Genomic DNA, 57671 nt, shown 5'->3' on the forward strand with positions numbered 1-57671 from the left:
GTGCACTGCGCCGGCCGAACCCGCGACCTGCTCGGCGGCGGTGTCCTTCCCGGCTGATGTCCCGCAGCGGAGAACGCCGGACGTCACAGCCCCGGGCGGCGGGCGCCGCGGCGGCGGGGACGCAACTGGTACAGGCGGTACCAGGCCAGCGCGAGGAAGATGCCGCCGAGCCCGGCGACGACCCCCATGTCGAGCAGCCACGTACCGAGGGTGTGTTTCCAGAGGGGGTCCGGTGCGCCCTCGTGCGGGGAGAGAGTGTCGAGGTCGACGGTGGCGGCTCCCGCACCGAAACCCCACCGGGACGGCGACAGGTAGGACAGTTGCTCGAGAACGGGTGTGCCGGGAAGCCGCACCAGCCCGCCGGTGAGCACCAGCTGCGCCATCGACAGCACGATCAGCAGCGGCAGCGTCTTCTCCGACGTGTTCACCATCACCGACACCAGCAAGCCAAGAGCCAGCGACGCGATGCCGAGCATCGCCATCGCCAAAATCAGCTCCAGCTCGGCCGACGTGAACAAACCTTTCGCGGGCATGCTCACACCGATGGTGCCGATCACGAACAACACCGCCGCCTGCAGCGTGGTGATCACGCCCAGAACCAGGAATTTCGACATCAGATAGACCCCGCTGGACAAGCCGGCCGCGCGTTCTCTGCGGTAGATCGTCTGTTCCTTGACGATCTCGCGAATCGCGTTGCCGGTGCCGACGAAGCAGGCGCCGAAGGCCAGGATCATGAGCTTGGTCGGGGCATCGACGTTGCTGCCCGGCGCCCCGGCGAAACCCTCGCCCGACGGCACCGCGGCGATCAATCCACCGAGAATCAGCGGCATCACGCCGAGCAGAGCCAGATAACTCCGGTCTGAGGCGATCACCGCCAGATAGCGCCTGCACAGCGTGCTGAGCTGGCTGAACTTGGACTGCGGCGGGGGCGGCGGCGCCGGTGGGCGCACCTCCGCCGGGCCGACCTCGTCGGTCAGCCCGACCGCCACGTAATCCTGGAAGCGCGACGAATCCCGGAACTCTCCGGCCCAGTCACGGTCCTCGTCGCGGTCGAACGCCTGGAACACCTCGGCCCAGGTGCGCTGACCGAACTGCTGCAATCCCTCCGCCGGGGGCCCGTAGTAGGCCAGCCGTCCGCCGGGCACCAGCACCAGCAAGCGGTCGCAGGCATCGAGATTCGCGACGCTGTGCGTGACGACGATGACGGTGCGTCCGTCATGTGCCAGTTCGGCCAGCATTTCCATGACCGTCTTGTCCAAGCCGGGATCGAGGCCGGAGGTCGGTTCGTCGAGGAACAGCAGGGACGGTTTGGTCAGCAGTTCCAACGCGACGCTGACGCGTTTGCGCTGCCCGCCGGAGAGCTTATCGATGCGGGTGTCGGCGTGCCGCGCCAAACCGAGTTCCTCGAGGACCTCGTCGACCCGTTGCTCCCGCTCCTCGCTGCGTGTGTCACCGGGGAAGCGCAACTCGGCCGCGTAGAGCAGCGCGCGCCGCGTCGCCAGCTGGCTGTGCAGGATGTCCTCTTGCGGGACCAGCCCGATCCGGTGCCGGAGCTCGTCGTAATCGGTGTACAGGTCGCGTCCGTCGTAGCGGACCGTCCCCTCCGTGGCGGGCCGCAATCCGGTGACCGCGCCGAGCAGCGTGGACTTGCCCGCTCCACTCGGCCCGATCACGCCCACGAGCGAGCGCTCCGGGATGGGGAAGCTCACCTCGTCCAGGAGCACCTTGCCTTCCGCTGTCCGCACCACCAGGTTCTGCACCGAGACCGACACGTCGCCGGTGTCGACGAACTCGCGCAATTCGTCGCCGACCAGCCGGAAGGTGGTGTGCCCCATGCCGATCAGATCGGACTCGGACAGTTCCACGGAGTCGGCCCTCGAGCCGTTGACATAGGTTCCGTTGTGGCTGTCGAGGTCGACGATCCGGTACCGGCCCGCGCCGACCACCTGCAGTTCGGCGTGATGGCGGGAGACCATCAGATCGGGTACGACTATGTCGTTGTCGGCGGCGCGCCCGATCCGCAGCGTGCCCGAAGTGATCCGCACGACCGCGCTGGGCGGCGCCGCCGCCGAGGACGCTCGCGAAACCCGCCGGGGCAGGGCGGAGTGGAACTTGGTGACCGTCGCTTCGTCGTCGAGGGCGTAGCCGGGGTCGCGGACGACCATCGTGTCGCCGCCGGGATCGCCATCGGTTTCCGCGCCTGCCGTTGTCTCCAGCGAGCAGGTCAGCCGCTCACCGTCCATGGCGTGACCGAGCTGGAATGTTTCGTCGTGGTCGATCACCATCCGGTCGACACGGTGACCGTCGAAGAAGGTCCCATTGAGGCTGTGCGCGTCCTCGATTTCCCATCCGTCCGATCCCCGCTCCAGAACGGCGTGCAACGAGGAAACGCGGGGATCGCTCACGACAATGTCGGCTGCCGGATCGCGACCGACGTTATATGCGCCCCCGGCGCGGAGCCGGTAGACGCGTTCTCGCGTCTGCACCACGAGAATCGGCGCTTCGGGGAATTTCGTGGAGGAAGCTTCACCCGCCATTACGCGAGTATACGACTGCGCCGCAGTGTCGCCGCAATAGTCGTCCTCCCGTCATCCGTTGGCGGAGTGCGGCTGCACCAGGTTTCGTACTTCCTGCGAAATCATGTTCTAGCAGCGAAAACGCTACTGGAAACGGAGGGTGAGGGCGTTCGCTCGCATCGCATTCCGGGTAGAGCATGCAGGAGCCCCGCTCGGATTGGACGGAATATTCCGTGAAATTCTCAACGAATTCGAGAGTCTGCTCGGTCGCCAGGGATGCATAATCGGCCCCGAACATTTTCCGATCTGTTTCTCCTACCGGAGAACTGTTACCAGTCGGACTGCTGCCGTGGCATCCGATATCGGATCGCGTCCTTTGAACGGCTCCGCGGGCCACTGCCCACGGGGAATATTGCCCCCGGACGTCTTCCGCCTCGTCGGGGATTGCGATCCCGCCCGCCCGTGACGCCTTCATGCCACACAGGACGGGCGGGACACGGCAACCGGGGGGCAGACCGAGGCGCCGTCGCTGCCGCGCGGAATGCCTGTGACGGGCGTTCCCGCGAATTTTCTGCGAAGGTGTCTGTGTGGAGGTACTGAGCAGGAACCATGTGACCGTGCGCCGCAAGACCGGCGCGCCGGTGGTCGTCCTCGCCCACGGCTTCGGATGCGACCAGCACATGTGGCGGCTGGTCGTACCGGTGTTGGAGCGGGATTTCACCGTCGTCCTGTTCGACCACGTCGGCGCGGGCCGCTCGGATCTGTCGGCCTGGAATCCGCAGCGCTACTCCAGCATGGACGGCTATGTCGAAGACATACTGGCGCTGGTCCGTGAACTGGAAATCGGGCCGGTGATCTTCGTCGGGCACTCGGTGAGCGCGACGATGGGCGTGCTCGCCGCCGCACGCGAGCCCGCGGCATTCGCCGGTCTTGTGCTGGTGGCGCCCTCACCCTGCTTCATCGACGATCCGGAAACGGGGTATCGCGGAGGCTTCAGCGCCGCGGACATCGAGGAACTGCTCGAGGCGCTGGATGCGAACTATCTGGGCTGGTCGGGTGCGATGGCGCCGGTCATCATGGGTAACCCGGATCGGCCGGAGCTGGCCGAGGAACTCACCAACAGTTTCTGCCGGACCGACCCGCAGATCGCGCGGGTCTTCGCTCGCGTCACGTTCCTGTCCGACAACCGGGCCGATCTCGACGCGGTGAGCGTGCCCACGCTGATTCTGCAGTGCTCCGACGACGCCATCGCCCCCCTCGAGGTGGGAGCGTTCGTCCATGAACGGATCCGGGGCAGCAGCCTCGTCACGCTGACCGCGACCGGCCACTGCCCCCAGCTCAGTTCTCCGGCGGAGACCGCCGCCGCCATCGCCGCCTTCGCCGCAGAAACCGGATGACCGGCGCGGCGGGCGACCGAGACGGCGGCAGTACGCTCGGCGCGGGGACGGATGAGGACGCGGCGTTCGCCGCGTTGCTCGAGGACAGCGCCGAGGACCTGTACGAGAACGCGCCTTGTGGATACCTCTCCACCTCGCTGGACGGCCGCATCGCCAAGGTGAACGCCACGCTGCTGGGCTGGCTGGGCAGGCAGCGCGATGAACTGGTCGGCCGCAAGCACTTCTCCGACCTGCTCACCGTCGGCGGCCGCCTGTATCACGAAACCCATTTCGCCCCCCTGCTGCGCATGCAGGGCGAAGTCCGCGGCATCGCCTTGGAGATGAAGGCCGCCGACGGCCGCCGACTACCCGTTCTGGTGAGTTCGGTGGTCAAGACCGGCAGCCAGGGGCAGCCGCTGCTGATTCGCACCACCGTCTTCGACGCCCGCGAGCGCCGCGCCTACGAAACCGAGCTGCTGCGGGCTCGGCGCGAAGCCGAGCAGGAGCGCGAACGCCTCCAGCGGCTGAACGCGACCCTGCAAACCACTCTGCTGCCACCCGACCTACCTCAGGTGCCCGGACTCGAGGTCGCCGCGTACTACCACATCGCCTCCGCCGACGAGGTCGGCGGCGACTTCTACGATCTGTTCCCCATCACCGGCGACTCGTGGGGGATGTTCCTGGGCGACGTCTGCGGAAAAGGCGCTCCCGCAGCGGCACTCACCTCACTGGCGCGCTACACACTGCGCACGGCCACCGCCTACACTCCCGACCCGGCCGCTGTGCTCGACACACTGAACACCACCCTGACCGAGCGGTACCACGGCCACAACCCGCGGTTCTGCACGATCATCTTCGGACTGATCAGGCCCACACCCGAGCGCGGAGGCTGCGACATCACGTTGGCGGGCGGCGGGCACCCGCCTGCCCTGCTCCTGCGGGCCGACGGCGGCGTGCAGGAGATGCATACTCAGGGTGGACAACTCATCGGAGCGATTCCGCACGCCCGGATCGTCACCAGGAGCGTCCGGCTGGACGTGGGGGACACGCTGCTCCTCTATACCGACGGACTCACCGAAGCGCGCACCACACAGGACGGTGGTCGCTACGGTGACCGCGCCCTCCTGGAATTCGCCCACGCTCTGGCGCCGGTCACGGCCTCCGACGCCATCGAAGCCCTTCGAGGACTGCTGCGCTCCTTCGGGTCCGGAGTGGAGGACGACACCGCTCTGCTCGCCGTGCACGCGCTACCCCCTTTGCCGGGCGCGACGCGCTGAGCCGGGAACACGGCTGAGCGGACGCGAGCGGATGGGTCCAGCGGATCCGTCCTGGATGTGGGGGCAGCCCAAGCGATTTCGTGTGCGAAGCGGCGACCAGGGTCCTGCGGAGAGTCCGGGCCGAGTACTGCTACGGGGTTTAATGTACCGCTATATGGTGGCACAATTCACAACGACGCAATATTCCACGTAACCGGGCGTTACCAGGTCCGCTCAGGGCGGTGAGGAGCGAAGCCAGTGCAGAGGTCGAGACGCGATCCCGGGTCCCCTCCGCACCGGCGCGCGATGGCGGATCCACTCTCGACACACCCCCGTGGGCCTGTGGACGATCCGGCTTTTCCGAATCAAGGTGATCATCAAGTGCTGGAAACGCAAACCAAGGTAATCCGAAGTCTGGTGCCCGCCCGGATGGACCGGCTTCCGTGGACCAAGTTCCACTGGCTCATCGTCGTCGGGCTGGGCGTCTCCTGGATCCTGGACGGAATCGAGATCCAGATCGTCAGCAGCATGGGCGGACCGCTGCAGGACGCCGGAACGCTGCATCTGACGTCCGGGCAGGTCGGCGCGATGGCGTCGTGGTATCTGGCGGGCCAGGTCGTGGGCGCGCTCGTCTTCGGCCGGCTCACCGACCGGCTCGGTCGCAAGAAACTGTTCATCCTGACCCTGGCGATCTATCTGATCGGCAGCGGCTTGGCCGGATTCTCCTGGAATGCGTGGTCGCTGTACATCTTCCGCTTCATCGCGGGCACCGGAATCGGCGGCGAGTACACGGCGATCAACTCGGCGATCGACGAGATCATGCCGTCCAAGTACCGGGGCCGGGTCGACATCGCGATCAACGGCACCTATTGGGGCGGAGCCGCTTTGGGAGCGGCCGCGAGTCTGGTGCTGTTCAACGAGCAGTTCATTCCCACCGGCTGGGGATGGCGAATCGGGTTCTTCATCGGCCCGGTCCTCGGGTTCATCATCATCTTCCTGCGCAGGCACATCCCGGAGAGCCCGCGCTGGCTGCTCACCCATGGGCGCGCCGCGGAGGCCGAGCGGACCGTCGACGAGATCGAAGCGCAGGTCCGCAGCCGGGGAATCGAACTCCCCCCGGTCGACGAGAGCAAGGCCTTGGACATCGTGGACACCGATCGGTTGTCCTACGTGCAGATGGCACGAATCTTCTTCGGGCGGTATCCGTCTCGTTCCTTCCTCGGGTTCACGATGATGGCGACCCAGGCATTCCTGTACAACGCGATCTTCTTCACCGTCGGGCTGGTGTTGATCAACTTCTACAACGTGCCCGCACACCACACGGGTTACTACTTCTTCCCCTTCGCCGTCGGCAATTTGATCGGTCCCTTGGTGCTCGGCCCCCTCTTCGACAGCATCGGCCGCCGGAAGATGATCTGCGCAACGTATCTCGGGTCCGGCTCGCTGCTGTTCCTCTCCGCTTGGGCATTCAACGCGGGCATCCTCAACGCCACCACGCAAACCCTGTTCTGGTGCGTCATCTTCTTCTTCGCTTCGGCAGGGGCGTCGTCGGCCTATCTCACCGTCAGCGAGATCTTCCCGCTGGAACTGCGTGGACAGGCGATCTCGTTCTTCTTCGCCATCGCGCAGGGCGTCGGTGGGGTGGTCGCGCCGTTCCTCTTCGGGCACTTGGTCGGCGGCGCCGAGAACCCGGACCCCGACCGCTTCCCACTCACGGTGGGCTACCTCATCGGCGCCGGGTTCATGATCTTCGGTGGTCTGGTCGCCTGGTTCTTCGGCGTGAACGCCGAAGGCAAGTCCCTGGAGGACATCGCGGATCCGCTGTCCGCGGCGAAGCCGGCGGAAACGGAGACCGACGTGGCCGTCGACCCCTCGATAGCAGCACCGGCCGCGGAATCAGCCGCCGCCCAGGGCCCAGCTCCGGCGGGCGCGGCCCCCGTTGCAGTGATCAGTGAGCCGCTAATTGACGGCTCGTCCTGTATCGATTCATCAAAGGCGGACTAGCGATGGTGCAGCCAACTCCTTGGCAAGCGGGCAAGCATCCGCGATCCCGGGCAGGCTCGCCCAGGCGCTGGGTGAGGCGCATTCGGAAACCTCGGGTCGACGTGGCAAAACTCCGGGCTCGGGGGCGACCGCTCGGCGTTTTGCTCCAAGACAACTGGGGCTTCATGTTCGCGGCCGTCGGAGCCGTCATCACGTTCATCTTGTTGTTCAAGCCGTGGCTGACCACCGGGGGACCCGATGGCACGATCTGGAGCAACGCCTTCGGTCAGACCCACATCACCACGACCCTCGTGGGCCTGTGGTCGAAGCACCCCCCGGCCCACTCCAACCTCAGCGGCAAGTGGGCGCTCCTCGCCACCATCGCGATCTTCCTCACCGTCCTGGCCGCGCTGATCAATCTCTGGGCCCGCACCGAAGCGCTTGCACGGTTGACCACCGGCGGCGCCGTGGCGATGGCGCTTTTCATCGCCTTCACCCTGATCTACCTCAACGGAAAGGGGCCGGAACTGCGCTCCATGATCGGGTCCGGTCCGCCCACCGACCTCGGCACTCAGGTCGGCTTCGTGATCCGATGGGCCTCGGGTAACGGGCAGTATCCGCTGCCGGGCCGGCGAACCGTCGAGTTCTCCACCGCGAAACTAACGGGCACCGCGCTGGTGGCCGGGGCGACCGCGATGTTCTCGGCCGTGGCGGCCATCGCGCAATGGATTCGGCGCGAGAAGGCGCGCAAGCACTCCGGCTGAGCCCGTGCTCCACCGCGCGGGCTCGGCCGTGTGTCCGCCGACTACGGCGGGCGATGCGGGCGGCTTTCAGGCCCAGGGGCCGATGCCGCCGACCTTGTCGATCCGGATCCGGGTGAGGTAACCGGGCGGGGCGTCCGGCGGCGGGAATTCGACGCCCGGGCCCGTCATCGTCGCGGCGAGTTCCCTGAGCAATTCCGGTGCGCCGCCCTCGACGACGCGGGCCGTGCCGCTGATCGAAAGGTAGGGGCGCATCACCTCGCCCGGTTCCGGAGAGAGGATGGTCACCGCGACGCGCGGGTCGCGACGGATGTTGCGAATCTTCTGGTAGACGCCGAGGTGGGCGGTGACCAGTTCGTCGCCGTCCGGTGCCGACTGCAGAGCCACCCAGACGACCGAGACCTGCGGGCTGCCGTCCGGGTTGAGCGTGACCAGCGTTGCGTCGGCACCGGACCCGATGAGTGCGCGAGCGTCGTCGTCCAGTTGCATGTGTTGTTCTACCGCGCGCCGGGCGTATTCATTCCCGCTCTGCGGCCGGTGCTCGCCGAGCGGGATACCGCGCGCCGGTCGAACCGGGGCATCGGATGCCTGCTACGTGACTACGAAGACTCCCTTCCCCGGGACATGGGGAGCGTCGGTCGCGATGAGGACTTCCACTCGGCCGAGGCCGGACGGAATGCTCACCGGCACCCACGAACCGGCGGCGTTCTCCTCGGCCGGTGTGTTGTCGTCGAGCCGGATCGGGGGCAAGGTGCCCAGCGCGCCGGTGTCGGAGTTGCGCCAGGAAACGGTCACCGTTACGCCACAGGTTCCGCCCGGGCGATTGGGCGTATAGACGAACTCCGGGTGGATCCAGAGTGTGGGAACGCCCGAGTAGTTGCGGGTGGAGTCGTAGAAGGCGGCGATCATTCCGATGCCCGCGCCGCCGCCACCACAGAGCGTCCGCGCGGGAGGGACGCCGAGCGGAAGCGCGGAGGCCGCCGGAGTGCTCGCGCCGAGTGCGCCGATGGCCAGAATCGTAACCGCCACGCCCCGCCAGACATTCACCGCTGCTCCCTTCGTCGGAACCCGAAACTGTCTGCCTGCTGTGTCGCCGTGAGTTCGCCAAGTGTTAACGGGAGTATGCGACGAAAGAGCTGGGAGCAGTGGGAATCAACGGAGGAATGTCGGAATTCCGTGGTGAACGACCGGTGCTTCAGAAATTGATCTTGATGCAGTATCGACCTGGCAAACAAACGGACGAGGTGCTCGACCGCCAGTGTCGCGGGAGGTGCGTTCTCCTGGGCCGGACATCTTCGACCGGGCCAGGAGCAACGGCGAAGGTCAGCCTGCGGCTGCGGAGCGCAGGTGCGCGCTCTCGGCGATAGCGGCCAATTCCGCGTTGAAGCGGTCGGCGGCCTCGATATTGCCCAGGTGACCGGTGGGCCACACGTGGTACGCGGCCAGGTGGCCGGTCTCGGCCAGGGCGTCTGCGATGCGGCGAGACATGCGCTCGGGCAGCAAGCGATCGTGGGCGCCCGCGATCACCGTGGTGGGCACGGTCAGGGAGGCGGCAGCCTCGGCGAGATCCATGTCGGCGAGCGCGGCGGCGTGCCTGCCCCGAGTCAGAGGGCGGCACGAGCGCACGATGCCCAGTGCGAACTCCACCTGGTCGGCCGTGGCGTGCGGGGTCATCACGCGCGCCTTGAGCAGCGCGCCGACGGGCCAGCCGCCCGGCAGCGGGACCGGGGCGGTGAGCAGCGTCTCCGCGACGATCATCGGCATCCGCACGGCGGCGCCGAACAGGGTGACCGGCCGGTCCGCCAGGGTCAACGGCTTGTTCAGCAGCGGAAGCAGATCGGTGTCGTAGCGGATGTTGCCGGACGAGCTGTTCAACAGCACGGCCGCGGCGGCCTGCTTGCGAACCTGCTCCGGATAGCGAGCGGCCCACGCCTGCACGGTGATGCCGCCCATGCTGTGGCCGACCAGCACGGCCCGCTGGCCGGGGCGGAGCGTGGCCTTCAATACCGCCGACAGATCGTCGGCCAGCGACTCTTTGCTGGGGGCGGTCTTGCCGAGTTCGCTGGCGCCATGGCCGCGCTGGTCGTAGCAGACCACGCGATACCGGTCGGCGAACGCGTTGATCTGCGGGTTCCAGTACTCGATGCTGCAGCTCCAGCCGTGGATCAGCACGATCACATCGCCCTTGGCGGGGCCGTACGCGTGCACTCGCAGGCGGGCGCCGTCCTTGGTGGTGACCGGGATGACCGCGTGACGGGCAGTTGGCCTGTTCAACGACGCCGTCCCGAAGGTCCGGGACCGCAGTCCGGCCCGATAATCGGCGGTCAGCGCACCGTTATGCGCGTCCGCCAGCGTCCTCATCGACTTCACCAGCATCGAGCACTCCTTTGTGTTCACCGTCACCGTACAGTGCAAGCAGCGCTGCTTGCTAGTGTTAGCGCCGTACGACGGTGTTCCTGGTCTATATCGGGGAGTACCCCCGGTTCCGATACCCCAAAAGATCATCTCGGCGGAAAAAATCGCCCGTGCTTTTTCCGAGGTCGTCGGACCTCGATGGCGCTGCCGGGGGCACGTCCGTCATGTGCTCCGGCTCGCGCAGCCGAAGTAGCGCTGTAGCGGCGCAATCACCGCGCGGTTACCGTTGACTCGTGGACATCGCGCACCCTGCCTCCGCCCCGGTGACGGCTCCGGGAAACAAGCCGAAGACCGGGTGGCGCGGGGCGGCGCTTCCGCTGCTCGTCGCGGGTCTCGGCGTGGGCGTCGGCGTACTGCTGCACGTCCGCGACCCGCACGTCGAAGGTTCCTACGGCACCTGCCCGGTCTACGCGCTCACCGGCTGGTACTGCCCCGGCTGCGGCGGCATGCGCGCCGTGCACAACCTCACCGACGGCCACATCGTCGATGCCCTGCACAGCAACTTGCTCGCGCTTCCGCTGGTCCTGGCCTTGGCGGTGTGGGTGCTGGACTGGACCGTCCAGGCATGGCGCGGTGGGAAGATGCGGCTGCCCTCGATCAGCCGGACCACCATGTGGACGTTCTTCGCCCTGCTGGCGGTCTACACGGTCGTGCGGAACACCCCGTGGGGAACTTTGTTTACACCGGTGTAACAAGCCGGTATGGGGGCATCCGAAAGTATGAACGATTCGCTGAAGACCAGGGTGCGGCAGAAATTGCTGCGCCAGCTCATCGAGGACCCGCGGGACACCGAGCACGACGATCCCCGTCAGATCGCGGTGGAGACCGATCTGGACGCGCTGGCGAACGTGCCGGAGGACGATCCGCTCGTCGAGGAACTCGCCGCGCGCTATCTGGTGTTCTGATCAGGCCGTCGTCGCGCCGCCGCCGTAGGGCGGCAGCTGCGGTAGTCGCTCGGCGAGCAGCCAGCTGTCCCACAGCGGACGCAGCGACACCAGGCTGTAGTGCCCCGCCAGGTCGGTGAATTCCTCGGTGGTCACCGACGAGTGGCGGTAGCGAATGGTCCACTCCCGGAGCAGGTCGAAGAACGAGGGGTCGCCGAGTTCCAAGCGCAGGGCGTGCAACGTGAGCGCACCCCGTTTGTAGACCCGATCGTCGAACATGCGTTGCGGTCCGGGATCACCGATGACGATGTCCTGAGGCTCGCGGGAGAGGTTGTGGCGAGCGGCGCGAGCCAGCTGATCGGCGGTGGGGCCGCCGGCCGCCTCCGACCAGATCCATTCCGCGTAGCAGGCGAAGCCTTCGTGCAGCCAGATGTCCCGCCACTGGCGGATGGTCAGGCTGTTGCCGAACCACTGGTGGGCCAGCTCGTGCGCGACCAGTCGCTCGGCGCCGCGGCGGCCGTCGCAGTGGTTGGCGCCGAAGATGGACAGGCCCTGCGCTTCGATCGGGATCTCGAGCTCGTCATCGGTGACGACCACGGTGTAGTCCGCGAACGGGTACGGGCCGAACCGCTCGCTGAAGACCTCGAGCATCCTCGGCTGACGAGCGAAGTCGTGATCGAAGCCGGCCCGCAGCCGCGGGGGCAGGATCGCATGCATCGGCACCGCGGAATGCGGCGAACCGATGCGGTGCTTGCGATAGTGACCGATCTGGATGGTGGCCAGATAGGTCGACATCGGTTCGGGCTGCTCGTACACCCAGGTGGTCTGACTGGACTTGCTCTGCTTGCGCAGCAGGGTTCCGTTGGCCACCGCGTAGTACGGCGAGTCGGTGGTGATCGAGATGCGGTAGCTCGCTTTGGAACTCGGGTGGTCGTCGCAGGGGAACCAGGAGGCCGCGCCGTTGGGCTGGCTGGCCACGAGCGCGCCTTCGGTGAGTTCTTCCCACCCGACCTCGCCCCATGGTCCGCGCACCGGTTTCGGGGTGCCGCCGTACTGCACCACCAGCGAAAGCGCGCCACCCGCCGGAATCCGCTGCTGCGGCGTGATCACCAGTTTGCCGTGCTGATGGGTGTATTTCGCGGCCTTCGCGCCGTTGACCGACACCTTCGAGACGCTCAGCGCTTGGGAAAGATCGAGTGCGAACCGAGGCCGTGCCTCGGTGGCGACCGCCGTGATAGCGGCGCGGCCGGTGAGCCGGTTGGCCGAGACCCGATAGGCCAGCTCCAGCTCGTACCGGGAGACCCGGTAGCCCCGGTTGCCGTTCTGCGGGAGGTACTCGTCGATGGGGGCTTCGTAGAACTTGCCCGCCATCAGCGCGCCCCGGGATCGCCCGTGAACCAGGGCGCGATCGGGTTGCCCCACCAGCGCGTCGAGGCGGGCACCGTGTCCCCGCGCATGACCAGGGAAGCCGGGCCGATGGTCGCGCCGTCGCCGAGCGCCGAAGCGGGCAGCGCCACGCAGTGCGGACCGAGGGTGGCGCCCGCGCCGAGAGCGACGGTGTCCATGGCCATGATCCGGTCGTGGAACAGGTGGGTCTGCACCACACAGCCGCGTTCCACGGTCGCGCCGTCGCCGAGAGTCACCAGGTCCGCCTCCGGTAGCCAGTAGGACTCGCACCATACCCCGCGTCCGATGTGGGCGCCGAGACCGCGCAGCCAGAGGTTCAGTACGGGCGTCCCGGTCGCCGCGCGGGCGAACCACGGCGCGGCAACCGTTTCCACGAACGTGTCGGAGACCTCGTTGCGCCAGACGAACGAGCTCCACAGCGGATGCTCCCCGGTCCTGATCCGCCCGACCAGCAACCACTTGGCGGCTACCGCGCTCGCCCCCGCGACGGCGCCGGCGACCAGCAGCACCACCCCGCTGAGCAGCCCGGCGGCCAGGTGGCCGAAGGTTCGCGCGAGCCACGCGAGGGAGCACAGCACACCGAGGCCGATCGCGAAGGTCACCAGCACCGGGAGCAAGCGGCAGGTCTCCACGAGGCCGCGGGCGACGCGCAGGCGGGCCGGCGGATCGAAGGTGCGCGCCGTGTCGGCGTTCTCCGCCGCGCGGCGCAGCCGGACCGGCGGGCTGCCCAGCCAGGACGACCCCGCCTTGGCCTTCGACGGCGCCGCCGACAGGACCGCGACCAGCCCGTTCTTCGGGACCCGGCGGCCGGGGGCGGTCATCCCGGAGTTGCCGAGGAAGGCGCGTTTGCCCACCTTCGCCGCACCGATGTGCAGCCAGCCCCCGCCGAGCTCGTAACCGGCGATCATCGTGTCATCGGCCAGGAACGCTCCATCGGCGACCGTGGTGAACTTCGGCAGCAGCAGCACCGTGGACGCCTCGACGCTTTTGCCCACCTTCGCGCCGAGCAAGCGCAGCCACACGGGGGTGAGCAGGCTGGCGTACAGCGGGAAAAGGAAGGTGCGCGCGGAATCCAGCAGCCGCTCGGTGGCCCATGCCTGCCAGCCGACCCGGCTGCGCACCGGGTGGTAGCCCTCGGTCAGGCCGATGCTCAGCAGGCGGACCGCGACGATGGTCGCCGCCGCGTAGACACCCAGGCTGAGCAGCGTGGCGAGGGGCAGGACCGCGAACGCGCGGGCGGCGCCGTCCGCGAGCGTGCGGGTGTCGCGCACGAACCAGGCGAGGAACGCGCCGCCTGCGCCGATGCCGAGAACCGGCATGGCCGCCAACACCATCGACGTGACGCCGAAGACCGCGACCCAGTGCCGGGCGCGATCGGGCGTGTGCGCGGGCCAGCGGTGCTGGGCCTTGCCCACCTTCACCGCGGGCGAACCGGCCCACTCCTGTTCGGCCTTCACCTTGCCCGACACCGCCGAACCGGGCGCCACCTCGGCGTTCCTGCCGATTCTCGTGCCAGGCAGCAGGATCGATCGTGAGCCGACCACCGCGCCGGGGCCGACGGTGATCGGGCCCAGATGCACCACGTCGCCGTCGATCCAGTACCCGGACAGGTCGACTTCCGGCTCCACGCTGCATCCGTCGCCGAGGTCGAGCATGCCGGTCACCGGCGGGAGACTGTGCAGGTCGACGCCCTTGCCGATCTTCGCGCCGAGCGCGCGGGCGAACGGCACCATCCACGGCGCTCCGGACAGGTTCTCGGCGCCGCTCGCCTCGGAGAGGCGGACGGCCGCCCACAGCCGCAGATGCACCGACCCGCCACGCGGATAGCGGCCAGGCCGGATGCCGCGCAGCAGCAGCCGCGCGCCGGCCACACAGATCGTCATGCGGCCGGGCGGCGAGATGAACAGCAGGAACGCGGCCAGCGTCCACCACCAGGACAGCTGCGGCAGCCACGGCAGCGAGCCGGACCAGGCCGCGATGTTGCCGACGATCGCCAGCCAGGTCAGCCACTGCAGCCCGGTGAGCGTGGTGAGCGGGATGGTGGCGAGCACCTGGACGGCTTGCGCTGGCAATGGCGTCGGCCGCACCGTCCGCTCGGCGACGGCCACCGCGGGCGTGGTCTGCTCCAGCAGGTCGGCCAGCGCGCCGAGGCGCGGATGGTCGTAGACGTCGGCGACGGCGATCTGCGGATACCGTTCGCGCAGGGCGGTGACCAGTTGCGCCGCTGCGAGCGAGCCACCGCCCAAGTCGAAGAAGTCCGCGTCGAGGTCGCTCGCCTCCGCACCGAGAATGGCGTCCCACAGTCCGGCGACCCACAGGGCCGTGCCGGTCAGCTCGTTGTCGTCGTCGTCCTCGGCGTTGGGCAGCGGCCAGGGCAGCGCGTCCCGGTCGACCTTGCCGGACGTGCGGGTGGGCAGCTCGTCGACCACCGCGAGCCGGGGCACCAGCGGCGCCGGAAGACGCTCGGCGAGGACCGCGCGCGCGGCCTTGGCGTCGAAGTCCGGGCCGGGTCCGGTGAGGTAGCCGACCAGAAGCTTGTTGCCCGCCTTGGTCGTTCGGATGGCCGTCGCGGCGCCGGTGACGCCGGGCAGGTGCTGCAGAGCGTTGTCGATCTCGCCGAGTTCGATGCGTCGCCCGCCGAGTTTGATCTGATCGTCGGCGCGGCCGAGGAAGACGAGGCCCGCGCTGTCGTTGCGCACCAGGTCGCCACTGCGGTAGGCGCGCGCCCAGCCGACGGAGGCCAGTGGCGCGTATTTCTCGGCGTCCTTGACCGGGTCGAGATAGCGAGCGAGACCGACGCCGCCGATCACCAACTCCCCGGATTCGCCCTCGGCCACCGGATTACCCGCCTGGTCGACCACGACCAGGTCCCAGCCGTTGAGCGGCAGGCCGATCCGGATCGGCCACTGGCCGTCCAATCGTGCGGCGCAGGCGACGACCGTGGCTTCGGTGGGGCCGTAGGTGTTCCACACCTCGCGTGCCGAATCACCGTCGCCGGCGACACGCTCGGCGAGTTCCGGCGGCACGGCCTCGCCGCCGAAGATGAGCAGGCGCACCGCCTCCAGCGCCTCGACCGGCCAGGTCGCCGCCAGGGTCGGCACGGTCGAGACCACGCTGATCTCCCGCCGCACCAGCCAGGGACCGAGATCCGCGCCGGTGCGGACCAACTCGCGCGGGGCTGGCACCAGGCAGGCGCCGTTGCGCCAGGCCAGCCACATCTCCTCGCAGGAGGCGTCGAACGCGACCGACAGGCCCGCGAGCACCCGGTCGCCCGGACCGAGCGGGGCGTCACGGAGGAACAGGTCGGCTTCTGCGTCGACGAAGGCGGCCGCGTTGCGGTGGGTGACGGCAACGCCTTTCGGCGTGCCGGTGGAACCGGAGGTGAAGATGATCCAGGCGTCGTCGCCCGGGCTCGGCAGCGTCGACCAGGTCGGCTCGCGCTGCTGTTCGGCGGCGCGGATGCCCGCGGCGGTGGTCTCGATGCCCGCCGCGGTCACGATCGCGGTGACCTGCGCCTCACCGAAGACCAGCTGCGCGCGCTCGTCCGGGTCGTCGGCGTCGACCGGCACGTAAGCGGCGCCGGAGTACAGGACGGCGAGAATGGTCACGTACAGCCCCCGGGTGCCCGACGGCATGCGCACGCCGACGCGGTCGCCCGGACGTACGCCCGCGGTGGCGAGGCGAGCCATGATCTTCTCGATCTCGACGACCAGCTCCAGATAGGACAGCACCGCGTCGCCGTCATCGATGGCGGGGGCGTCGGGATGGGCGAGCGCAGTCGCGGTGAGGATGTCGACGAGCGTCCTCGGTTCGGGCGCGCGATCGCCGCGCGACAACGGGCGCGCCGGCGCGTCGACGTCTGTCTCGAGCATGGTGCTCTGCGCACCTCCCATCGACTCGCCTCACACTTTCCCGTTGTTGTGTCATATCTGGGTTACCAAAGGGCAAACGCCGCGTTGGCCAGTTGTCCACAGTACCCGGGGTTGTCGTCGTTTGTTGTTCACCGGACGGGGCGCCGGAGCCACCGGTGTCGTCATCGTTGTTGCAGGTGGGCCGGGTATTCGCCGCTCCGGCAGGGCAAATCGCTGGTCGCGGGTTCATCCCCGCGTTCGCCGGATGATCGCTGGAGCGGAACTGTGATTCCGCTCATCGAAGCGGCGCGAACTCCGCCATCCGGCCGGGCTTCCTGGGCCGAATGCGCCGCCCGGTGGCGAAGGGACTTCCGGGCAGGACAACGCAGATCGGCCCGGTTGGCGAAGCGTGCTCCGGAGACGACGCGCGGGAAGTCACCCGCGCGTATCGCACTCGGCTCGGTATCCCATCGGCGCGGTGGTAACCGCCGAGCGAACCGAGCCGATGGGCCGTTCACGGCGCCGACGCCAGGTGCCGGGCGACGCGTCGAATCCCGAGGCGGGCGCGGCTCGCGCGTCGTCGTGGGGGTGCTTGTAATGGCTCGCGCGCGGTGGTTATGTCCACGCGGTGCTCGTGGGGACTCGGGGTCCGACGTGGTTGACAGTGCCGGGGCGCTTCTGCCACTCTCGGGTCAGGTCATGAGTGCCAGCGCGAAGCCCCGGCTTGCTGGCCGGCAACCCTCCTCCGCGGTGGGGTGCTCCGGGTGACGACCCGGCCGCCGCCCGACCGGGCGCGGCAAGCGCGGACTCGACGAATCATTCGATTGCGGGTCCCTGAGCCGACGGGATTCACGTGATGACTACTGCTGTCGACAACACCTGTGCCGCCCTCGCCCGGGTCTCCGGTGACGAACTGCTCGTACCTCTGGTGCAGGGCGGAACCGCGACCTACGCCAACTTCGACTACGCGGCGAGCGCACCGGCATTGACGCAGGTCACCGACCGAGTGCAGCAGCTGCTGCCGTTCTACGCCAGCGTGCATCGCGGCGCGGGCTACGCCTCCCGGATCTCCACCGAGTGCTACGAGGCCGCCCGCGGGTCGGTCTCCCGCTTCCTCGACGCCGCCGACGACCAGGTGGTGGTCTTCACCCGCAACACCACCGACTCGCTCAACCTGCTCGCATCCTGCGTGCCCGGCGACACCGTGGTCCTCGACATCGAGCACCACGCCAACTTCCTGCCCTGGACCAGGCAGGGCAGGCGCGTCGTGCAGGCCGCCGACACGGTCGAGGAGACCATCGGCAGGCTGGTCGCCGAACTGTGCAGCAGGCCGGTCGCATTGCTCGCGGTGACCGGTGCGTCGAACGTGACCGGCGAGGTGCTGCCGCTGGAGCGGCTGGCAACCATCGCGCACCAGTGCGGCGCCCGGATCCTGGTGGACGCGGCCCAGCTGGCGCCGCATCGGCGGATCAGCCTGTGCGACACCGGAATCGACTACCTGGCGTTCTCCGGGCACAAGCTCTACGCGCCTTTCGGTGCGGGTGTGCTGGTAGGCAAGCGGGATTGGCTCGACGCAGCGCGGCCCTATCTGGCGGGCGGCGGCGCTGTCCGCGAGGTGCGCACCGACGAGGCCGAATGGGCGCTGGCGCCGCAGCGGCACGAAGCCGGGTCGCCGAACGTGCTCGGGGCCGCCGCGCTGGCCGCCGCCTGTGACGCGCTCTGTGCTATCGACGCCGAAACCCTTGCCGCGCACGAACACCGGCTCGCCGACCGTCTCCGCGACGGCTTGGCCGCGATTCCCGGCGTCCAGCTGTTGCGCATCTGGACCGACGGCCTCGACTCCGTCGGCATCGTCGCGTTCACCCTCGACGCTTTCGCCCCCGGCCACGTCGCCGCCTATCTCTCCGCCGAACACGGCATCGGCGTTCGCGATGGTCGCTTCTGCGCCCACCCCCTGCTCACCCGCCTCGGCCTGGACGGCGCGCTGCGCGCCAGCATCGGCCTCGGCACCACCTCCGCCGACGTCGACCGCCTGATCGAGGCGGTCGCCACCCTCGTGGCCACGGGCCCCGCCTGGAACTACGCCGCCGAGAACGGCGTATGGAACCCCACGCCGGAAACACGCCCCTTCACCTCCACCGCCCCCAGCGGCGCGGCCCCCTGCCTCGTCGGCTGAAACCGCGCTCGCCGCGGGTCAGCTGCCCAGCGCGGTCGGCCGGTAGTAGCGCCCGTTGTAGTACAGCAGTGGTGCGGCGGCGGGCTTCTCGTCGGTGTTGTCGTGTACCCGGGTGACCAGGCCGACGACGAAGGTGTGATCACCGATGGGAATCAGCTGGTGCACGGTGGCGCGCAGCCAGATGGGGGTGCCGTGCAGGACCGGTTCGCCGGTGTCCAGGGTGGTCCACAGGCTGCGGTCGGTGAAGCGTTCCTCGGCGGTGCGGGAGAACCGGTGGGCCAGGTGCTGTTGGTGTTCGCCGAGAAAGTGGATGACCACCGACGCGGCGTCGAGCATGGCGGACAGGCTGGAGGAGGTGTGCGCGATGTTGAACGACACCAGCGGCGGGTCCAGCGACAGCGAGGCGAAGGAGGTCGCGGTGAAGCCGACCGGCCCCCGCGGCGAAGACAGCGTGACGACGGTGACGCCTGCCGGGTAATGGCGCATGGAGGCGCGATACTGCTCCGCGGTGATACCGCTCAGATCATCGGGGACCCGCAGATCGGTCTCGGGTCGTGGTGCGTCGGTCACCTCACGAAACTACGCCCGCGTCCCGGCCCGCGGGTGTGGCATACCTCGCCTCGATGGTCGGCGCGACGCGGATCGGCGATCTCGCGCGCGGGAATCGCCGTGCGGCGTCCGGCATGATTCGCGCGCGTCAGTCGACGTCGATGGGCAGACCCGCCGTGATCCGCAGCAACTCCGGGAACGAGGTGCGGAAGACGGTGCTCGGATGCCCGCCCGCGGCCCAGATCTCCCGGTGATGCGCCAGCGCGTTGTCCACCCAGGTGGGCAGGTTGGTCGGGTGGCCGACCGGTGCGACGCCGCCGATGGGCTGGCCGGTCACTCGGTGCACCATGTCGGCGGGGGCACGCGTGAGCGTTCCGTCCAGGCGCGCGCCGGTCTTCGTCAAATCGACCTGATGCGCCCCCGAGACCAGCAGTAACACCGGGTCGTCGTCGAGCAGGAACACCAGGGACTTCGTGATCGCCCCCACGTCGACGCCGAGCGCACGCGCGGCGTCCGCGGCGGTATGTGTCGGCTCCGGTTGGGCGACGATGAGCCCGTGGTGTCCTCGGGAGATGAGGGTGTCCGCGACCCGGCAGGCGACCGGTGGCAATGACGACCTGCGCATCTCACCAGGGTAGAGCGAGTGCGGACGGTATGCCGGGCGAGTCGCGCGGCCCGTTCAGTATTCCGGGTAACCCTCCCGCGGGCCGAGCATCCCGGCGATCTGCACGCGGGTGATGCGCGCGAGTTCCGTCACGTCGCGCGCGGAGACCGTCTCGTGCGCAACGGCTTCGAAGGCGCGCTCGAGATCCCGCTGGGACAGTGCGAGCAGTTCGACGTCCGCCATGTTCAGCAGCGCGTCGTGATCCGGATAGGGCCGGGCGTCGGCCAGTCTCTCCGCCCACGTGACGTTGCAGCAGCATTCGTAGAGTGCGTGAATCGCGCGACCGCGCGGCAATTCGTTGAACCGGTCCAGGCCGATTCCCCGGTGCATCAGCATGAGCTTCTCCGAACCCGATGACTGAGGTTTGCCGATGGGACAATGATCCGCCGCCGCCGCGGCCGGGAACCAGCGCGCCGCCGGGAAATTTGCACAGGATTTACACGCTATGCGATCTTCCCGGCGAGTCCTGCGGCCACGCGCCGACCGGGTCGGGACACGGGCTTCAGTTTGTCTCGATACGCTGTACAAATGACTGATTGGCAGGCTTTCACCGTCGAAACCAAGGATCATGTCGCGCAGGTGACGTTGATCGGGCCCGGCAAGGGCAACGCGATGGGTCCCGACTTCTGGCGCGAGCTGCCGGAAGTGTTCCAGGCGCTGGACGCCGATCCCGAGGTGCGGGCGATCGTGCTGACCGGCTCGGGCAAGCACTTCTCCTACGGTCTGGACCTGCCCGCGATGAGCGGCACGTTCGGTGCGTTGCTGGCCGATCGCGCGCTGGCCGCGCCGCGCACCGACTTCCTCACCGAGGTGCGCAACATGCAGGCCTCGATCACGGCCGTGGCGGACTGCCGCAAGCCGGTGATCGCGGCGGTGTCCGGCTGGTGCATCGGCGGTGGCCTGGACCTCATCGCGGCGGCCGACCTCCGCTATGCCAGCGCGGAGGCCAAGTTCAGCCTCCGTGAGGCCAAGGTCGCGATCGTGGCCGACGTCGGTTCGCTGCACCGGCTGCCCGGCATCATCGGCGAGGGGCACCTGCGTGAGCTCGCCTACACCGGCAAGGACATCGACGCCGCCCGCGCCGAGAAGATCGGCCTGGTCAACGACGTCTTCCCGGATCAGGAGGCGGTGCTGGGCGCGGCGCACGCCACCGCACGCGAGATCGCCGCGAACCCGCCGCTGGTGGTGCAGGGCGTCAAGGATGTGCTGGATCAGCGACGCAAGGACGAGATCGCCGCGGGCCTGCGCTACGTCTCCGCGTGGAATGCCGCCTTCCTGCCCTCGGAGGATCTCACCGAGGCGATCAAGGCCGTCTTCGAGAAGCGCGCGCCCGAATTCCGCGGCCGGTGACACCGGCGGCGCGCCCGCAATAGGGCGAGCGCGCCCTGCCGAGCCCCCAAGGGTGGGTATCGAGGGTGGGCAAGGTGATTCGCCTCAGGGTCGCCTTGTCCTCACCCTAGGGGTGGCTGTGTGCGGCGCCGATCGTCCATATCGTTTGGGACGTCGGAAATTTCGCCTCGCATTCAGGAGCAAGAACAATGCGTATCAAGTCCTTCCTCGCCGCTGGTCTGCTGGCCACCGCTGCCGTCGCCGGGGTGTCGACGGCTGCTTCGGCCTCGGCCGCGCCGGTCTACCACGAGGTCGCCTACGGCGGCACCTACGTCGGCACCTACGCCACCCTGAGCGCGTGCCGGGCCGACGGCGAGTCGCCGAGCACCGGCGGCTACTACTGGGAGTGCATCGAGTCCTGGGACGGCTGGGACCTGTACATCTACTACTGAGCCACCTGTCACCGAGAAGGGGCATCCGGTATCCGGGTGTCCCTTTTCGCCTTTCGCACCGCGAACGAAAGAGCGGGGAGTCCGTGTCGACCGGACTCCCCGCTCTCGTTGTGCCCGAGAGGCTTTCAGTGCCCGCCCTGGTCCTTCAGGCGCTGGATGGACGCTTCCACCTCGGCCTCGGCCTCGGCCCGTCCGACCCACTCCGAGCCCTTGACGAACTTGCCGGGCTCCAGATCCTTGTAGCGCTCGAAGAAGTGCTTGATCGCGGCCAGTTCGAACTCCGGGACGTCCTTCAGATCCTGGATGTGGTCCCAGCGCGGGTCGCCCGCGGGCACGCACAGGATCTTGTCGTCGCCACCCGCCTCGTCGACCATCTTGTACATCGCGACCGGGCGGGCCTCGACGATCACGCCGGGGAACACCGAATCGGGCAGCAGGACCAGCGCGTCCAGCGGGTCGCCGTCCTCGCCGAGGGTGTTCTCGATGTAGCCGTAGTCGGCGGGATAGACCATGGACGTGTACAGGAACCGGTCGAGCCGGACCCGGCCGGTCTCGTGATCGACCTCGTACTTGTTCCGGGAACCCTTGGGGATCTCGATGGTGACGTCGAACTCCACGCCATCTCCTTCGTGCATCGGGGCCGAGCTCGGCGACTCGGCTGCTTTCGGCGACTGCCGACTCGGCCGCTGCGGAGTGTGCCGACTCGCCAGGTTGTTCGGGGGAACGTTTGCGCAACGAGGATAGTGTGGTCGGCGGGGACATGGGTGCGGCAGGCGGCTGCTGCGGGAATCGGTCAGGAGAGCGGCGGCGACGTGTTTGGTGGCAACGAGAACATCGGTGGGCTGGCCGCCCGGCGGCGCCGCAACAGATGGATCTGGATCTCGAGCACGGTGGTCGTACTGATCGTCGCCGCCGCCGTGGCGCTGCTCGCGGTACGCCCGTGGACCGCCGAATTCCGGCACGGCGGCCTCACCGTCGCCGCGCCGCCCGATCCGGTCGAGCCGTCGCCACAGGTCGGCCCGGCGCGGTCCACCGAGTCCGTGCCGAGTCCGGCGGGGATCGCCGCGGCTCTGGCCCCGGTGATCGCCAACCCGGACCTCGGCGCGTTCGCCGGGCAGGTGACCGACGCGGGCAGCGGGACGGTGCTGTGGAGCGGCGACGCGAACCGGCCGATGATCCCGTCGTCCACCGCGAAGATCCTCACCACCGCGGCGGCCTTGCTCACCCTGCCCGCGGAGCACCGGGTGACCACGAAGGTCGTCGCCGGCGCGGCCCCGAACGAGGTGGTGCTGGTCGGCGGCGGCGATCCCACGCTCACCGCGCAGCCGGACGGCAAGGGGTACTACCCGAAGGGGCCGCGGCTGTCCGATCTGGTCGGCCAGATCAAGTCCGCGGGCCGCGCGGTGGACACGATCGTGGTCGACACCTCCGCCTACACCGGCCCGACCATGGCACAGGGCTGGGATCCGGTCGACATCCCCGAGGGTTCCATCGCCCCGATCGAGCCGGTGATGATCGACGGCGGCCGCTTGCAGCCGCTCGTCGAGTACTCGCCGCGCACCGCCACCCCCGCACTGGACGCGGCGCGTCGGCTCGCGACCGATCTGGGGCTGGACCCCGCCAAGGTCAGGACGGGTGTCGCGCCCGCGGGCGCCGCCGAGATCGCTTCCGTGCAATCGGCGCCGCTGCGCGACCGGCTGCGCGACATGATGGTGTACTCCGACAACGTGCTGGCCGAGGCGATCGGCCGGGAGATCGCCACCGCTACCGGCGGTGCGGCGTCCTTCGCCGGTGGGGTCACCGCGGTGCGCACGGCGCTGAGCAACGCCGGTTTCGATCTGACCGGGCTGGATATGCACGACAGCAGCGGGCTTTCGGTCGACGACCGGATTCCCGCGCGGTTGCTCGACCGCGTCGTGGCGACCGCGGCCGCACCCACCGGCGCGACGGCGGTGCAGCCGGCCGGTACCAAGGCCAAACCCGAGAACAACCGTGTGGCGGCCACCCTGGCGCCGATGCTCGACGCCCTGCCGGTCGCCGGCGCGACGGGGTCGCTGACCAGCCGCTACGTGACCCGGGATCGCCAGGGCGCGGGCTGGGTGCGCGCGAAGACCGGAACTCTCTCGGTCTCCAGCGCGTTGGTCGGATATGTGCTGGACGCCGATGGGCGGGTGCTGACCTTCGCTCTGATGTCGAACGATCGACCGCCGGAGGCGAGCAGGCCCGCGTTGGACGCGATCGCAGGCACGCTGCGAAACTGTGGATGCTCCTGACGGGTGGTTGATCATGACCCAGCAAGGTTCCGAGACAGCCGAATTCGGCTCCGCCGGCGCGGACGAGCGGCGCAAGGGCCGCTCGGGTCTGTCCGGTGTGGTCGATTGGCGTCTGGCCGCGAGAACCGGCTCCGCCTTGGTGCCCGCCGGTCCGCGCACGTCGCGCTATTCGGCCGAACAGGTGGTCGCCGAACTCGCCGAGTCCTCGGTGCGGGCCGAGGGGCCGGTTCGCGAGGTCAGCGGGTTGCTGGACGACCGGCCGGTCCCGGCTGCCCGCATCGTCGACCGTCCCGGCTGGATCACGGCCGCCGCCGACTCGATGGCCCAGCTCACCGGGACCGGCGAGGCCCGGTTCGACCGCAAGCTGCTGGCGGGTAAACCCGCGGGGGTGCAGGCGGGCGCCATGCTCGCCTTCCTCTCCACCGCGATCCTCGGTCAATATGACCCGTTCACGGGTCCGGACGGCACTCTGCTGCTGGTCGCGCCGAACATCGTGGCGGTCGAACGGGCGCTCGGGGTGTCGCCGAGCGATTTCCGGCTATGGGTGTGCCTGCACGAGGTGACCCACCGGGTGCAGTTCTCCTCCGCGCCCTGGCTCGGCGACTACATGCGCGCCAACGTCGAGGTGCTCGGCGAGGCCGGTGACGAGCCGCTGAGCGACATGCTGTCGCGCCTGGTCGACGAGGTGCGCGATCGCCGGCGCGGGACCACCCCCGGCGACCCGGCCGCGCGCGGCGTGGTCGGCCTGCTGCGCGCCACCCAGGCCCCGCCGCAGCGCGCGGCGCTGGACCGCCTGCTCATGCTCGGCACCCTGCTGGAGGGACACGCCGATCACGTCATGGATGCGGTCGGTCCCGCGGTCGTGCCGTCGGTCGAGCAGATCCGCACCGCGTTCGACCAGCGGCGCAGGCGTCCGACGAACCCGGTGCAACGCATTCTGCGCGCGCTGCTCGGCGTGGACGCGAAGGTCGCCCAGTACGTGCGCGGCAAGAAGTTCGTGGACGAAGTGGTCGCCACCGTCGGGATGACGCGATTCAACACGGTGTGGACCGACGCCGAGACGCTGCCGCGCACCGACGAGATCGAGCACCCGCAGCGCTGGATCGAGCGCGTGCCGGCCTGAGCGGTTCCGCGCCCCGGCGGTGGTCCGCCGCAGGCGGCCGACCGGTAGGCTGCGCCCATGGGGCGTGCGCCAGGAACGACACCCGGGCGCTTCGGGTCGGAGACCGGGTCTTCCGGTTCCGTGCGCCCACCCGCGCCCGCCGCAGGCCCCGGCCGGCTGCCCGAGACCGTCGCCGTGCTCGCCGTCCGCAGGGCGGTCCGCGATTGGCTGGGCAGGTTCGGGCCGCGTGACACCGAGGAGCAGGCGGTCGCGGTCGCGCTGTCCGGTGGCGCGGATTCGCTGGCCCTCACCGCGGCGGCGGTGGTGGAGACGAACGCGGTGGACGCGCTGGTAATCGATCATCGCCTGCAACCCGGCTCCGGCGCCGTCGCCGCCGAGGCGGCGGCACAGGCACTGGCCCTGGGCTGCCGGTCCGCGCGCGTGCTCGCGGTCCAGGTCGGCACCGAGGGCGGGCTGGAAGCCGCCGCGCGCCGGGCCCGTTACGCCGCGCTGGACTCGGTGCGCGCGGGGCTGTCGGTGCTGCTCGGCCACACCCTCGACGACCAGGCCGAAACAGTGCTGCTCGGCCTAGCGCGCGGCTCCGGTGGCCGCTCGATCCAAGGAATGGCCGCCTGCGCCGAGCCGTGGGGGCGGCCGCTGCTCGGCGTGCGCCGGGACACCACCCGGCAGATGTGCGCCGACCTGGGCGTGACGCCGCACGACGATCCGCACAACGCGGCGCCGGAGTTCACCAGGGTCCGGCTGCGCACCGAGGTGCTGCCGCTGTTGGAGCAGATCCTCGGCGGCGGTGTGGCCCCCGCGCTGGCGCGCACGGCCGAGCAATTGCGGGAGGACGGCGCGGTGCTGGACGTGCTCGCCGCCGACCTGCGGCACACCGCCGGTGATGGGCAGACGCTGATCATCGAGACCCTCGCCACTGCGCCCGCCGCCCTGCGGAAACGGGCGATCCGGGCATGGCTGCTCGACAACGGTGCGAAAGCCCTGACCACTAAGCATTTACAGGCAGTCGACGAACTGGTTACGGCTTGGCGCGGGCAGGGCGGCGTCGCGGTCGGCGGAGGAAGGCCGGGTAGCAGGTTGGTCGCCGGGCGCGAACATGGCAGGCTGACACTGCGGCTGGGCGAGGACGGCATCGGACCGATGACGCAGACCGAACCGGCCGAACGGGCTCACCACCACGGAAGGGAATCCAGCTGACGTGTACGGGGACGACATCGCGTCGGTGCTGATCACCGAAGAACAGATCGCCGCCAAGACCCAGGAGCTGGCCGAACTCATCGCCAAGCGGTATCCCCCGGACGCTCCCGAGGGCGATCTGCTGCTGGTGGGCGTGCTCAAGGGCGCCATCTTCTTCATGACCGACCTGGCCAAGGCGCTGCCGATCCCGACCCAGATGGAGTTCATGGCCGTCTCGTCCTACGGGTCGTCGACCTCGTCCTCCGGCGTCGTGCGGATCATGAAGGACCTGGACAAGGACATCGCCGGCCGCAACGTGCTGATCGTCGAGGACATCATCGACTCGGGGCTCACGCTGTCCTGGCTCAAGCGGAACCTGTCCACCCGTAACCCGGCCTCGCTCGAGGTGGTCACCCTCCTACGCAAGCCCGACGCGTTACGCACGCCCGTGGAAGTCGCGCACGTCGGGTTCGACATCCCGAACGAATTCGTCGTGGGCTACGGCCTCGACTACGCGGAGCGCTACCGCGACCTGCCCTACATCGGCACCCTGGACCCCAAGGTCTACGGCGGCTGAGACGTCAGCCGGGCAGGATGCCGTAAATCGTTGCCGGGGAACCGGAGCCGCCGCGATACAGCGGTCCGCCGACCAGCACCCACGCACCGGTCACGGGCAGCGCGGCCAGGTTCGCCAAGCACTCCAAGCTGATCCGGCGCTCGCCGTAGAGCAGCTTGGACACCGCGTAGGTCTGATCCGTGCCCACATCGGGGCCGAACGTGTCGATGCCGAGCGCCCCGCGGCGGCCCAGCCTTCCGCTGCGCAGCAGCCATTCCACCGTCTCCACCGCGAAACCCGGTTGGCGACCGGCCGCTTCTCCCGTGCCGATGAACTCCGGTGTTCCCCATTTGGCGTCCCAGCCGGTCCAGGCGATCACCGCCGCGCCGTCCGGGATCCGGCCGTGCGCGGCCTCCCAGTGCGTCAGATCGTCGACCGTGACCGCGTAGTCGCGATCGGTCGCACAGCGCTGCCGGACATCGACCTTCACAGCGGGCAGCAGCAGATCGTCCGGCTCCAGTTCGTGCGCGGCCAGCCCGTCGGCGCGGAAGTGGATCGGAGCGCCCCAATGCGTTCCGGTGTGTTCGCCTTGCCGGATGTAGCGCAGGTAGTAGCCGTGCTCGGCGATCGTGGCCACGACGTCGGTGCGGAACTCGGGATCGTCCGGGTACAGCGGCGTGGTGGCCGGGTCGTGGATGTGCGACAGACCGACCAACCGTCCCAGCGGGCGCGGTGTGGTCATCGGGTCCGCTGCGGGATCGCCCTGGCCAGCGCGAGCAGATCTGCTTCGAGGAGCCGGAACAGCCGATAGGTCAGCACGAAGGCCAGGATGCCACCCACACTCAGCACGCGCACCGGAACGATCACCAGCTCCAGGTCGGCGGCGTCGACGAAGGTCGCGCTCGCCACACCGAGCAGCGGAACCGATGCCGCGACACCCAGATAGAAGTTGCCGCGCCGGGCCAGCGCGCGAAGCTGGCGTTCGTCGTCGGGACCGATGCCGCCGCGCACCAACAGCTGTGGATAGATCGAGCGCACCGCGTAGACCATGATCGGGAAGAACGGATAGGCCAGCGCGATCGCCGCGCACACCACCTGCGCGGCGAAGAAATGCAAGAAGGTCCCCCGGGGCAGGTCGACCCCTGAGAAGGCCAGTCCCAGCGGCCAGATGATGCCGGCCACCAGCCAGAAACCGAAGGGTATCCACACCGCCCAGTCACCCATCAGCAGGGTGTCGCGGCGCGCTTTCGCGAGCGTGCGTGCCGAGTATCCGCGGCCGTGACCGAGGCGATAGGAGATGGCGAGCGGCCGCCGGGTCATGAACAGCAGCAGCACGGCGGCAACCGGGAACGCGACGAGATTGTTGATCAAGCCGACCGCTGCGAACTTCTCCTGGTCGGCGGCCGACATCCGGTCGATGATCAGGGCCTGGTTCAGCTGGATGTTGTAGAAGCTGGCCAGCACGTTGGGCACGCCGACACACAGCGCCGCGACCGGGAGCAGCCAGCCCCTGGCTCGGTGCGCGAGACTGCGGGGCGGGGGATCGACCAGATCCCGCGCTCGGGTGTCCAGGCACAGGTCGAGTTGCGCCGCGAGTTCCGCGCCGCCGCGCCAACGGCGCTCGGGGTCCTCGTGCAGGCAGTCCAGCAGCACGCGCCGCAGCGCGGCGGGCGTGTCTTCCGGCAGACGCGCGAGCGCCGCCTGCGAGACACCGGCGCGGCGTACCGCGAGCATCGCCGCGTACGTCTCGGCATCGGGCCCGGCCTCCGCGATGGGCGGATCGTCGAAAGGGGTCGCGCCCGTCAGCAATTCCCACAGCAGTACGCCGAGGGAGTACACGTCGCTGGCATCACCGGGGACGGGCGCACCGGGATCGAGATAGCAGGCCAACTGTTCCGGGGAGCGGTAGACCAGGGCGCCGGGACCGGGCGGCGCGGCAGCGTGCGCCGCCGACTCGCCGAGGGTGAAATCGGCGAGTTTCGGGATGCCCTCCGCGGTGAACAGCACGTTCGCCGGCTTGATGTCGTGGTGCAGCACGCCTTGGTGGGCGGCGTAATCCAGCGCGTCGGCCAGCCGCCTGCCCACCCACGCCACCGTCTCCGGCCAGCTCAGCCGGGCGATCTCGGCGCGCACGCTGGAATCCGAGGGCCGGATCTCGCCCCTGGCCTCCATGGCGCTGTCCACCGCGCGCAGCAGCAGCGCGCCGCCGTCGGACACCGGGCCGTGACGGCGTTGTTCGAGCAGGCCCGCCGCCGTGCCGCCGGGAAGATACTGCATGTAGACCAGGCGGGGGAGGACGGTCGCCCGGGATTCCGGCGCGAGGGCCGTCCCGACGCGCGCGGCCCCCGCATTGTCCGGCGGGCCCGCGATGGTCGCGTCCGGATCGACCGGTCGTTCGGTCCCCGCCGCGTCGGGCTGAGCGACAATCGCCGCGTGGTCGGTCGATCGCCCGGACTCGGAGGTTCGGGGAGGGCGAGAGCGGAGCGGAGGAGACCGGTCGGGCTCGGCGACGACGGTCTCGTCATCGACGGTTTCCCCCGCGCCGACCGTCGCCTCGTCCAGGACGGAAGGGCGGGTCACGGTCGCGCCGTGGTTTTCGGCGACGTGCGGGCGAGACTCGCCGGGGCGGCTGGTCCTCCCGGTGGGCGGGGGTTCGGCAATGGTCTCGTCGTCGCTGGGGCGACTCGGCGTCCGGCGGGGTGGGGCCGCCGCGACGGTGGCGTCGAGATCGAAAAGGGTTTCCGCGTCGCCGGGGCGGCCTGCGGTCCGGGCGGGCGGGGCTGCGGCGGTGGCGTCGAGATCGAACGAATCGGCGGCCAGGGCGTCGAGTTCGTGGCGTGGCGCGGCGACGGTGATGTCCGCGTCGGTGGGGGCGCGGTGGCTCCCGTTCGCGGGGGTTGCCGCCTTTGTGCGGGTAGGCGTGGCGTCGGCGCTGAGCACCCGCTGATCGAAGACGCGCACGATGTGGGCGTGGTCGAGCTGGGCCATCGTGCGCGGTGCGCCCGCCCGGCCCGCTGAGAACCGGACGGCGACCAGTCGTTGCATGGAACGCTGTCTGGCCAGGAAGACGCGGCCGAGCAGCCCGGCGCCCAGGTCGGTGAGCAGATCGAAGTCATCGATCCGGAGGCCGGGGGCCAGGTCGGCGAGCGCGGCGAGGGATTCGCTCGACGCGTCCTGCTCGTCGTCGGATTCGGCGAAGCGCGCGCGGATCGCGCCCGCGAGATCAAGGTAATCGGCGAGGAAGTCCTCCAGCGACAGCCGTCCGCGTCGGCGGCGCACCAAGAATTCTTCGCACACGAGATCGACCAGCTCGGGGCTGTCGTCCACCTCCGGAAATTCCCCGCGGTATTCGGCGACTCGTTTGCCGAGCCCTTCGCGTTCCCAGCGTCGCCGCAGATCCACCCGGATCAGGTCGACGAGTACGGCCAAACGAGCCTGCGTGCCATCGGGCACATAGTCGCGGATCTGCGGCGGTAGCCGGTCGCTATGAAGGCTGCGCTGCCAGTCGGCGGTGAACCGGGCGACGGCATCGGTGCGCGGAAAACTCACGTGTCGGTCTCCGCGGCGGTCGTGGTCGCTCGGACGGTCCTGGCCTCGGTGGTCCCCTTTTCGACGGATTCGGGATCGACCACCCGCTCCAGCGCGCGCAGATCCGCTTCCAGCGCACGGAACAGCAGATAGGTGCCCACGAACGCGATTATGCCGCCCACACACAGCAACCGGACCGCGAAGATCACCGACGGAATGTCGGACGGCGGCAGGAAGGTCACTCCGGCGACCGCCAGCAGCGGCACCGAGGCGGCGACCGCGAGATAGCCGTTGCACCGCCGGTCCAGGCCACGCAGCCATACCGCGTCCTCGGGGCTGATGTCACCGTGCCGGAGGAACAGCGGATAGATGCAGCGCACCATGTAGAAGGTCAGCAGGAAGAAGGGGTAGGCGACCGCGATCGCACCGCACACCACCAGTGAGGAGAAGAAGTGCACCACGGCGCGCGTCGCGATGTCGCCGGTCGATACCTGCAGCGCGATCGGGAAGATCAGTCCGGCCAGCACCCACAGCGAGAAGGCCACGACCACCGCCCGATCGCCCATCAGCAGCGCGTCCTTCCTGGCACGCCGCAGGGTCTCGGGGTCGTAGCGTCGTCCTTTGCGCAGACCACGCGGCACCGTCAGCACGTATCTCGCCATGTACAGCACGAGCGCGATGCCGGCCGGGAAGAAGATCGCGTTCACCACGCCGGTGATGATCAGGAAAGTCTGCTGGGCGTCCTCGGTCATCCGGCTGATGATCAGGTGCTGGTTGTGCTGGATGTTGTACAGCGACGCCAGCACATTCGGCAGCGCCACCGCCAGCAGCGCCACCGGCACGATGTACGGGCGCAGCCGCCGCCGCCAGCTGTTCGGCGGCGGGTCGACCAGGTCCCGCGCGCGCTCGTCCAAGCACATCTCCAGCTGCCTGGCCAGGATCGCACCGCTGGACCAGCGATTGCTGCGCTCCGGGGCGAGACAGGTCAGCAGCACGCGGCACAAGGCGGCGGGGCAGTCGGCCGGAACCCGTTGTAGCGCGACCTCGTCCACACCGGTGCTGCGCCGTTCCAGCATGGCCTCCAGCGTGGTGTCGTCGCCTTGCTCGCCCGCGCCCGCCGTCCGGTCGTCGAACGGCTTCGCGCCGGTGAGCAGCTCCCACAGCACCACACCCAGCGAGTAGATGTCGGCTCGGGTGTCCAGGTCGGCGGCGCTGCGGCCGAAACTCGGGTGGCAGGCCTCCAGCTGTTCCGGCGACATGTAGGCCAGTGAGCCGCCGAAATAGGCCACCGGGCTGGTGCCCTCCACGTTTCGGCTGAAGCTGATGTTGAAGTCCGCCAGCTTCGGCACGCCCTCGGCGGTGAGCAGGACATTGGCCGGTTTCACGTCGCGGTGCAGCACGCCGTGCGAGGACGCGTAGTCCAGCGCCTCGGCCAGCCTGCGGCCCAGCCAGGCCACCGTCTCCGGCCAGCTCAGCCGGGCCAGTTCGGCGCGCACGCTGGAGTCGGTCGGCCGGATCTCGCCCTTCTCCTCCATCGCCGCGTCCACCGCGTCCAGCAGCAGCCGGCCGCTGCGCTCCCCGGGCGGGGTCGCGCGCAACCACCGCAGCACGCCGAGCAGCGTGCCGCCGGGGAGGAACTGCATGTACAACAGCCGCAGCCGGCGTGCGGCGCCTTCCTCGTCGTCCAGCAGCCGCTGGTCGAAGACCCGCACGATGTAGTCGTGATCCAGCTGCGCCAGCGTCTGCGGTTCGGTGCCGTGGTCGCTGGAGATCTTGACCGCGACCAGCCGTTGCAGCGAGCGCTGCCGCGCGAGGAAGACCCGGGCGAACGCACCGCTGCCCAGACCGGTCAGCAGGTCGAAGTCATCGATCTGCTGACCGATCTCGATGCGGTCGAGCGGGTCGGGCCTGCTCGGTCCGGTGCCGACCGTCGTGGGTACGGCGGTGGCCGTACCCGTCAGATCGGCGGCGGTCGTTCTGGTCACCTCGGAATCACGAGCGGACTCGGCGGTTCGGTTCAACGCGGTGTCGTCGAGATCTGCGCCGCCGCCCGTGAAGACGGCCCGGGTGGCCTCCTCCGGAGTCGCGCGGCGCGTGCTCTGGTCGACCTCGTCGGCGTTCAGCAGCTCGCGCAATTCCTCGGCCTGACGTGGATATTCCCGCAGGCATTCGCGCGGATCGACCCGCTCGCCGCTCTGGCGGCGGATGACGAACTCCTCGTACACCAAACCGGCCGGAATATCGTCGGAGGCGAGTTCGGGAAATTCGGCGCAGTAATCGGCGAGCCGCATGCGCGTGGCAAGCTCCGTCGCGTCGCTCTTCCTCGCACGGCGGCGATGCAGCCAGCGGTTGCGCAGGTCGACGCGAATCAGCTCGAGCAGCGCCTCGCGGCGCAAGGTACTGGCGTCGGGCAGGTATTCGGCGATGACCGGGGGGCGCCGGGTCGATTTCCAGGCCGCGGAGAACGCTGCTACCGCGTCGGATTCGGCACGCGACAGATCACCACTCCTGGCACGGGTGGAAACACCTGTGTCGGCTTCGGAACTTCTCTCAGAGTTCGCGCTCATGCTGGGACCTAGTGGCTCGGCGGACGCCGCAGAATCCGCATCGGTCGTTGCCGGATGGGCCGAAAATTTCCCGCCACACCCGACACCATCATCCCCCGTGCCGTATTCGAAATGATAACTTGCGGCTCGACAGTGGATCACCCGATTTCGACAACGACGCGACGGGGGATGACCAGCACATGTCTGACGAGGCCGCAATCATGGCGGACGACTCGAAAACCAGCGAACCCGTGCTCGCCCGACCGCTCGGGACGGCTGCCGAAGCGCGGCCGGACGGCGCTCGGGACGCCGAGGACGGTCTGGAACGCGGCCCGGCCGCGACGATCGCGGCGTGTGTGCGCGACGGCCTGTTGCATCCCGGCCAAGTGGCGGCGGATGCCGGGACGCGGATCGCGGCGGCCGACCGGAAATACTCCGCGTTCAGCGTCCTTCGCGCCGAACAGGCGATGGCCGAGTCGGCGAGCCTGACCGAACGCGACGACCTCGACGTGCTGCCCATGGCCGGTGTTCCGGTCGCGGTCGAACACGGCGTGCCCATCGCGAGCGAGCCGGTGCCGTGGGGCCCCGCGGCCGCCGCGGATCATCCGGTGGTGGCCAGGTTGCGCGCCGCGGGGGCGGTGGTCATGGGTCTGGTCGCGGCGCCGGAGCTGAGCCGATGGGCGACGAGCAAGGGCTCGGAGCGTGTCATCCGCAATCCGTGGAATCCGGCCCGCAACGCGGGCGGCGCGGCCGGCGCGGCTGTCGCGGCCGGGCTGGTCCCGGTGGCGCACGGTTGCGACGGCTTGGGCGCGGTGCGGATCGCCGCCGCGTGCTGCGGCGTATTCGGGATCAAACCCGGGCAGCACACGGTGCCCGGCGCAGGCGCCTGGTCGGGTCTGGTGGAGAGCGGCGTTCTGGCGACCAGCGTGGACGACGCCGCGCTGGCGCTGTCGGTGCTGGCGGCGCGGCCGGACCTGGCCGAACTGGATCCGCCCGGCCGACTACGCATCGCCCTGGCCGTGGACCCACCGTCTCGCCTGCTGGGCGTCGACCGGCACTGGACGGCCGCGGCGCGCAGAGCGGCCGCGGTGGCCGCGGCCGCGGGCCACGTGGTCGAACCGACCGTCCTACCGTACGGAAACGCACTGTTCGCGGCGTCCCTACGTTGGCTGGCCCTCGGTGCGCGCGACGCTCCCGCGCTACCCGAGACCGACCAGCCGGCCCGAAGAGTCCGTCGTCGACTGGCCCTCGGACGGACGGTGCATCGGCTACGGCTCGCGCGCCAAGCCCAGATCGACCGGGTCGAGGCGCGACTACTGGAGTTCTTCGAGCGTTATGACGTGGTGATCACTCCCACGCTCGCCGCCCCGCCACCTCCGGCCCGGGCCTGGCACTTCCGCAATCGACCGGCCACTCTGCTCGCCGGTGCGCGGTTCGCACCCTTCACTCCGCTGTGGAATCTGGTCGGCTGGCCCGCCGCGTCCATCCCGATGGGCATGCACCCCGGGTCGGACACGCCGGTGGCCGCACAGCTCGCGGGACCGCCCGGCAGCGAATCCACCCTGCTACGACTGTCCGCGCAAGTGGAGACCCGCTACCCGTGGCAGCGGACCGCACCCGAAGCCGCGCCCGGCCGTTTCAGACGCTGACCGGCGACTGTTGCGCGGCGAAGCCGCCCTCGACGGCCCGCCCGGCGAACTCGAGGATCGTCGGCCGGTTGTCGTCGGCCCGCCAGGCCACGGCGAGCTCGCACGGCGCGAGCCCGGAAACGGGCCGCGCGGTCAGCCCCGGCCAGCGGTACATCGGCACGTTGTTCTCGGCGAGCAGGCATACGCCCAGGCCGAGGCTCACGGCTTCCAGCTTGTCCTCGGCGGTCGCGGCCTCGGCGCCGATCTTCGGGGGACGGCCGCCGCGTCCGTCGTTGCCGAGCCAGAAGTCGCGCACCGCGCCGGCTTCGGTGGGCAGCGCGACGAACGGCTCGTCGAGCAGATCCGCGAATTCGATGGTCTCCGCGACGGCGAGCGGGTGGTTCTCCGGGAGCAGCACCCAGCGCGGTTCGGTGCGCAGCACCTGCCACCGGTAACGGCTCTGGTCCGGCAAAGGTAGCCAGACCAGCGCGAGGTCGGCCTGCCGGCCCGCGAGCCCGCTGGAGGGATCCGTCCAGGAGGCGGCGTGCAGCGCGAGGCGATGTCCGCTCGCGCTCTCCAGATCGCTGAGCAGCCCGCGGCCGAGGGCGGACTGGATGCCGACGCGCAGCACCTCACCCGCTTCCTGCAGCGAGACGTTGGTGACCTCCCACAGCTCCAGGATCTTGCGGGCGCCTTCGAGCAGCTCCTTGCCCGCGACGGTCAGCGCGACGCTGCGCTGGTTGCGGTCGAACAGGACCACGTCGAGCTGACGTTCCAGCTGACGGATCTGACGCGACAGGGTGGGTTGAGCGATGTGCAGCCGCTGAGCGGCGTTGGTGAAATGCAGTTCCTCAGCGACGGCGACGAAATACCGCAGGTCGCGCAAGTGCGGGTCCATAGCCCCTTGCTATCAGAATCGGTCCGGAATTTCCAGCCTTATCAGGCCGAAAAGTTCGGATACGGGCGCCGAAACAGTCGGCAGGTTTGTTAGAGACAGCATATTGCCTGTGATGGTGCACCGCACCAGTCGGTTGGCGAATTTTCGGCATGCGGCCAGCGTCAACAGCACCTCGGCTCTATTTGGGCAGTTGACCAGCATGGATGATGCGGTTCGGGCGGTAGCTTCGGCGGATTGTGGCCAGCCGGATGCCCGTCGATCACGGGCTGGAAATTTGCCGCTGACCGGCTATCCGATGTAATCGATCGCTCGCGTGATTTTCCTCACAGCACTGGTTCGGCGTGGCACACGTGCTGCCCGCCCAGACGCGACGAGGCGCCGCGGCCGAGACGAATCCCGGCCGCGGCGCCTCGGCCGCTCGCCCCGATCACGCGCCGCGGGCGCGCTCCTCGTAGGCCTTGCGCTTGTCGGCGTCGACGTCGTCGAGGAACGCGCGGCCGGACCCGAGCGCCCGTCCGATGCCGTCCCCGACCGCTTCCGGCAGCAGGCCGACGAACTGGGAGATGAACCCCGCCACCGCGGTCACCCGGACCTTCGACTTCGGCGCGACGATGAGCTTCGCGACGGCGTCGGCGATCTCCTCCGGCTCGGCGGCGCGCAGCAGCTTGGGCGCGGTGACGCCGGAACCCAATTCGGTGTTGGTCAGCGTCGGCAGCACCGAGGAGAAGCGCACGCCGGTGCCGCGGTACTCCTCCCGCAGCGTGTCGGTGAAACCGAGCACCGCGTGCTTGCTGGCGTTGTAGGTGGCCAGGCCCGGGATGTGGGTCTCGCCGGCCAGCGACGCGATGTTGATGATGTGCCCGCTGCCACGCGGCAGCATCCGGCGCAGCGCCAGCTTGGAACCCAGGATCACGCCGTAGACATTGATGTCCAGGATGCGGCGGGTCAGCGGGTCCGGCTCGTCCACCAGCTTGCCGGTCGGCATGATGCCCGCGTTGTTGATCAGCACGTCGATCGGCCCGAGGGTGCGCTCCACCTCGTCGAGGAAGCCGTCGAACGAATCCTGATCGGTCACGTCGAGCTTGCCGTAGAGCTCGAAACCGCGCGCCGTGCCCGACTCCTTGACCGTGGTCTCGTCGATGTCCCCGATCGCGATCTGCGCGCCGAGGGCCTGCAGCGCGGTCGCGGTGGCAAGCCCGATGCCGCGGGCGCCGCCGGTGATGACGACCACCTTGCCGCGGATCTGCTTCGCGTCGGTCACTTGCCGTCTCCCTTCAGCTTCAGCAGGGCGGGAAGGTCGAGGCGGCGCAGGCCGCGGGCGCCCGCAGCGCGCATCGCGCCGAGCGCGAACAGCAGCTTCGGCATCGAGTACGGGTACCAGAACAGCTCCTTCTGCTGGGTCGGCAGGATCGGCGTGGTGATCGCCTGCTGACGGCAGTACTTGCGGACGCCGTTCGCGCCGCCCCAGCGGGCGCCGACGCCGGACAGACCCCAGCCGCCCATCGGCAACGCGTAGCTGAACAGGTTGGCGAAGACGTCGTTGATGTTGACCGCACCCGCGTTCAACTGGCGGGCGATCCGCTCGCCGCGCTCCTTGTCGCCGGTCCACACCGAGGCGGACAGCCCGTAGACGGAGTCGTTGGCCAGCCGGATCGCCTCGGACTCGTCGGCCACCTTCATCACCGGCAGCGTCGGCCCGAAGGTCTCCTCGGTCACGCAGGACATGGTGTGGTCGACGTCCACCAGCACGGTCGGCTCGAAAGCGGTGCCGAATCCGGCCCGCTTGCCGCCGGTGAGCACCTTGGCGCCCGCCGCGACCGCCTCCTCGACGTGGCGTTGCACGATGGCCACCTGGTTCTCGTTGGCCAGCGCGCCCACGTCGTACTTCGACTCGCGTCCGTCGAGGCCCTGGCGCAGCGCCTCGACGTTGGCGGTGAGCTTGGCGACGAACTCGTCGTACACCGGCGCTTCGACGTACACCCGCTCCACCGAGATGCAGACCTGCCCGGAGTTGAACATGCCGCCGAAGGCGATGCCGTGCGCGGCGCGGTCCAGGTCGGCGTCGGCCAGGACGATGGCGGGGTCCTTGCCGCCGAGTTCCAGGCTGTAGGGAACCATCCGCTGGACGCAGGCGGCGGCGATCTTGCGGCCGGTCGCGGTGGAGCCGGTGAACTGGATGTAGTCGGCGTTGTCCACCACGGCCGCTCCGGTCGCGCCCGCGCCGGTGGCCACCGCGAGAACCGGAGGGGCGCCGATCTCGGCCCAGCCCTTCGCGAGTTCGAGCGCCGACAGCGGGGTCACCTCGGACGGCTTGAGCAGCACGGCTGCCCCGGCGGCCAGCGCGGGGAACACGTCCATCACCGGCATGGCCAGCGGGAAATTCCACGGCGTGATGACGCCGACCACCGGATACGGCCGGTAGACCGTGGTCAGGCGTTTCACCCGGGCCAGCGGGCTGTGCGGCGAAGGGTGGTCGTCGGCCAGGAACTTGGCCGCGCGGCGGGCGTAGTAGCCGATCAGATCGGTCGCGAAGCCCGGGTCGATCAGGGCGTCCACCCGGGGCTTGGCGGTCTCCGACTGCAGCACGGTGGCCAGCCGGTCGGTGTTGTCGATCAACCAGTCCTGGAACTTCAGCAGCCAGACTTTGCGTCCTTCGGGGCCGAGCGCCTCCCACTCGGGCTGGTACAGCCGCAATTCGCGGACCTTGGCCGCGACCGCGTCCGCGGTCTCGTCCGGCACCGTGCCGACGACCTCGCCCGTGCCGGGATTGCGTACCTCGATGACGGCGGGACCGTCCTTCTTAGCGGTCGTTTCGCGTGCCCGCGCCTTCTCGGCCGCGGGCGCTGGTTCGGTGTTGGTCACTGCTGTTCTCCCACTGACGTCGTGTTGAACCGCGGTCTGCTGACTGCTGTGAGGCAGGCCACTGAACTATGATCGTGACACAATCCGGACAGAGTTTCTTGGCCCAATTTGTCAAGGAAAATGGGCGATTTTGTTTCCTCGGACCAAAGAATGCCGAGCCGAAGGAGAGGGCGATGACCATGGGGGCTGCGCCGGGCGCCGCGGCCCGGCCGAGCCCGGCTCCGGGGGAGGTGCGCGACTGGCTCGCCGAGTACGTCTACGAGACCACGCGCGCCGAGACACTCGAGCGGATCGTCACCCGGCTCGACGACGTGATCATCGCGCGCATCCCGGAACTCGCCGATCGCGATATGCGCCGCGATCTCGCGGCCAGCACCAGGGCGCACGCCAGGATCGTGCTCAGCCGCCTGGCCAGCGACGCCTTCGAGTTCTCGCTGCCGGAAGAGGCGCACGCGTTCGCGCGCAGCGTGGCCCGGCGCGGCTTCGAGCTGCGGTTGCTGCTGCGGGTCTACCACGTGGGCATGGAGGCGGTGCTGGACTACATGACCGAAGTGGTCGAGCAGCGGCGGACCACGCCGGAGCTGGAGCGCGTCGTCCTGCTGCGGCTGTTCGAGCGGGCCACCAAATGGATCAGCACCTCGGTCGAACTGCTCACCGACACCTACATGGAGGAACGCGAGCAGGTGCTGCGTGCCGCGCTCAACCGGCGCGCCGAGACCGTCCGAGCCGTGCTGGACGGCGACGACGTGGACATCGAGCAGGCGTCGCTGCGGCTCGGCTACCGGCTCTCCCAGCAGCACCTGGCGTTCGTGCTGTGGACCGACGAGCCGACCGGCGAGCCCGCGGGTGCGGACGCGGATGCGACCGGCTTGCTGGACCGGGTCGCGGCGCGGCTGGCCGCGGCACTGGGCAGCGCACGCCTGCTCACCGTCCCGTCCGGCGCCAGCGCCATGTGGGCGTGGGCGGGCTCGGACGACGGGGAACACGGCGCCGAACTCGCGGCGCCGGGCGAAGTGGAGCGGTTGGCCGCGGCGCAGGTGGAGGCGCCGGTGCGGGTGGCGTTCGGCGTGCCCGCCGGGGGGATCGCGGGCTTCCGCCGGAGTCATCGCGAGGCGGTCGCCGCGCGGCAGGTCGCCGAGCGCGCGCCCGCGGGCGGTCTGCGGGTCACCGGGTATCGAGCGGTGGAGATCGCCTATCTGGCCGGCGCGGACGAAGCGGCCATGCGCGGCCTGGTCGAGCGGGAACTGGGCGCGCTGGCGGGCCGGGACGCGAACGCCGCGCGCCTGCGCGAGACGCTGCACGCCTATCTGCGCAGCCAGCGCAGCCCGGAGGCCACGGCGAAAGTGCTCGGGGTACACAAGAACACGGTCCGCTACCGCGTGCAGCGGATCGAACAGCTACTGGGATATCCGATCGAGGAGCGCGGCTTGCCGCTGGAGATCGCGCTGGTGTGCGTCGCCGTCTACGGCGCGGACGCCCTGCCCTGACCCCGCGGCCCCGGTTTACTCGCCCGCCATGGCCTCGCGCGCGGCGATCCGGCGCAACGGCGGTTCGGTGGTCGGCGCCACCCTGCGATCGGGTAACTCGGCGAGCAAGGTGGTGGTCGCCTCTGCGATGGCCGCGACGGCCTTGTCGACGGCCGATTTGGTGGTCGAGCTCAGGCCGGACACGCCACCGACCTTGCGCACGTACTGCAGTGCGGCGGCATAGATTTCCTGCTCGGTTGCGGCAGGTTCCAGACCACGCAGGACGGTGATGTTTCTACACATGCGAGAACACTAGCTCCAGATCACGACACGCGTCAGGGCAAGAACCAAGCGAGCCCGAAATCAATCCGCCCGGCGGACGCGCCTGCGGTCCGCACGGCGGACCAACATGGGCGGCCATCGGCGAATCCCGCGCGTCCCCCGCGCGGGATGGGGAACAATCGGGGCATGGCTGCGCGCGGTGTACCCACCTTGACGACCTTTCCGTACGCGGAGCTGGACGAGCGGGAGGAAGACCATTGGTCCGGCGCCGCGGTCTCCGACGACGAACTGCGGGCCCTGGCCCTCGGCGCTTTCTACTCGGCGCGCTGGGACGCGTTCCACGACGCGCTGCTGCTCGGACCCGAACGCGCCCATCCGCTCGGCGATCGGCGAGAACTGGCCATCGACACGCTCACCGGTGCGTGGGGCATCACCGACGGCACGGAGGCCCAGGCCTCGATGGAGCAGTTGCTCGACGGCATGCACGCCCCGCTGTACGCGCTGGTGCATCCCCTGGTGACGGCGTCGATCAACGCCAGTGAGCGCGATCGCTTCGGGGAGCGGGCCGATCGGCACCGGGCATTTCTGCGGCAGGTCGGCGCGTTCCGGGGGATGGACAACCCGGAGGCTCTGGTCCGCGACTACGACATCTGGTCGCAAGCGATCAAGATCGGGTTCACCGATCATCTGGCCCGGCCGCTGCCCAGCGACATCCACGCCTGGGACCTGGCCAGGGTGGTCGCGGTGGCCAGGATGGCCTACACCGCGGGGTACCTCGACGCCGACGTGGCCTGGAGTTATCTGGCGCGCGCTCTGCCGCTGGCGCAGAGCAAGTACCGCAATTGGCGCCAGTTCGGCGACGCCTACCTCACCGGCTGGACCTATTGGCAGGCCTGCGAGGACCTGGCCGAGCTGAAGAACGGCGGCGTCGACCGCCGCAAGGAGCTGCTGCGGCTGTGGCTGCGTCCGACCAGCCCGTGGCGGCGGATCGCGCTGAACTCAGCTCCCGTCGGGGAGTGAGCGCAGGATCCCGCGGCCGTAGCGCTGGAACTGCGCGTCGTCGACCATGCCGAGGGAGTGCCGCTCGACCAGCAGCTCCCATTCCGAATACAATTGGGCCACACCGGGATCCGCGGAGCCCGCGGCGCCGTCGGCGGATTCCCGGCGCACCGCGAAGTTCAGCGCGCAGGTGACCCGCTCGGTATCGGCGCGGTCGGCGCCCGCGAAATGCAGCGTCCGGCTGCCGTCGTGCACCTCGATGCCGGTCGCGCCGCGTCCGGGACCGATCTCGCCGCGGCCCGCGGTGGGCGTGTCGGTGACGCGAGCCCACACGACCACCGGAATCGGGAGTTCGTGCGCGTAGCGGCTGTCGCCGATCGCGATGAACAGCAGCCGCGTCGTCGTCGCGGCGAGCAGTCCGGAGCCGTTGCCCGCGGGCGGGTGTGCGGCCACCACCGCGGTCTCCAGGACGTACTCCTCCGGCGTCACGTAACGATGCAGAGTCGCTATCGCCTGCTTCGCCTCGCGGCGCGGCGACATCCGGCGCGTCGCCCGTTCCACATCCGCGCGCAGGGGCCCACCGCGGCTCCAGGTCGGCGCGGGCGGGCGCAGATCCGGCGCCGCCACGTCGATGCGCTGGGTGGCCATGATGTGCGCGTTGATCCGGTCGACGATCTCGGTGGCCGCCGGGACGTCGTGCTCGGCGATGATGACCGGAAGGGGGGTGCGGTCCGCGGGCACGCCGGTGAGCACCGGCGTCGGGTAACGCAGATAGATCTCGATGACCACCGCGTCGTCCGCCCGCCGGTTCAGCCGGACCTTCAGCAGGTCGGAGACCGGGACGTCGAGCACGCGTTCGCCGTCGGATCCGGGCCGCAGGACGATCAACCTGCCGCGGCCGTGACGCAGTATCGCTGTGGGTGTCCGTAACTCGACTATGTCCATACCCCCTGCGCTCGTGTCTGGTCTGCGGCGCTCCCGGGGCGTTTCGTGGTGTGCGAGCTACCGCCTACGTGCCCGTCGCTCGCGCCGCGAGGTTGTGTCGTCGCTCACGATAGGCCGAACATGCCATGATTGTTGCCACTTGGAGGAAGCCGGACCGGGTACCTCGGGAACCACCGTCGGCCCCCGGCCGTTTACCTCTTTAACTGCACCTGCAGCCGAACTGCGCGATGTATCGAGTAGACCGTACGCGGTAACGTGGCTTGTCCGCATCCGAACCCCCGCGGAACCGGACGCGCCAGACGCATCGCTAGGCAAGAACCGGAGACACCGGAAAGGACTGGCCGCCCCGGCCGACGCTCTATGAACCGCAAGACTGTGTTTCGCACCCTGGCCATAGTCTCGGGCATCTTGCTCGTGATCTATGCGTTCAGCTATTTCGGCAACGACACGCGGGGCTGGAAGAGCGTCGATACCTCGGTTGCCCTCAGCCAGCTCGAGAACAAGAGCAACGTCGAGAACGTGCAGATCGATGATCGCGAGCAACAGCTGCGCATCGAGCTGAAGGACGGTAACGACGCCACCGGCGGGCAGAACAAGATCATCGCCAAGTATCCGGGCGGCAGCGAGACCTCCGCTCAGATCTTCTCGGCCGTGAAGAACTCCGGCGCCCCCTACAACACCGTGGTCAAGCAGGAGAGCTGGTTCACCCAGATCCTGCTGTTCGTGCTGCCGATGGTCATCCTGCTCGGCCTGTTCATCTTCGTGATGGCCCGGATGCAGGGCGGCGGTCGCGGCGGCATGATGGGCTTCGGCAAGTCGAAGGCCAAGCAGCTGTCCAAGGACATGCCCAAGACGACGTTCGCCGACGTGGCCGGAGCCGACGAGGCGGTCGAGGAGCTCTACGAGATCAAGGACTTCCTGCAGAATCCGGTCCGCTACCAGGCCCTCGGCGCCAAGATCCCCAAGGGCGTCCTGCTCTACGGCCCGCCCGGCACCGGCAAGACCCTGCTGGCCCGTGCCGTCGCCGGCGAGGCCGGTGTGCCGTTCTTCACCATCTCCGGTTCGGACTTCGTGGAGATGTTCGTCGGCGTCGGCGCCTCCCGGGTGCGCGACCTGTTCGAGCAGGCCAAGCAGAACAGCCCCTGCATCATCTTCGTCGACGAGATCGACGCGGTCGGCCGCCAGCGCGGCGCCGGCCTCGGCGGCGGTCACGACGAGCGCGAGCAGACCCTCAACCAGCTGCTGGTCGAGATGGACGGCTTCGGCGACCGCACCGGCATCATCCTGATCGCCGCGACCAACCGCCCCGACATCCTCGATCCGGCGCTGCTGCGTCCCGGCCGGTTCGACCGGCAGATCCCGGTGGGCAACCCCGACCTCGCCGGTCGCCGCGCCATTCTGCGGGTGCACTCGCAGGGCAAGCCGATCTCCCCGGACGCCGACCTGGACGGCTTGGCCAAGCGCACCGTCGGCATGTCCGGCGCCGATCTGGCCAACGTGATCAACGAGGCCGCGCTGCTCACCGCCCGCGAGAACGGCGCGGTGATCACCGGTGAATCGCTGGAGGAATCGGTCGATCGCGTGATCGGCGGCCCGCGCCGCAAGAGCCGCATCATCAGCGAGCACGAGAAGAAGATCACCGCCTACCACGAGGGCGGTCACACCCTGGCCGCCTGGGCGATGCCGGACATCGAGCCGGTCTACAAGGTCACCATCCTGGCGCGCGGCCGCACCGGCGGCCACGCGATGACGGTGCCCGAGGACGACAAGGGCCTGATGACCCGCTCGGAGATGATCGCCCGCCTGGTCATGGCCATGGGCGGCCGCGCAGCCGAGGAGCTGGTGTTCCACGAGCCCACCACCGGCGCGTCCTCCGATATCGACCAGGCCACCAAGATCGCGCGCGCGATGGTCACCGAGTACGGCATGAGTGCCCGGCTCGGCGCGGTCCGCTACGGCCAGGAGCAGGGCGACCCGTTCCTCGGCCGCTCGATGGGCATGGGCTCGGACTACTCGCACGAGGTGGCCGGCGCGATCGATGAGGAGGTGCGCAACCTCATCGAGGCCGCGCACACCGAGGCGTGGGCGATCCTCAACGAGTACCGCGACGTGCTCGACGACCTGGCCACCGCGCTGCTGGAGCGGGAGACCCTGCACCGCAAGGATCTCGAACAGATCCTCGCGTCGGTGCACAAGCGCCCGCGGATCACCGCGTTCAACGACTTCGGCGAGCGTGTCCCCTCGGACAAGCCGCCGGTGAAGACTCCGGGCGAGCTGGCCGCCGAGCGCGGCGAGTCGTGGCCGCCGGAGCCGGTGGCGCAGCCGGTGGCCGCGTCCGCGCAGCGCGAGCCGCAGGCCGCCAACGGTTACCCGCCGCACGAGAGCGGGTACGGCGCTGCGCCGCAGTACGCCCGCCCGCCCGCGCCCGGCTACCCGCTGCCGCAAGCGCCCGCTCCGGCCTACCCACGCCAGGGCACGCACGGTTCGCGGCCGGACTACGGCGCTCCGGCCGGTTGGTCGGCGCCCGGGTGGCCTCCGCGCGACGAGCCGCAGCAGGGCCAGCCCGGTTGGGGCGATCCGCAGCAACCGAGGCATGGCTACCAGCCGTGGGGCCCGCAGGGTTCGCCCGAGGGCGGCTACGACCGGGACGGTTACGGCGACCGCGGTGGCTACGACGAGCCGCGGCGGGTCGATCCGAACGGCGAGGGCGACAAAGGTGATTGGGATGGACCGAACGGTCGTCACTGATCGGTGACGATTAGGCTCGACCATCGGGGGGTGCCGAGAGGTTGCCGGCGCCCCGGGAGTTTGGAGGTGTCCTCGATTGTCGCCCAACGAGCATGGCGGTGGTCACACCCTCGCCGAAGCGGACAGCGTTGATTACGACGGTGTCGATCTCGGTGTGACCGGGCCCGGCCTCGTCGCCCTGGAGACCGGCAGGTCGTTCGACCAGGCACGGGCCGAGGCGGCGGTGCGTGAGTTGTTGATCGCTGTCGGGGAGGACCCGGATCGGCCCGGCCTGCTCGAGACGCCCGCTCGGGTCGCGCGCGCCTACCGGGAGACCTTCGCCGGGCTGTATGTGGAACCGGACTCGGTGCTCAACACCACGTTCGACGAGGGCCATCAGGAACTCGTTCTGGTCCGGGACATCCCGATGTATTCCACCTGTGAGCACCACCTGGTGTCCTTCCACGGTGTCGCCCACGTCGGTTACATCCCCGGTCCGCACGGCCGGGTCACCGGGCTGTCCAAGCTCGCCCGGCTGGTGGACCTGTACGCCAAGCGCCCGCAAGTGCAGGAGCGGTTGACCAGCCAGATCGCCGACGCGGTGATGCGCAAACTTGACCCGCGCGGCGCGATCGTGGTGGTCGAGGCCGAGCACTTGTGCATGGCGATGCGCGGTATCCGCAAACCGGGCGCGAGTACGACCACTTCCGCGGTGCGTGGGCTGCTGCAGTCCAACGCCGCCTCGCGCGCCGAGGCGCTCGATCTGATCCTGCGGAAGTGAGCGGGCCCGCGGTGTCCGAACCCGGTAGCCGAGGGCGCGCACCGACCGGAGCGACCAGGCAGGACACCGCCACCGGAGCGATCTCGCCCACGGACGTGTCCGCGGCGACGGCGGTCGCAGCGCGGGTGAGCCCGTTCGGCGGCGTCCGCGCCCGCGACGGACGTTCCTGCGTGGTGATGGGCGTCGTGAACGTCACCAGCGATTCGTTTTCAGACGGCGGGCGATACCTCGACCCCGAGCTGGCCATCGCGCACGGTGTGCGGCTGCACGCCGCGGGCGCGGACATCATCGACGTCGGTGGTGAATCGACCCGGCCGGGCGCGATCCGCATCGACGCGGCGACCGAGGCCGCGCGGGTGACGCCGGTCATCCGCGGACTCGTCGCGGCGGGCGTGCCGACCAGTGTGGACACGATGCGCGCCGCTGTGGCCGCCGCGGCGATCGAAGCCGGGGTGTCGGTGGTGAACGACGTCTCCGGCGGTCGCGCCGATGCCGACATGGTGCGGGTGGTCGCGTCCGCGCGGATCCCGTGGATTCTCATGCACTGGCGGGCGGGCGCCGACTACCGGCACACCGGACCGGCGGACCACTACGACGACGTGGTCGCGGAGGTGCTCTCTGAACTCGCCGTACAGGTGGACGTGGCCGTCGCCGCGGGCGTCGACCCGTCCCGGCTGTTGCTGGACCCCGGCCTCGGCTTCGCGAAGAACGCCGAGCACAACTGGGCCCTGCTCGGCGCGCTGCCCGAATTGGTCGCGCACGGACTGCCGGTCCTGATCGGCGCCTCGCGCAAGCGTTTTCTCGGTGCGCTGCTCGCCGACGACGCGGGCCCGCGTCCACCGGACGGCCGGGAGACGGCCACCGCGACCATCTCGGCGCTGGCCGCGCTGCACGGCGCGTGGGGCGTCCGCGTGCACGACGTGCGTGCTTCGCTGGACGCGATCGCGGTCACCGACGCGTGGCAGAATGCCGCACGGCAGCGCGCCGCGCAGCACGCCACCAGCCGATCCAGTGCGCAAGGAGCTCAACGATGAGCCGATCCCCGGTCCACGCCGATGACGATGCACCGCCGCGTGATTCGGCGATCCGGCGCGGCGCCGACCGCATCGAGTTGCGCGGCCTGCGCGCCTACGGGCATCACGGCGTGTTCGAGCACGAGCGGCGCGACGGTCAGGAGTTCCTGGTCGACCTGACGGTCTGGGTGGATTTCGCCCTGGCCGCCGCGTCCGACGATCTCGCGGCGACCGTGGACTACGGCGCCCTGGCCGAGCGCGCGGTCCGCATCGTCCAGGGCGAGCCGCGCGATCTCATCGAAACGGTGGTGTCGGAGATCGCCGACGACGTGATGACCGATCCGCGGATCAGGTCGGTCGAGGTGGTGCTGCACAAGCCGTCCGCGCCGATCCCGCACACGTTCGCCGACGTGCGGGTGATCACCTCCCGCCACCGGGAGGAGCCCGCCGGATGAGCGAGCTGCACTGCGGCACGGCCTTTTCCGCCGTGCCGGGCGCCGTGGAGGCGCGCCGATGACCCGTGCCGTGCTATCCATCGGTTCCAATCTGGGTGACCGGCTCGCGCACCTGCGCAGTGTCCTGGACGGGTTCGGCCACCGTGTGCTGGCCGTCTCCGCTGTGTACTCCACCGCTCCCTGGGGCGATGTCCCGCAAGGGGACTACCTGAACGCCGCTGTGCTGGTGGAAGATCCGGCCTTCGGCTGCGCCGACTGGCTGCGCCGCGGCCAGGAGCTGGAACAGGCCGCGGGACGAGTTCGCGAAGTGCGCTGGGGCGCACGCACTCTCGACGTGGATGTGGTCTGGTGCGCCGAACTGCGCGACGGGGAGCCGGTCGCGTGCCGCAGCGCGGATCCGGATCTGCTGCTGCCGCACCCGCAGGCGCATCGGCGCGCCTTCGTCCTGGTGCCGTGGCTGGACATCGCGCCGGACGCGGTGCTGGAGGTCGACGGCGCTCCGCACGCCGTGGCGGATCTGCTGGCGCGGCTCGATCCGGACGAGCGCGCCGGAGTGCGCCGCACCGAGTTCTCGCTGACGGGTGCGCCGTCGTGAAACTGAAGCCGACTCGCATCCTCGATCTCGTGGCGAACGTGCTGATCGCCGCGATCGTCGCGTGGATCGCCACCCGGATGGCCTACGACAGCTTCCCGCCGATCTCGATCTTCGCGGGCGCCTCGCTGTACCCGGTGGCCGCCATCGAGGCGGTGCTCGCTTTCGTCATCCGGGCGCGGGTCAACGACCACGAGATCGGCGACGGCCGCCACCAGTTGCATCCGATCACCGCGGCCCGCGCTGTCGCGTTGGCCAAGGCGTCGGCGCAGGTCGGTTCGATCGCCGCCGGCATCTGGCTCGGTTTCCTGTGCTGGGTCTTCCCGCAGCGCGGCACGCTGCGCGCGGCCGCGGCCGACAGCCCCGGCGCGATCGTCGGGATGCTGGCGGGGGTCGCTTTGGTTGCTGCGGCCCTCTGGCTGGAGTACTGCTGCCGGGCGCCGGAGGATCCCACCGACGATGCGGCAACTACATAGCTAGTTTGGCGAACGGAATCACAAAACGGAATCTGGGCGCGGCTCGAGCTATTGGCTACCCTGGCTGGCATGGTTTCACCCTCCCGTAGCAGCACTTCCCGTACCCGGCGGGACGACGCGGGAAAATTATTCGTTGGCGTCCTCATCGTGCTCGGTCTGGTTGCCAGCGTTTTCCTGATCTTCAGTAACAGCGTGGAGTTCGTACGGGTAGGTCTGGTCGCGGCGCTGTGGGCCGCGGCAATCGGCGCTCTGGCTGCGACGAAGTACCGCAAAGAGGCGACGATCGACAAGGCGAAGGTCCGCGATCTGCAGACCGTCTACGAGTTGCAGCTGGAGCGGGAGGTCACCGCGCGCCGCGAGTACGAGCTCGGCGTGGAGGCGCGGGTCCGCGAAGAAGTGGGCGCCGACGCGGCCGAACTCGCGGCCTTGCGCGCGGAACTCACCGTGCTGCGGCAGAGCCTGCAGCGGCTGTTCGACGGCGATCTGCCGATGGATCGTCCGGCGTTGCGCGCCGACGCGACCCGGATCCAGGAGCTGACCAGCTCGGGCGCCGATTCTGGGAACAATAGCTCGGCGAATGCCGGGATGTGGTCGATGTTCGCCGACCAGCAACCGCATAGCAGTATGACGCCGATCTTCGAGCCCGATCATCCCGAGCCGCCGGTCTTCGCCAGCCCCTTCGACGACCCGGTGACTGCCGAGACCGCGGTCGTCTCCCTCGACGACGACGAGCAGGCGGACGCGGAGCAGGCGCACTACGCCGAGCCGCGCGGCTGGGCCGACGCCTTCACCGAGACCTCGGACGAGCCGCTGGACGAGCCCCCGACCCGGCCCGCCGCGCGGTCGCAGCCGGGGCCGGAACCGACCCCCCGGCCGGCCTCGGCCGCGCCCATGGGCACGCCGAGCGCGCGCAGGCGCCGCCGGGCCGAGAGCGACGACGAGACGCCGTCGCGTCGTCTGTCGGTAGCGGAGATCATGGCCAACCTGCAGTCCGAGGAGCGCGAACGTCGCTGATCAGGTGGCGGCTCCGGCCCGGCCAGTGCGGCCTAGATCACGCGCGCACCCCGTGGCGGCGGCGAACCGCCTGCCGATATCCTCTTGGCGTACCGTCCGGTACCCGCATGGCGGGACTGGAACGACATCGAGAGGACAACGTTGACCTCGAGAAGCGTGAATTCCGACAACGCTGCTTCGGGCTACGACCCCGCGCCCGCACGCCTGACGGTGGGAATCGTCTCGGCGGGACGCGTGGGCTCGGCATTGGGCGCCGCACTCGAGCGGGCCGGACATGTGGTGTTCGGCGTCTGCGCGATCTCCGACGCCTCGGTGCGCCGTGCCCGTACCCGGCTGCCCGATTCGGAGATCCTGCCGATCGAGCAGGTGGCCGCCCGCAGCGAGCTGCTGCTGCTCGCCGTGCCCGACACCGAACTCCCCGGCCTGGTCCGCGGTCTGGCCGGGGCGGGCGTGGTCCGGCCCGGCACCATCGTCGCGCACACCTCCGGCGCGAACGGCGTCGGCGTCCTCGCCGCCCTGACCGAGATGGGCGCCCTTCCGCTGGCCATCCATCCGGCGATGACCTTCACCGGACACGACGAGGACGTGACCCGGCTGGGCAACGCGTGCTTCGGCATCACGGCCGCCGACGAGGTCGGCTACGCCATCGCGCAGTCGCTGGTGATCGAGATGGGCGGCGAACCGGTCCGCGTGCCGGAGCAGAACCGGCCGCTCTACCACGCCGCGCTCGCGCACGGCAGCAATCATCTGGTCACGGTGATCGTCGACGCGGTGGCCGCGCTGCGGGCCGCGCTGTCGGGCCCGGGCCTGCTCGGTCAGCAGCTGGTCGATGACCAGCCCAACGGCTTGGCCGAGCGTCTGCTCGCCCCCTTGGCCTCGGCGGCGCTGGACAACGCGTTGCGCCGCGGACAGTCGGCGTTGACCGGTCCGGTCGCCCGCGGCGACGTGGACGCCGTGGCCGCGCACCTGGACGCGCTGGCGTCGGTCGATGCCCGGTTGGCCGAAGCGTATCGCGCGCTCTCGCTGCGCACCGCCGAGCGGGCCGGTACCGCCCCCGCCGTCATCGAGCTGCTGGAAGGACGCTGATGTTGGACCCGAAATTGCGTGGCGCCTACCGCCCCGGCGCGCTGACCGTGCAGCACGATCCCACGGTGCTGAGCGCGGTGTCCGCTGCCCTGCGCGGCGTCGGCCGCACCGTCGCGCTGGTGCCGACCATGGGCGCGCTGCACGAGGGGCACCTGGAGATCGTGCGATTGGCCAAGCGGACCAACCAGGTCGTCATCGTGTCCATCTTCGTCAACCCGCTGCAGTTCGGGGCGAACGAGGACTTGGACAAGTACCCGCGCACGCTGGATGCCGATGTCGAGCTGCTGCGCGCGGAGGGCGTCGAGCTGGTGTTCGCGCCGAGCGCGGCCGACATGTATCCGGACGGCCCGCGCACCACCGTGCACCCCGGTCCGCTCGGCGCGGAACTGGAGGGGGCCAGCCGCCCGACCCATTTCGCCGGCATGCTCACCGTGGTCGCCAAATTGCTGCAGATCGCGCGGCCCACCGAAGCGTTCTTCGGCGAGAAGGACTATCAGCAGCTCACCTTGATCCGGCAGATGGTTCGCGACCTGAACTTCGACGTCAAGATCACCCCGGTGGCCACCGTCCGCGAACCCGACGGGTTGGCGTTGTCCTCGCGCAACCGCTACCTGGATCCGGTGCAGCGCGAAGCGGCGCTCGCCCTCTCGGCCGCGCTGTCGGCGGGCAAGCACGCGGGCGGCCTCGGCGGCGACGCGGTGCTCGCGGCGGCCCACCGCGTGCTCCATGCCGCCACCGGCGTGGACCTCGACTACTTGGAGCTGCGCTCGGCCACCCTGGGGCCCGCCCCCGTCACCGGCAACGCCAGGTTGCTGATCGCGGCCCGGGTCGGTGCGACCCGGCTCATCGACAACATCGCCGTCACGCTCGGCGCTCCGATCGACGGTCACCCCAACGTCTCCGGTTCGCGGCCCGCCGTGGACTTCTCCCAGCCCGTCCCGGCGGTGTCGGATCCCGCCCCGTTTCCTCCCGCGAACTAGAAAGGTCGACGCAATGCTGCGCACCATGATGAAGTCGAAGATCCACCGTGCCACCGTGACGCACGCCGATTTGCACTACGTCGGCTCGGTCACCGTGGACCAGGACCTGCTCGACGCCGCCGACCTGCTGGAAGGCGAGCAGGTCTGCATCGTGGACATCGACAACGGCGCCCGCCTGGAGACCTACGTCATCGCCGGTGAGCGGGGTTCCGGTGTGATCGGGATCAACGGCGCCGCGGCGCACCTGGTGCACCCGGGCGACCTCGTCATCCTGATCGCCTACGGCCAGCTGAACGAGCAGGAACTCGCCGAGTACGACCCCAAGGTGGTGTTCGTCGACGAACGCAACCGCCCGGTCGAGCTCGGTTCCGATCCGGCGCACGCGCCGGAGGGTTCGGGCCTGACCTCGCCGCGCTCGCTGTCGTTCGTCTGAGGAGTGGCGACCCGGACATGTTGCTGACCATCGATGTCCGCAATACGAGTATCGAACTCGGTCTGTTCTCCGGTTCCGGTGCGCATTCGAAACTGGTGCGCCACTGGCGAATGCACACCAATCCGCTGCTGACCGCCGACGAATTCGCGATGCAGGTGCGCGGGCTGGTCGGCGCGCAGCTGGACGAGGTGATCGGCGTCTCCGCGCTTTCGACGGTGCCGCCCGTACTGCGCGAACTGCGCGGGATGCTCAGCCAATACTGGGGACATGTTCCGCACGTCTTGGTGGAACCCGGTGTCCGCACAGGGATTCCGCTGCTGGTGGACAATCCGAAAGAAGTGGGCGCCGACCGCATCGTCAATTGCCTGGCCGCTTACCAGCGGTATTCCGCGCCCGCGATCGTGGTCGATTTCGGCACGGCGATCTGTGTGGACCTGGTGTCGAAGAAGGGCGAGTTCCTCGGCGGGATCATCGCGCCCGGCGTGGAGATCTCCACCGAAGCCCTGGTGGAGCGCAGTGCGCTGCGACGGGCGGAGTTGGCCAGGCCGCGGTCGGTGCTGGGCAAGAACAGCATGGAATGCATGCAATCGGGCGCGGTGTTCGGTTTCGCCGGACTGGTGGACGGCCTGATCGATCGGATTCGCGACGAGTTCGACGCCTTCGCGGGCGACGACGTCGCGGTGGTGGCGACCGGCGCGAGCGCGCCATTGATCGTCCCGGAATCGGAAACGATCGATGATCACGATCCGCACCTCACGCTGACCGGGCTGCGGCTCGTATACGAACGCAACCAGCGGCGCAAGGGAAGTGTCTGATCTGCGCGGTGTTGGATTTGTCGCAGGACGGGGACTTGTCGACACCGCGTCGTCTGCTGTTAAACTCCCTCTCGTGACTTTCTACGCGAGCACCCAGGAGTGTTGTCGAGGCTGACCTGCCTCGACCGATCGAGGCTGAGTTCCCGCTCTCGACCGTTACCTTCCTCCTGGAGATTCGCTCATGCGTTCTTCTGTTCTTTCCCTTTCTTCCGCGCGTACCGCGCTGTCGGCCACCCCGCCGGTGGAACGTGCGGTGGCACCCGCTTTACCCACCCGGTTACGCCCCGCCGATCTGCTGCGACTGACCGACGAGGGCGCCGAGGACGTGCTGGCGGGACGGTACGACCACCTGCTTCCCGCCGGCGGGAACTGGCCGGCGGATGAACGCTGGGCGGCCAGGTTGCTCGCCGACGACGAGGTCGACGTCTGGCTGATCAGCTGGACGCCGGACAAGTCGACCGAGTTGCACGACCATGCCGGATCGCTCGGCGCGCTCACCGTGCTCAGCGGGGCCCTGTCCGAATATCGGTGGAACGGAACGGAATTGCGTTGCCGCACGCTCGCGGCTGGTGACCAGGCATCGTTTCCGATCGGCTGGGTGCACGACGTGATGCGCGCGCCGGCCGCCGTGCCCGGCGCCGTCGAATCCGCGGGCCCGCTCGACCCGACGCTCAGCGTGCACGCCTATTCCCCGCCCCTCACCGCCATGTCGTATTACGAGGTGACCGGCCACGGCACCCTGCGGCGCACCCGAACCGTCCTCACCGACCAGCCCGAAGGTGACATGTGATGACCCGTTTGACCATCGATCAGATGCTCGAGAACGCACGGGACCGACTCGAGCGGATCTACGCCTTCGAATTGCCGGAAGCCATCGAGCGCGGCGCCATTCTGGTGGATATCCGGCCGCAGGCGCAACGCGGACGAGAAGGCACCTTGCCGGGTGCTCTGGTGATCGAGCGCAATGTCCTGGAATGGCGGTTGGACCCCACCAGTTCCGCTCGCCTCGCGCTGGCCGCCGACCACGACGTGGAATGGATCGTCGTCTGCTCCGAGGGCTATACCTCCAGCCTGGCCGCGGCCGCGTTGCAGCAACTCGGGCTGCACCGGGCGACCGATCTGGTGGGCGGGTACCAGGCGTTGAAGGCGGCCGGACTGTTGAACGTCGCGGTCGGGGCCCCGCACTTCGTGCGTGAGGCCGACGCGCTCGCCTCGCTGTAATTCCCGTCAACACTTCCATCTCGAAATAGCCGGGCGCGCAGGTGTTTTCGCACACAGCATGATGCGCACCGGCTATTTCGCGTCTTTGGCGGGCAGGTCGGGGCGTCCCGGGTGGGGCCTCGCATCGATACCGTTTCGTTACTACGGGCCGGAGTGCGGGCGGCGCGCAAAACGATTTCCGGTGCACGCTAGGGTTGTTCGATGTGAGCACCCCGAACTCTGCATCTTCCAGCGCATCGACATCGGATTCGCGGCCTGCCGTGGCGCCCGCCGCCGACGATGCCCCGGAGCAGATACGGATTCGCCGGGAGAAGCGGGAGCGGCTGCTCGCGGGCGGTGGCGAGGCCTATCCCGTCGTCGTGCCGCGCACGCATACCCTGGCGGAAATTCGGGCCGCATATCCGGACCTGGCCGCCGACACCGCCACCGGGCAACAGGTGGGCGTCGCCGGACGCGTCATATTCCTGCGTAATACCGGCAAGTTGTGTTTCGCGACACTGCAGGAGGGTGACGGCACCAAGCTGCAGGCGATGATCAGCCTGAACGGGGTCGGCGCGGACGCGCTCGCCGCTTGGAAGGCCGATGTCGACCTCGGTGACTTCGTTTTCGTGCACGGTGAGGTCATCTCGTCGCGGACCGGGGAACTGAGCGTCATGGCCGATTCCTGGTTCATGGCGGCGAAGGCGCTACGACCGCTACCGGTGGCGCACAAGGAGATGAACGAGGAGTCGCGCGTCCGGCAGCGCTATGTCGACCTGATCGTGCGTCCCGAGGCCAGGGAAATGGCCCGTACCCGCATCGCCGTGGTGCGCGCGCTGCGCAACGCGCTCGAGCGCAGGGGCTTCCTCGAGGTGGAGACGCCCATGCTGCAGACGCTGCACGGCGGCGCGGCGGCCCGGCCGTTCGTCACCCGTTCCAACGCCCTCGACATGGACCTCTACCTGCGTATCGCGCCCGAGCTGTTCCTGAAGCGCTGTGTGGTGGGCGGCTTGGAACGGGTCTTCGAGATCAATCGGAACTTCCGCAACGAGGGCGCGGACTCCACTCATTCCCCGGAGTTCGCGATGCTGGAGACATACCAGGCATACGGCACCTATGACGACTCGGCGGTGATGACCCGGGAATTGGTGCAGGAAGTGGCCCAGGAGGCGTTCGGCACGCAGGTAGTGACCCTGGCCGACGGCACCGAATACGATCTTCGCGGCGAGTGGGCCACCGTCGAGATGTACCCTTCGCTGTCCGACGCGCTGGGTGTGCAGGTCACTCCGGAAACGTCGGTCGCCGAATTGCGCGCGCTCGCCGATCGGGTCGGTCTGGAAATTCCGGAGGGCAAGGGCTACGGCCACGGGAAACTCGTCGAGGAACTCTGGGAACACCAGTATGGCGACAAGCTGTACGCGCCGACTTTCGTGCGCGACTTCCCGGTGGAGACCTCCCCGTTGACCAGGCAGCATCGCAGCACCGCCGGCGTGACGGAGAAGTGGGATCTCTATGTGCGCGGCTTCGAGTTGGCCACGGGCTATTCGGAGTTGGTGGACCCGGTGATCCAGCGCGAGCGGTTCGTCGATCAGGCTCGGCTCGCCGCGCAGGGTGACGACGAGGCGATGGTGCTGGACGAGGACTTCCTCGCGGCGATGGAGCACGGCATGCCGCCGACCACCGGAACGGGTATGGGAATCGATCGGTTGTTGATGGCGCTGACCGGATTGGGAATCCGAGAAACGATACTGTTCCCAATTGTGCGTCCGGTCACCAGGTGACCACTGGATTGCAAAGCAGCGGCTCCGTCTTGGAATTTCCGGAATTCGGGGTATTCTTGCCTCGGGTAATCGGCCTAGTATGCGGGTCGCACGATTTCGAGAGGACGTTCATCTCATGGCAAAGAAGGTCACCGTTAGCCTGATCGACGATGTCGACGGTGAGTCCATCGCAGACGAGACCATCGAGTTTGCGATCGACGGTGTGTCGTACGAGATCGACCTGTCGTCGGCAAATGCGGCGAAGCTGCGCGACGGTTTGGAGGAGTGGGTTTCGAATGCGCGCCGGGTGAGCGGCCGGCGCCGGGTCAAGGCTGCCGCGGCCGCCGCGGGCACTCCGAAGAGCCGGGTGTCGATCGATCGGGAACAAAGCGCCGCAATTCGTGAGTGGGCGCGTCGGAATGGACACAAGGTGTCCGCGCGGGGCCGCATCTCCGCCGACATCACCGACGCGTACAACAAGGCCGCGAAGGGATAGTTCTTTTTCGGCCGCCGTCCCGGCGAATCGTGCGACGTCGGGGCGGCGGTCTTGTTTGTGATAGGGCTTCGATATAGCAGCGAGACCAGATCACACGGTGGGCCGTCCCCAGGGGATGAATCGATCTTGCTCGTGGTACCGGGAGGCGGCACCATGGAAACGTGCGACGGTCACTGGCGGTATGGAGAGGTGAGGTATCGGCACAGTGACAGGATTCGTCGGATCATTCTTGCGGTTCACCGATGACGCCGGCCGGCAGCAGGAGTTCACGCTGACGCCTGACCGCGGGCGCGTCACCATCGGCCGGTCCCCGCATGCCGATTTAGCCCTGAGCTGGGACGCCGAGGTGTCCCGGTTGCACGCGGCGGTCGAATACCTGGGTGCGCACTGGACCATCGTGGACGACGGCCTGTCCCGCAACGGCACGTTCGTCAACGGGGATCGGCTCGTCGGCCGCCGCAGGTTGATGGCGGGCGATGTCATCCGGGTAGGCACCTCTCGGGTGTCCTTTCACGATTTCGGCGGCGTATCCGACGACATCACCCGCACGTCCACCGGTTCGATACCCACCGCGCGCTCGCTCACCGAAACGCAGCGCTCGGTCCTGATCGCGCTGTGCCGTCCGTACAAGCACGGCGCGGGTTTCGCCACTCCCGCCTCGAATCAGCAGATCGCCGAGGAGCTGTTCCTCAGCGTGGACGCGATCAAGACCCATCTGCGCGCCCTGTTCGCCAAGTTCGGGGTAGAGGATCTGCCGCAGAACCAGAAGCGGGTACGGCTGGCGGGGTTGGCCATGCAGAGTGGGCTCATTTCCGATCGGGACCTGTGAGTCCTCAACCGTAGACGCTCGCTTAGCCGGTCGAGCTTCTCGACCATGGAGAGTCACGGGGGCAGCGGCTTGACTGGGAGACACGCAGCCGGAGCGACGAACGACTCCGGGCGGTTTCCCAGCAGGAGGAAGTCATGACCGCCGCACGCCTCGCCGCACTGGTGCTCGCCACGCTGGCGACGGGCCTGATCGCGGGCCTTTTCTACGCCTACGCCAACTCGGTGATGCCCGCGCTGGCCCGCACCGACGATCGCGCCATGATCGACGTGATGCAGAAGATCAACGTGGTGATCATCAATCCCTGGTTCATGATCGCCTTCCTCGGCACGGTGGGGTTCACCGTCCTGGCGGCGGCGCTGCACCTGGGGCGCGAGCACCGCGGCACGCTGATCTGGATCGTGCTCGCACTGGTGCTCAACGTCATCGCCTTCGCGGTGACCTCCGGGTTGAACGTCCCGCTCAACGACCAGCTGGCCGCGGCGGGTGACCCGGCGGCGATCACCGACCTCGCCGCGGTGCGGGCCGACTTCGAATCCGCCTGGGTCCGCTGGAACGTGCTGCGCGGCGTCCTGCACACGCTGGCCTTCCTGGTGCTGTGCGGCGCGCTGGTGGTCGCGGGCGTCCAGCATGGCAAGGCATCGGCGCAGACCCGAGGCCAGGTGACCGCGGACCGGTACGCGGCGCATCACTCCGGGGCGCCCGCGTTCGGTCAGAACTAGTTTCCGCGACGACCCGCCGGAATCTGCTCCGTCTGGGCCACTCCGTGCGGTAGCTTCCCGGGAAGACGAGACCGGACCGGGAGGCTATCGTGCGGCGTGTCCCAGGCTTTTCGTTGTTCATCGTTCTGTTCGCCGTGGTGTGCGCGACCGCGGGCGCGGCGCACGCGCAGGAGCGATATCCGGTTGAATTCAACTTCTTCGCGGGCATCCCCGCCGAACTGGCGCACCCGGGCGGTTCACTGCCCGGCACCAACGACTGGTCCTGCAGGCCGGGCGCCGCCCATCCGAACCCGGTGGTTCTCGTGCACGGCACCGGCGGTGGCGCACAGACGAATTGGGGCGTGTATGCGCCGCTGCTGGCCAATGAGGGCTACTGCGTGTACTCCGCCACGTT

52 protein-coding genes and 1 riboswitch (1 of these 53 running past the window's edge) are annotated in these 57671 nt (G+C 69.2%); of the genes, 34 read left to right on the plus strand and 18 right to left on the minus strand.

From position 1 onward, the window contains the following. Positions 1-83 precede the first annotated feature (83 nt). Positions 84-2537 carry an FHA domain-containing protein gene (locus NNI01S_RS22750; RefSeq protein ID WP_063022173.1) on the minus strand — a complete coding sequence of 818 codons (2454 nt, stop codon included), beginning with the start codon at positions 2535-2537 and terminating at the stop codon, positions 84-86. A gap of 566 nt (positions 2538-3103) precedes the next feature. On the opposite strand from NNI01S_RS22750, the gene NNI01S_RS22755 reads away from it, so the two are divergent. The 4 genes from NNI01S_RS22755 (at position 3104) to NNI01S_RS22770 (ending at position 7895) form a co-directional block, all read left to right on the plus strand. Further along, entirely contained in the window at positions 3104-3913 is an 810-nt protein-coding gene (locus tag NNI01S_RS22755) for an alpha/beta fold hydrolase (protein WP_063022174.1), read from the plus strand. Next, on the plus strand, positions 3910-5169 hold the full coding sequence (locus tag NNI01S_RS22760) for a PP2C family protein-serine/threonine phosphatase (protein ID WP_063022175.1): 1260 nt from the start codon (positions 3910-3912) through the stop codon (positions 5167-5169). The genes NNI01S_RS22755 and NNI01S_RS22760 overlap by 4 nt, the downstream gene beginning before the upstream one ends. 360 nt (positions 5170-5529) lie before the next feature. Next, a complete protein-coding gene (locus NNI01S_RS22765) occupies positions 5530-7152 on the plus strand; it encodes an MFS transporter (RefSeq protein ID WP_245676331.1) in 1623 nt (540 codons plus the stop codon). Between the two features lie 140 nt (positions 7153-7292). Further along, entirely contained in the window at positions 7293-7895 is a 603-nt protein-coding gene (locus NNI01S_RS22770) for a hypothetical protein (protein WP_157114927.1), read from the plus strand. Between the two features lie 66 nt (positions 7896-7961). Here NNI01S_RS22770 and NNI01S_RS22775 read toward each other — a convergent pair whose 3' ends face one another. The 3 genes from NNI01S_RS22775 to NNI01S_RS22785 all read right to left on the minus strand — a co-directional run bounded on the left by NNI01S_RS22775 (position 7962) and on the right by NNI01S_RS22785 (position 10268). Continuing rightward, on the minus strand, positions 7962-8381 hold the full coding sequence (locus NNI01S_RS22775) for a PPOX class F420-dependent oxidoreductase (RefSeq protein ID WP_063022177.1): 420 nt from the start codon (positions 8379-8381) through the stop codon (positions 7962-7964). A gap of 102 nt (positions 8382-8483) precedes the next feature. Next, positions 8484-8939, minus strand: coding sequence for a hypothetical protein (locus NNI01S_RS22780; RefSeq protein ID WP_157114928.1), 456 nt, complete (start codon positions 8937-8939; stop codon positions 8484-8486). Between the two features lie 276 nt (positions 8940-9215). Continuing rightward, positions 9216-10268, minus strand: coding sequence for an alpha/beta fold hydrolase (locus NNI01S_RS22785; RefSeq protein ID WP_063022179.1), 1053 nt, complete (start codon positions 10266-10268; stop codon positions 9216-9218). Positions 10269-10540: 272 nt separating this feature from the next. On the opposite strand from NNI01S_RS22785, the gene NNI01S_RS22790 reads away from it, so the two are divergent. Both NNI01S_RS22790 and NNI01S_RS22795 read left to right on the plus strand, forming a co-directional pair. After that, entirely contained in the window at positions 10541-10999 is a 459-nt protein-coding gene (locus NNI01S_RS22790) for a DUF2752 domain-containing protein (RefSeq protein ID WP_063022180.1), read from the plus strand. A gap of 27 nt (positions 11000-11026) precedes the next feature. Next, positions 11027-11212 carry a hypothetical protein gene (locus tag NNI01S_RS22795; RefSeq protein WP_063022181.1) on the plus strand — a complete coding sequence of 62 codons (186 nt, stop codon included), beginning with the start codon at positions 11027-11029 and terminating at the stop codon, positions 11210-11212. On the opposite strand, the gene NNI01S_RS22800 is transcribed toward NNI01S_RS22795, so the two are convergent. Next, entirely contained in the window at positions 11213-12562 is a 1350-nt protein-coding gene (locus NNI01S_RS22800) for a M1 family metallopeptidase (RefSeq protein WP_084489230.1), read from the minus strand. Next, positions 12562-16470 carry a Pls/PosA family non-ribosomal peptide synthetase gene (locus tag NNI01S_RS22805; RefSeq protein ID WP_063022182.1) on the minus strand — a complete coding sequence of 1303 codons (3909 nt, stop codon included), beginning with the start codon at positions 16468-16470 and terminating at the stop codon, positions 12562-12564. The genes NNI01S_RS22800 and NNI01S_RS22805 overlap by 1 nt, the downstream gene beginning before the upstream one ends. Before the next feature lie 674 nt (positions 16471-17144). Then, positions 17145-17258, plus strand: a riboswitch (SAM riboswitch). A gap of 47 nt (positions 17259-17305) precedes the next feature. Here NNI01S_RS22805 and NNI01S_RS22810 point away from each other — a divergent pair. Then, complete coding sequence (locus NNI01S_RS22810; protein WP_063022183.1) at positions 17306-18625, plus strand: aminotransferase class V-fold PLP-dependent enzyme; 1320 nt, start codon at positions 17306-17308, stop codon at positions 18623-18625. A gap of 18 nt (positions 18626-18643) precedes the next feature. Here NNI01S_RS22810 and NNI01S_RS22815 read toward each other — a convergent pair whose 3' ends face one another. From NNI01S_RS22815 to NNI01S_RS22825, 3 genes are all read right to left on the minus strand, one after another. Beyond that, on the minus strand, positions 18644-19195 hold the full coding sequence (locus NNI01S_RS22815) for a flavin reductase family protein (protein WP_063022184.1): 552 nt from the start codon (positions 19193-19195) through the stop codon (positions 18644-18646). Between the two features lie 127 nt (positions 19196-19322). Further along, positions 19323-19799, minus strand: coding sequence for a YbaK/EbsC family protein (locus tag NNI01S_RS22820; protein ID WP_063022185.1), 477 nt, complete (start codon positions 19797-19799; stop codon positions 19323-19325). Between the two features lie 54 nt (positions 19800-19853). Beyond that, the gene (locus NNI01S_RS22825; RefSeq protein ID WP_063022186.1) at positions 19854-20174 is read right to left on the minus strand and encodes a 2-oxo-4-hydroxy-4-carboxy-5-ureidoimidazoline decarboxylase; all 321 of its coding nucleotides are present in this window, start codon (positions 20172-20174) and stop codon (positions 19854-19856) included. Positions 20175-20366: 192 nt separating this feature from the next. Between NNI01S_RS22825 and NNI01S_RS22830 the strand changes: the two genes are divergently transcribed. Beyond that, entirely contained in the window at positions 20367-21188 is an 822-nt protein-coding gene (locus NNI01S_RS22830; RefSeq protein WP_063022187.1) for a crotonase/enoyl-CoA hydratase family protein, read from the plus strand. Positions 21189-21376: 188 nt separating this feature from the next. Further along, positions 21377-21619, plus strand: a complete 243-nt coding sequence (locus tag NNI01S_RS22835; RefSeq protein WP_063022188.1) for a hypothetical protein — start codon at positions 21377-21379, stop codon at positions 21617-21619. A gap of 125 nt (positions 21620-21744) precedes the next feature. On the opposite strand, the gene NNI01S_RS22840 is transcribed toward NNI01S_RS22835, so the two are convergent. Next, positions 21745-22236, minus strand: a complete 492-nt coding sequence (locus NNI01S_RS22840; RefSeq protein WP_063022294.1) for an inorganic diphosphatase — start codon at positions 22234-22236, stop codon at positions 21745-21747. Positions 22237-22452: 216 nt separating this feature from the next. Between NNI01S_RS22840 and dacB the strand changes: the two genes are divergently transcribed. Genes dacB through hpt form a run of 4 tightly spaced genes read left to right on the plus strand, consistent with a single transcriptional unit; the run spans position 22453 to position 26768 of the window. Then, positions 22453-23892, plus strand: coding sequence for a D-alanyl-D-alanine carboxypeptidase/D-alanyl-D-alanine endopeptidase (gene dacB, locus NNI01S_RS22845; RefSeq protein ID WP_063022295.1), 1440 nt, complete (start codon positions 22453-22455; stop codon positions 23890-23892). A gap of 13 nt (positions 23893-23905) precedes the next feature. Then, complete coding sequence (locus NNI01S_RS22850; protein WP_063022189.1) at positions 23906-25015, plus strand: zinc-dependent metalloprotease; 1110 nt, start codon at positions 23906-23908, stop codon at positions 25013-25015. Between the two features lie 57 nt (positions 25016-25072). Next, positions 25073-26212 carry a tRNA lysidine(34) synthetase TilS gene (tilS, locus tag NNI01S_RS22855; protein ID WP_084489206.1) on the plus strand — a complete coding sequence of 380 codons (1140 nt, stop codon included), beginning with the start codon at positions 25073-25075 and terminating at the stop codon, positions 26210-26212. Between the two features lies 1 nt (position 26213). After that, positions 26214-26768 carry a hypoxanthine phosphoribosyltransferase gene (gene hpt, locus NNI01S_RS22860; protein ID WP_040864524.1) on the plus strand — a complete coding sequence of 185 codons (555 nt, stop codon included), beginning with the start codon at positions 26214-26216 and terminating at the stop codon, positions 26766-26768. A gap of 4 nt (positions 26769-26772) precedes the next feature. On the opposite strand, the gene NNI01S_RS22865 is transcribed toward hpt, so the two are convergent. Genes NNI01S_RS22865 through NNI01S_RS22875 form a run of 3 tightly spaced genes read right to left on the minus strand, consistent with a single transcriptional unit; the run spans position 26773 to position 32842 of the window. Beyond that, entirely contained in the window at positions 26773-27489 is a 717-nt protein-coding gene (locus tag NNI01S_RS22865) for a cyclase family protein (protein ID WP_063022190.1), read from the minus strand. After that, complete coding sequence (locus tag NNI01S_RS22870; RefSeq protein ID WP_063022191.1) at positions 27486-30296, minus strand: protein kinase domain-containing protein; 2811 nt, start codon at positions 30294-30296, stop codon at positions 27486-27488. Before NNI01S_RS22870 ends, NNI01S_RS22865 begins: the two co-directional genes overlap by 4 nt. Further along, complete coding sequence (locus NNI01S_RS22875; protein ID WP_084489208.1) at positions 30293-32842, minus strand: serine/threonine-protein kinase; 2550 nt, start codon at positions 32840-32842, stop codon at positions 30293-30295. The genes NNI01S_RS22870 and NNI01S_RS22875 overlap by 4 nt, the downstream gene beginning before the upstream one ends. 179 nt (positions 32843-33021) lie before the next feature. Between NNI01S_RS22875 and NNI01S_RS22880 the strand changes: the two genes are divergently transcribed. Further along, entirely contained in the window at positions 33022-34470 is a 1449-nt protein-coding gene (locus NNI01S_RS22880; protein ID WP_084489235.1) for an amidase family protein, read from the plus strand. Here NNI01S_RS22880 and NNI01S_RS22885 read toward each other — a convergent pair. The 3 genes from NNI01S_RS22885 to NNI01S_RS22895 all read right to left on the minus strand — a co-directional run bounded on the left by NNI01S_RS22885 (position 34460) and on the right by NNI01S_RS22895 (position 38209). Continuing rightward, positions 34460-35347, minus strand: coding sequence for a LysR family transcriptional regulator (locus tag NNI01S_RS22885; protein WP_063022192.1), 888 nt, complete (start codon positions 35345-35347; stop codon positions 34460-34462). The two genes, NNI01S_RS22880 and NNI01S_RS22885, sit on opposite strands and share 11 nt — an antisense overlap. Before the next feature lie 427 nt (positions 35348-35774). Beyond that, on the minus strand, positions 35775-36608 hold the full coding sequence (locus NNI01S_RS22890; protein ID WP_063022193.1) for an SDR family oxidoreductase: 834 nt from the start codon (positions 36606-36608) through the stop codon (positions 35775-35777). Then, positions 36605-38209 (minus strand): aldehyde dehydrogenase family protein, encoded by a 1605-nt coding sequence (locus tag NNI01S_RS22895; protein ID WP_063022194.1) that lies wholly within the window; start codon positions 38207-38209, stop codon positions 36605-36607. The genes NNI01S_RS22890 and NNI01S_RS22895 overlap by 4 nt, the downstream gene beginning before the upstream one ends. A gap of 173 nt (positions 38210-38382) precedes the next feature. Between NNI01S_RS22895 and NNI01S_RS22900 the strand changes: the two genes are divergently transcribed. Then, a complete protein-coding gene (locus NNI01S_RS22900; protein WP_245676332.1) occupies positions 38383-39696 on the plus strand; it encodes a PucR family transcriptional regulator in 1314 nt (437 codons plus the stop codon). A 15-nt stretch (positions 39697-39711) separates the two neighbouring features. Here the strand turns inward: NNI01S_RS22900 and NNI01S_RS22905 are convergent, their stop codons facing one another. Next, complete coding sequence (locus NNI01S_RS22905; protein WP_063022195.1) at positions 39712-39978, minus strand: DUF2277 domain-containing protein; 267 nt, start codon at positions 39976-39978, stop codon at positions 39712-39714. A gap of 165 nt (positions 39979-40143) precedes the next feature. Here NNI01S_RS22905 and NNI01S_RS22910 point away from each other — a divergent pair, with 165 nt between their 5' ends. Then, a complete protein-coding gene (locus NNI01S_RS22910) occupies positions 40144-40977 on the plus strand; it encodes a DUF1266 domain-containing protein (RefSeq protein ID WP_063022298.1) in 834 nt (277 codons plus the stop codon). On the opposite strand, the gene NNI01S_RS22915 is transcribed toward NNI01S_RS22910, so the two are convergent. After that, positions 40957-41901, minus strand: coding sequence for a hypothetical protein (locus NNI01S_RS22915; protein WP_063022196.1), 945 nt, complete (start codon positions 41899-41901; stop codon positions 40957-40959). The genes NNI01S_RS22910 and NNI01S_RS22915 overlap by 21 nt on opposite strands. A 360-nt stretch (positions 41902-42261) precedes the next feature. On the opposite strand from NNI01S_RS22915, the gene ftsH reads away from it, so the two are divergent. The 18 genes from ftsH to NNI01S_RS23005 all read left to right on the plus strand — a co-directional run. Continuing rightward, complete coding sequence (gene ftsH, locus NNI01S_RS22920) at positions 42262-44649, plus strand: ATP-dependent zinc metalloprotease FtsH (RefSeq protein WP_063022197.1); 2388 nt, start codon at positions 42262-42264, stop codon at positions 44647-44649. Positions 44650-44803: 154 nt separating this feature from the next. Further along, positions 44804-45409, plus strand: a complete 606-nt coding sequence (gene folE, locus NNI01S_RS22925; protein ID WP_245676342.1) for a GTP cyclohydrolase I FolE — start codon at positions 44804-44806, stop codon at positions 45407-45409. Between the two features lie 176 nt (positions 45410-45585). After that, positions 45586-46443, plus strand: coding sequence for a dihydropteroate synthase (gene folP, locus NNI01S_RS22930; protein ID WP_063022299.1), 858 nt, complete (start codon positions 45586-45588; stop codon positions 46441-46443). After that, positions 46440-46877 carry a dihydroneopterin aldolase gene (folB, locus tag NNI01S_RS22935; RefSeq protein WP_084489210.1) on the plus strand — a complete coding sequence of 146 codons (438 nt, stop codon included), beginning with the start codon at positions 46440-46442 and terminating at the stop codon, positions 46875-46877. The genes folP and folB overlap by 4 nt, the downstream gene beginning before the upstream one ends. A 58-nt stretch (positions 46878-46935) precedes the next feature. Beyond that, entirely contained in the window at positions 46936-47472 is a 537-nt protein-coding gene (folK, locus tag NNI01S_RS22940) for a 2-amino-4-hydroxy-6-hydroxymethyldihydropteridine diphosphokinase (protein WP_063022199.1), read from the plus strand. A 2-nt stretch (positions 47473-47474) separates the two neighbouring features. Next, positions 47475-47945: a DUF3180 domain-containing protein gene (locus tag NNI01S_RS22945; RefSeq protein ID WP_063022301.1), complete on the plus strand. Its 471-nt coding sequence runs from the start codon at positions 47475-47477 to the stop codon at positions 47943-47945. A 69-nt stretch (positions 47946-48014) separates the two neighbouring features. Next, the gene (locus NNI01S_RS22950) at positions 48015-48959 is read left to right on the plus strand and encodes a DUF6779 domain-containing protein (RefSeq protein WP_063022200.1); all 945 of its coding nucleotides are present in this window, start codon (positions 48015-48017) and stop codon (positions 48957-48959) included. 141 nt (positions 48960-49100) lie between these two features. Then, the gene (locus NNI01S_RS22955; protein WP_245676333.1) at positions 49101-50045 is read left to right on the plus strand and encodes a Rossmann-like and DUF2520 domain-containing protein; all 945 of its coding nucleotides are present in this window, start codon (positions 49101-49103) and stop codon (positions 50043-50045) included. Then, positions 50045-51025, plus strand: coding sequence for a pantoate--beta-alanine ligase (gene panC / locus NNI01S_RS22960; RefSeq protein WP_063022202.1), 981 nt, complete (start codon positions 50045-50047; stop codon positions 51023-51025). Before NNI01S_RS22955 ends, panC begins: the two co-directional genes overlap by 1 nt. Before the next feature lie 13 nt (positions 51026-51038). After that, a complete protein-coding gene (panD, locus tag NNI01S_RS22965; RefSeq protein ID WP_063022203.1) occupies positions 51039-51458 on the plus strand; it encodes an aspartate 1-decarboxylase in 420 nt (139 codons plus the stop codon). 17 nt (positions 51459-51475) lie between these two features. Then, positions 51476-52273, plus strand: coding sequence for a type III pantothenate kinase (locus NNI01S_RS22970; RefSeq protein WP_063022204.1), 798 nt, complete (start codon positions 51476-51478; stop codon positions 52271-52273). A 181-nt stretch (positions 52274-52454) separates the two neighbouring features. Then, positions 52455-53063 carry a cupin domain-containing protein gene (locus NNI01S_RS22975; RefSeq protein ID WP_084489212.1) on the plus strand — a complete coding sequence of 203 codons (609 nt, stop codon included), beginning with the start codon at positions 52455-52457 and terminating at the stop codon, positions 53061-53063. Positions 53064-53071: 8 nt separating this feature from the next. Then, entirely contained in the window at positions 53072-53494 is a 423-nt protein-coding gene (locus NNI01S_RS22980) for a rhodanese-like domain-containing protein (RefSeq protein ID WP_063022302.1), read from the plus strand. A gap of 260 nt (positions 53495-53754) precedes the next feature. Next, positions 53755-55254, plus strand: a complete 1500-nt coding sequence (gene lysS / locus NNI01S_RS22985; protein ID WP_063022206.1) for a lysine--tRNA ligase — start codon at positions 53755-53757, stop codon at positions 55252-55254. A 115-nt stretch (positions 55255-55369) separates the two neighbouring features. Next, positions 55370-55729 carry a histone-like nucleoid-structuring protein Lsr2 gene (locus NNI01S_RS22990; RefSeq protein ID WP_040864538.1) on the plus strand — a complete coding sequence of 120 codons (360 nt, stop codon included), beginning with the start codon at positions 55370-55372 and terminating at the stop codon, positions 55727-55729. A 205-nt stretch (positions 55730-55934) separates the two neighbouring features. Next, on the plus strand, positions 55935-56558 hold the full coding sequence (locus tag NNI01S_RS22995) for an FHA domain-containing protein (protein ID WP_039794674.1): 624 nt from the start codon (positions 55935-55937) through the stop codon (positions 56556-56558). 134 nt (positions 56559-56692) lie between these two features. Then, on the plus strand, positions 56693-57277 hold the full coding sequence (locus tag NNI01S_RS23000; RefSeq protein ID WP_084489214.1) for an anthrone oxygenase family protein: 585 nt from the start codon (positions 56693-56695) through the stop codon (positions 57275-57277). 89 nt (positions 57278-57366) lie between these two features. Continuing rightward, on the plus strand, positions 57367-57671 hold the 5' end (the start) of the coding sequence (locus tag NNI01S_RS23005; RefSeq protein ID WP_063022207.1) for an esterase/lipase family protein. 637 nt of this gene lie beyond the right edge of the window; the window shows 305 of its 942 coding nt (coding positions 1-305); the start codon lies at positions 57367-57369; its stop codon lies off the right edge, out of view.

The organism is Nocardia niwae NBRC 108934 = DSM 45340, from assembly GCF_001613465.1.
In the GTDB taxonomy this organism is placed as follows: Bacteria; Actinomycetota; Actinomycetes; order Mycobacteriales; family Mycobacteriaceae; genus Nocardia; species Nocardia niwae.

Bases quoted from the DNA above. Each gene is read 5' to 3' on its own strand.
- NNI01S_RS22975 (WP_084489212.1), top strand. From the start codon at position 52,455: ATGCGTTCTTCTGTTCTTTCCCTTTCTTCCGCGCGTACCGCGCTGTCG.
- NNI01S_RS22970 (WP_063022204.1), top strand. From the start codon at position 51,476: ATGTTGCTGACCATCGATGTCCGCAATACGAGTATCGAACTCGGTCTG.
- folK (WP_063022199.1), top strand. From the start codon at position 46,936: ATGACCCGTGCCGTGCTATCCATCGGTTCCAATCTGGGTGACCGGCTC.
- NNI01S_RS22825 (WP_063022186.1), bottom strand. From the start codon at position 20,174: ATGCTGATGCACCGGGGAATCGGCCTGGACCGGTTCAACGAATTGCCG.
- NNI01S_RS22760 (WP_063022175.1), top strand. From the start codon at position 3,910: ATGACCGGCGCGGCGGGCGACCGAGACGGCGGCAGTACGCTCGGCGCG.
- NNI01S_RS22750 (WP_063022173.1), bottom strand. From the start codon at position 2,537: ATGGCGGGTGAAGCTTCCTCCACGAAATTCCCCGAAGCGCCGATTCTC.
- NNI01S_RS22850 (WP_063022189.1), top strand. From the start codon at position 23,906: ATGACCCAGCAAGGTTCCGAGACAGCCGAATTCGGCTCCGCCGGCGCG.
- NNI01S_RS22785 (WP_063022179.1), bottom strand. From the start codon at position 10,268: ATGCTGGTGAAGTCGATGAGGACGCTGGCGGACGCGCATAACGGTGCG.
- NNI01S_RS22835 (WP_063022188.1), top strand. From the start codon at position 21,377: ATGCGTATCAAGTCCTTCCTCGCCGCTGGTCTGCTGGCCACCGCTGCC.
- NNI01S_RS22805 (WP_063022182.1), bottom strand. From the start codon at position 16,470: ATGCTCGAGACAGACGTCGACGCGCCGGCGCGCCCGTTGTCGCGCGGC.
- ftsH (WP_063022197.1), top strand. From the start codon at position 42,262: ATGAACCGCAAGACTGTGTTTCGCACCCTGGCCATAGTCTCGGGCATC.
- panD (WP_063022203.1), top strand. From the start codon at position 51,039: ATGCTGCGCACCATGATGAAGTCGAAGATCCACCGTGCCACCGTGACG.
- NNI01S_RS22910 (WP_063022298.1), top strand. From the start codon at position 40,144: ATGGCTGCGCGCGGTGTACCCACCTTGACGACCTTTCCGTACGCGGAG.
- NNI01S_RS22875 (WP_084489208.1), bottom strand. From the start codon at position 32,842: ATGAGCGCGAACTCTGAGAGAAGTTCCGAAGCCGACACAGGTGTTTCC.
- NNI01S_RS22915 (WP_063022196.1), bottom strand. From the start codon at position 41,901: ATGGACATAGTCGAGTTACGGACACCCACAGCGATACTGCGTCACGGC.
- NNI01S_RS22810 (WP_063022183.1), top strand. From the start codon at position 17,306: ATGACTACTGCTGTCGACAACACCTGTGCCGCCCTCGCCCGGGTCTCC.
- NNI01S_RS22880 (WP_084489235.1), top strand. From the start codon at position 33,022: ATGTCTGACGAGGCCGCAATCATGGCGGACGACTCGAAAACCAGCGAA.
- NNI01S_RS22885 (WP_063022192.1), bottom strand. From the start codon at position 35,347: ATGGACCCGCACTTGCGCGACCTGCGGTATTTCGTCGCCGTCGCTGAG.
- folP (WP_063022299.1), top strand. From the start codon at position 45,586: ATGGGCGTCGTGAACGTCACCAGCGATTCGTTTTCAGACGGCGGGCGA.
- NNI01S_RS22900 (WP_245676332.1), top strand. From the start codon at position 38,383: ATGACCATGGGGGCTGCGCCGGGCGCCGCGGCCCGGCCGAGCCCGGCT.
- NNI01S_RS22800 (WP_084489230.1), bottom strand. From the start codon at position 12,562: ATGGCGGGCAAGTTCTACGAAGCCCCCATCGACGAGTACCTCCCGCAG.
- NNI01S_RS22795 (WP_063022181.1), top strand. From the start codon at position 11,027: ATGAACGATTCGCTGAAGACCAGGGTGCGGCAGAAATTGCTGCGCCAG.
- NNI01S_RS22990 (WP_040864538.1), top strand. From the start codon at position 55,370: ATGGCAAAGAAGGTCACCGTTAGCCTGATCGACGATGTCGACGGTGAG.
- folB (WP_084489210.1), top strand. From the start codon at position 46,440: ATGAGCCGATCCCCGGTCCACGCCGATGACGATGCACCGCCGCGTGAT.
- tilS (WP_084489206.1), top strand. From the start codon at position 25,073: ATGGGGCGTGCGCCAGGAACGACACCCGGGCGCTTCGGGTCGGAGACC.
- NNI01S_RS22820 (WP_063022185.1), bottom strand. From the start codon at position 19,799: ATGCGCAGGTCGTCATTGCCACCGGTCGCCTGCCGGGTCGCGGACACC.
- NNI01S_RS22865 (WP_063022190.1), bottom strand. From the start codon at position 27,489: ATGACCACACCGCGCCCGCTGGGACGGTTGGTCGGTCTGTCGCACATC.
- NNI01S_RS22775 (WP_063022177.1), bottom strand. From the start codon at position 8,381: ATGCAACTGGACGACGACGCTCGCGCACTCATCGGGTCCGGTGCCGAC.
- panC (WP_063022202.1), top strand. From the start codon at position 50,045: ATGTTGGACCCGAAATTGCGTGGCGCCTACCGCCCCGGCGCGCTGACC.
- NNI01S_RS22830 (WP_063022187.1), top strand. From the start codon at position 20,367: ATGACTGATTGGCAGGCTTTCACCGTCGAAACCAAGGATCATGTCGCG.
- NNI01S_RS22905 (WP_063022195.1), bottom strand. From the start codon at position 39,978: ATGTGTAGAAACATCACCGTCCTGCGTGGTCTGGAACCTGCCGCAACC.
- NNI01S_RS22950 (WP_063022200.1), top strand. From the start codon at position 48,015: ATGGTTTCACCCTCCCGTAGCAGCACTTCCCGTACCCGGCGGGACGAC.
- NNI01S_RS23000 (WP_084489214.1), top strand. From the start codon at position 56,693: ATGACCGCCGCACGCCTCGCCGCACTGGTGCTCGCCACGCTGGCGACG.